The 42,839-nt window shown below is 65.4% G+C and carries 41 protein-coding genes; 6 read left to right on the plus strand and 35 right to left on the minus strand.

The genetic code is table 11. From position 1 onward, the window contains the following. The first annotated feature begins 154 nt into the window (after positions 1–154). The 3 genes from QMG52_RS02335 (at position 155) to disA (ending at position 3,927) form a co-directional block, all read left to right on the plus strand. On the plus strand, positions 155–1,279 hold the full coding sequence (locus QMG52_RS02335; protein WP_283558813.1) for an FUSC family protein: 1,125 nt from the start codon (positions 155–157) through the stop codon (positions 1,277–1,279). Between the two features lie 69 nt (positions 1,280–1,348). After that, positions 1,349–2,779, plus strand: coding sequence for a DNA repair protein RadA (gene radA / locus QMG52_RS02340; RefSeq protein WP_283558814.1), 1,431 nt, complete (start codon positions 1,349–1,351; stop codon positions 2,777–2,779). 74 nt (positions 2,780–2,853) lie between these two features. After that, positions 2,854–3,927 carry a DNA integrity scanning diadenylate cyclase DisA gene (gene disA / locus QMG52_RS02345; RefSeq protein ID WP_283558815.1) on the plus strand — a complete coding sequence of 358 codons (1,074 nt, stop codon included), beginning with the start codon at positions 2,854–2,856 and terminating at the stop codon, positions 3,925–3,927. A gap of 61 nt (positions 3,928–3,988) precedes the next feature. On the opposite strand, the gene QMG52_RS02350 is transcribed toward disA, so the two are convergent. Then, positions 3,989–4,816, minus strand: coding sequence for a hypothetical protein (locus QMG52_RS02350; protein ID WP_283558816.1), 828 nt, complete (start codon positions 4,814–4,816; stop codon positions 3,989–3,991). A gap of 317 nt (positions 4,817–5,133) precedes the next feature. Between QMG52_RS02350 and QMG52_RS02355 the strand changes: the two genes are divergently transcribed. Then, positions 5,134–6,096 carry an iron-sulfur binding domain-containing protein gene (locus QMG52_RS02355; RefSeq protein ID WP_283558817.1) on the plus strand — a complete coding sequence of 321 codons (963 nt, stop codon included), beginning with the start codon at positions 5,134–5,136 and terminating at the stop codon, positions 6,094–6,096. A gap of 44 nt (positions 6,097–6,140) precedes the next feature. Here QMG52_RS02355 and dhaM read toward each other — a convergent pair whose 3' ends face one another. The 11 genes from dhaM to QMG52_RS02410 form a co-directional block, all read right to left on the minus strand. Continuing rightward, a complete protein-coding gene (dhaM, locus tag QMG52_RS02360; RefSeq protein WP_283558818.1) occupies positions 6,141–6,890 on the minus strand; it encodes a dihydroxyacetone kinase phosphoryl donor subunit DhaM in 750 nt (249 codons plus the stop codon). Beyond that, on the minus strand, positions 6,887–7,558 hold the full coding sequence (gene dhaL / locus QMG52_RS02365) for a dihydroxyacetone kinase subunit DhaL (protein ID WP_283558819.1): 672 nt from the start codon (positions 7,556–7,558) through the stop codon (positions 6,887–6,889). The genes dhaM and dhaL overlap by 4 nt, the downstream gene beginning before the upstream one ends. An 18-nt stretch (positions 7,559–7,576) precedes the next feature. Next, complete coding sequence (dhaK, locus tag QMG52_RS02370) at positions 7,577–8,578, minus strand: dihydroxyacetone kinase subunit DhaK (RefSeq protein ID WP_283558820.1); 1,002 nt, start codon at positions 8,576–8,578, stop codon at positions 7,577–7,579. A 233-nt stretch (positions 8,579–8,811) separates the two neighbouring features. Beyond that, entirely contained in the window at positions 8,812–8,988 is a 177-nt protein-coding gene (locus QMG52_RS02375) for a CsbD family protein (RefSeq protein ID WP_283558867.1), read from the minus strand. Between the two features lie 142 nt (positions 8,989–9,130). Then, the gene (locus tag QMG52_RS02380) at positions 9,131–10,267 is read right to left on the minus strand and encodes an FUSC family protein (protein WP_283558821.1); all 1,137 of its coding nucleotides are present in this window, start codon (positions 10,265–10,267) and stop codon (positions 9,131–9,133) included. A gap of 68 nt (positions 10,268–10,335) precedes the next feature. Further along, entirely contained in the window at positions 10,336–11,400 is a 1,065-nt protein-coding gene (locus QMG52_RS02385) for a dienelactone hydrolase family protein (protein ID WP_349361642.1), read from the minus strand. 112 nt (positions 11,401–11,512) lie between these two features. Beyond that, positions 11,513–12,634, minus strand: a complete 1,122-nt coding sequence (locus tag QMG52_RS02390; protein ID WP_283558822.1) for an enolase C-terminal domain-like protein — start codon at positions 12,632–12,634, stop codon at positions 11,513–11,515. A gap of 1 nt (position 12,635) precedes the next feature. Next, the gene (locus tag QMG52_RS02395) at positions 12,636–14,429 is read right to left on the minus strand and encodes a thiamine pyrophosphate-requiring protein (RefSeq protein WP_283558823.1); all 1,794 of its coding nucleotides are present in this window, start codon (positions 14,427–14,429) and stop codon (positions 12,636–12,638) included. Between the two features lie 78 nt (positions 14,430–14,507). After that, positions 14,508–16,145 (minus strand): GMC family oxidoreductase, encoded by a 1,638-nt coding sequence (locus QMG52_RS02400; RefSeq protein ID WP_283558824.1) that lies wholly within the window; start codon positions 16,143–16,145, stop codon positions 14,508–14,510. Then, on the minus strand, positions 16,145–16,801 hold the full coding sequence (locus QMG52_RS02405) for a gluconate 2-dehydrogenase subunit 3 family protein (protein WP_283558825.1): 657 nt from the start codon (positions 16,799–16,801) through the stop codon (positions 16,145–16,147). The genes QMG52_RS02400 and QMG52_RS02405 overlap by 1 nt, the downstream gene beginning before the upstream one ends. After that, positions 16,798–17,256 carry a hypothetical protein gene (locus QMG52_RS02410; RefSeq protein WP_283558826.1) on the minus strand — a complete coding sequence of 153 codons (459 nt, stop codon included), beginning with the start codon at positions 17,254–17,256 and terminating at the stop codon, positions 16,798–16,800. The genes QMG52_RS02405 and QMG52_RS02410 overlap by 4 nt, the downstream gene beginning before the upstream one ends. A 174-nt stretch (positions 17,257–17,430) precedes the next feature. Between QMG52_RS02410 and QMG52_RS02415 the strand changes: the two genes are divergently transcribed. Beyond that, complete coding sequence (locus tag QMG52_RS02415; protein WP_283558827.1) at positions 17,431–17,910, plus strand: MarR family winged helix-turn-helix transcriptional regulator; 480 nt, start codon at positions 17,431–17,433, stop codon at positions 17,908–17,910. A gap of 7 nt (positions 17,911–17,917) precedes the next feature. Here QMG52_RS02415 and QMG52_RS02420 read toward each other — a convergent pair whose 3' ends face one another. From QMG52_RS02420 to dacB, 23 genes are all read right to left on the minus strand, one after another. After that, the gene (locus QMG52_RS02420; protein ID WP_283558828.1) at positions 17,918–18,298 is read right to left on the minus strand and encodes a hypothetical protein; all 381 of its coding nucleotides are present in this window, start codon (positions 18,296–18,298) and stop codon (positions 17,918–17,920) included. After that, positions 18,295–19,308: an SDR family oxidoreductase gene (locus tag QMG52_RS02425; RefSeq protein WP_283558829.1), complete on the minus strand. Its 1,014-nt coding sequence runs from the start codon at positions 19,306–19,308 to the stop codon at positions 18,295–18,297. The genes QMG52_RS02420 and QMG52_RS02425 overlap by 4 nt, the downstream gene beginning before the upstream one ends. Positions 19,309–19,371: 63 nt before the next feature. Then, entirely contained in the window at positions 19,372–21,144 is a 1,773-nt protein-coding gene (locus tag QMG52_RS02430) for a glycoside hydrolase family 15 protein (protein ID WP_283558830.1), read from the minus strand. A 183-nt stretch (positions 21,145–21,327) separates the two neighbouring features. Beyond that, positions 21,328–21,834 carry an amino-acid N-acetyltransferase gene (locus QMG52_RS02435; RefSeq protein ID WP_283558831.1) on the minus strand — a complete coding sequence of 169 codons (507 nt, stop codon included), beginning with the start codon at positions 21,832–21,834 and terminating at the stop codon, positions 21,328–21,330. A gap of 9 nt (positions 21,835–21,843) precedes the next feature. Then, entirely contained in the window at positions 21,844–22,020 is a 177-nt protein-coding gene (locus QMG52_RS02440; protein ID WP_283558832.1) for a hypothetical protein, read from the minus strand. 166 nt (positions 22,021–22,186) lie between these two features. Then, positions 22,187–24,676 (minus strand): ATP-dependent Clp protease ATP-binding subunit, encoded by a 2,490-nt coding sequence (locus QMG52_RS02445; RefSeq protein WP_283558833.1) that lies wholly within the window; start codon positions 24,674–24,676, stop codon positions 22,187–22,189. A 97-nt stretch (positions 24,677–24,773) separates the two neighbouring features. Beyond that, on the minus strand, positions 24,774–25,100 hold the full coding sequence (locus QMG52_RS02450; RefSeq protein ID WP_283558834.1) for a histone-like nucleoid-structuring protein Lsr2: 327 nt from the start codon (positions 25,098–25,100) through the stop codon (positions 24,774–24,776). A 171-nt stretch (positions 25,101–25,271) separates the two neighbouring features. Continuing rightward, the gene (locus tag QMG52_RS02455) at positions 25,272–25,436 is read right to left on the minus strand and encodes a hypothetical protein (protein WP_283558835.1); all 165 of its coding nucleotides are present in this window, start codon (positions 25,434–25,436) and stop codon (positions 25,272–25,274) included. Between the two features lie 12 nt (positions 25,437–25,448). After that, positions 25,449–26,942 carry a lysine--tRNA ligase gene (lysS, locus tag QMG52_RS02460; protein WP_283558869.1) on the minus strand — a complete coding sequence of 498 codons (1,494 nt, stop codon included), beginning with the start codon at positions 26,940–26,942 and terminating at the stop codon, positions 25,449–25,451. Between the two features lie 658 nt (positions 26,943–27,600). Further along, positions 27,601–28,527 (minus strand): pantoate--beta-alanine ligase, encoded by a 927-nt coding sequence (panC, locus tag QMG52_RS02465; RefSeq protein ID WP_283558836.1) that lies wholly within the window; start codon positions 28,525–28,527, stop codon positions 27,601–27,603. A 3-nt stretch (positions 28,528–28,530) separates the two neighbouring features. After that, positions 28,531–29,493, minus strand: coding sequence for a Rossmann-like and DUF2520 domain-containing protein (locus tag QMG52_RS02470; protein ID WP_283558837.1), 963 nt, complete (start codon positions 29,491–29,493; stop codon positions 28,531–28,533). Next, positions 29,483–31,039, minus strand: coding sequence for a PH domain-containing protein (locus tag QMG52_RS02475; RefSeq protein WP_283558838.1), 1,557 nt, complete (start codon positions 31,037–31,039; stop codon positions 29,483–29,485). Before QMG52_RS02475 ends, QMG52_RS02470 begins: the two co-directional genes overlap by 11 nt. After that, positions 31,036–31,545, minus strand: coding sequence for a PH domain-containing protein (locus QMG52_RS02480; RefSeq protein WP_283558839.1), 510 nt, complete (start codon positions 31,543–31,545; stop codon positions 31,036–31,038). Before QMG52_RS02480 ends, QMG52_RS02475 begins: the two co-directional genes overlap by 4 nt. Next, positions 31,538–32,038: a DUF3180 domain-containing protein gene (locus QMG52_RS02485; RefSeq protein WP_283558840.1), complete on the minus strand. Its 501-nt coding sequence runs from the start codon at positions 32,036–32,038 to the stop codon at positions 31,538–31,540. The genes QMG52_RS02480 and QMG52_RS02485 overlap by 8 nt, the downstream gene beginning before the upstream one ends. Before the next feature lie 254 nt (positions 32,039–32,292). After that, positions 32,293–32,865, minus strand: coding sequence for a 2-amino-4-hydroxy-6-hydroxymethyldihydropteridine diphosphokinase (gene folK / locus QMG52_RS02490; RefSeq protein ID WP_283558841.1), 573 nt, complete (start codon positions 32,863–32,865; stop codon positions 32,293–32,295). Continuing rightward, entirely contained in the window at positions 32,862–33,341 is a 480-nt protein-coding gene (gene folB, locus QMG52_RS02495) for a dihydroneopterin aldolase (RefSeq protein WP_349361643.1), read from the minus strand. Before folB ends, folK begins: the two co-directional genes overlap by 4 nt. Before the next feature lie 20 nt (positions 33,342–33,361). Next, a complete protein-coding gene (folP, locus tag QMG52_RS02500) occupies positions 33,362–34,315 on the minus strand; it encodes a dihydropteroate synthase (protein ID WP_283558842.1) in 954 nt (317 codons plus the stop codon). Positions 34,316–34,327: 12 nt separating this feature from the next. Next, positions 34,328–34,936, minus strand: coding sequence for a GTP cyclohydrolase I FolE (gene folE / locus QMG52_RS02505; RefSeq protein WP_283558843.1), 609 nt, complete (start codon positions 34,934–34,936; stop codon positions 34,328–34,330). A 10-nt stretch (positions 34,937–34,946) separates the two neighbouring features. Next, positions 34,947–37,055: an ATP-dependent zinc metalloprotease FtsH gene (gene ftsH, locus QMG52_RS02510; RefSeq protein ID WP_283558844.1), complete on the minus strand. Its 2,109-nt coding sequence runs from the start codon at positions 37,053–37,055 to the stop codon at positions 34,947–34,949. 187 nt (positions 37,056–37,242) lie between these two features. Next, entirely contained in the window at positions 37,243–37,794 is a 552-nt protein-coding gene (hpt, locus tag QMG52_RS02515) for a hypoxanthine phosphoribosyltransferase (RefSeq protein ID WP_283558845.1), read from the minus strand. Positions 37,795–37,856: 62 nt separating this feature from the next. Beyond that, positions 37,857–39,002: a tRNA lysidine(34) synthetase TilS gene (gene tilS / locus QMG52_RS02520; protein WP_283558846.1), complete on the minus strand. Its 1,146-nt coding sequence runs from the start codon at positions 39,000–39,002 to the stop codon at positions 37,857–37,859. Positions 39,003–39,007: 5 nt separating this feature from the next. Further along, positions 39,008–40,135, minus strand: coding sequence for an Rv3626c family coenzyme F420 biosynthesis-associated protein (locus QMG52_RS02525; protein WP_283558847.1), 1,128 nt, complete (start codon positions 40,133–40,135; stop codon positions 39,008–39,010). 80 nt (positions 40,136–40,215) lie between these two features. After that, the gene (dacB, locus tag QMG52_RS02530; protein ID WP_283558848.1) at positions 40,216–41,634 is read right to left on the minus strand and encodes a D-alanyl-D-alanine carboxypeptidase/D-alanyl-D-alanine endopeptidase; all 1,419 of its coding nucleotides are present in this window, start codon (positions 41,632–41,634) and stop codon (positions 40,216–40,218) included. Between the two features lie 220 nt (positions 41,635–41,854). On the opposite strand from dacB, the gene QMG52_RS02535 reads away from it, so the two are divergent. After that, entirely contained in the window at positions 41,855–42,343 is a 489-nt protein-coding gene (locus QMG52_RS02535) for an inorganic diphosphatase (protein ID WP_283558849.1), read from the plus strand. The last annotated feature ends 496 nt before the right edge of the window (positions 42,344–42,839 follow it).

The raw sequence follows: 42,839 nt of genomic DNA on the forward strand, positions 1-42,839 counted from the left end.
TCCGCGATGACGAACGGCGTGGCTTGCCGCTCTCCAAGCTATGCGCCTCAGGTAACGGGACGGTCGGTGGAAGGTGAACGGCCGGTGAACAGCGGCCGGACGTTTGCGGACCGCCCCCGGCGTTGGGCGGGGAGGCGGCACTTAGACTTGCCACATGCCAAATCCCAGGGGAGCCGCCCCGCTGCGTTATCTGCGGGTCCAGACCCGTGTCGGGCTGCGGCGCAGCTCGGCCTCCCTGCGGCCCGCGCTGCAGATGACGGTCTGCGCTATCGGCGCCTATGCCTTCGCCGAATATGTGCTGGGCCATGCCGGCCCCCTTTTCGCGGCCACGTCCTCCCTGATCGCACTGGGATTCTCGCGCGAGGCACGGCTGCGCCGAGTCCTGGAAGTCGGCATCGGCTGTACTCTGGGAATCGTGGTCGGCGATCTGCTGCTTACCTCACTCGGATCGGGGATCTGGCAGGCCGCGCTGGTGCTTTTCCTATCCATCATGCTGGCACGTTTCCTGGACGGCGGAGTCATCTTCACCACACAATTAGCGCTGCAGTCCGTACTCGTCGTACTCCTTCCTGCGCCCGTCGGCGGTCCCTTCACCCGCAGCCTGGACGCCGTCGTCGGCGGTTGTTTTGCCCTGGCCGTCGCGTTCCTGACGCCGTCTGATCCCCGGCGGGAACCAAAAAATGATCTGCGGAAGCTGCTCGATGAACTCTCCCAGGTACTCCGCGGCTGCTCCAACGCGCTGATCTACAGTGACTCCACCCTGGCCTGGCACGCATTGGTCCGGGCCAGAGGCACCCAGACGCTGCTGGATTCTATGCGGACGTCGCTGAAGTCCTCGAAGGAGGTGGCCACGCTTTCGCCCGTCTTCCGGCAACACCGCGGAGAGATCCACGAACTCTCGCACACCCTGGGCTTTGTGGACCTGGCATTGCGCAACAGCCGTGTCTTTGCCCGCAGACTCGCCAGCGCCATCAACAACGCCGCCCTCTCGGACGAGGGGACCGAGTACATTTCGGAGGTCCTGACGGAGACCGCGGACGCGGTGGATGAGCTGGTCATTGCCTTGTCGGACCCGGCCGCCACCCTCCGCTCCCGGTACCTGCACAATGCCCGCTGGTCCCTGGCCGCCGTCGCGTCCCGGCTGCATCCCGATCAGCTCGGAATCCAGCGGCTCGAAGGCGAAACCGTGGTGATGCTGTTCCGCCCGCTGATGGTTGACCTGCTGGAGGCCGCGGGCATGGACCACAGGGAAGCCCTGGACCTGTTGCCGGAAATCTAGCCGGCCGACCACGGGTGCAGGTCTGTACTGAGTCGGTGGGCTGTCGGTGGGCACCGTTACGCTGGTTCAATGGCAACAAAATCGCTCCGGTCCTCGCAGGGCTACAAATGTTCCGAATGCGGCTGGACCACGGTCAAATGGGTGGGCCGCTGTGGCGAATGCCAAGCATGGGGAACAGTGGAGGAAACAGGCGTCGGTGTTGCACGGACGACGACGGCGACGGCGGTTGCGGTGCCGGCCCGGAAAATTGCGGAGGTGGATGCCACCAAGGCGGCGTATCTGCCCACCGGAGTACCCGAGCTGGACAGGGTACTGGGCGGCGGCGTAGTCCCGGGCGCGGTGATTCTCCTTGCCGGCGAGCCCGGCGTCGGGAAATCCACCCTGTTATTGGACGTTGCCGCCAAATTTGCCCGCAACGAGGACCGCACGGAGGTCCGGGACGTGCTGTACATCACCGGTGAGGAATCGGCGGCCCAGGTCAAGCTGCGCGCGGACCGGATCGGAGCGGTCGCGGACACGCTCTATCTGAGTGCCGAAACCGATCTGGGGACGGCGCTTGGCCAAGTGGAGGCACTGACGCCGAAACTGCTGATTATTGATTCCGTTCAGACACTGAGCAGCGCTGCGGTGGACGGCAGCGCCGGCGGGGTCTCGCAGGTCAGGGAGGTCACGGCCTCCCTGATTGCCGCTGCCAAACGAATGAATATGACCACCCTGTTGGTGGGCCACGTGACAAAGGACGGCTCAATTGCGGGCCCGCGTTTGCTGGAGCACCTGGTGGATGTGGTCTGCCAGTTCGAGGGCGAACGGCATTCCCGGCTGCGGCTGGTCCGGGCCGTCAAGAACCGCTTCGGTCCCACCGATGAAGTTGGTTGTTTTGATCTCACCGAGCATGGCATTGTGGGGCTGGCTGATCCCAGCGGGCTGTTCGTTTCCCGCATTAAGGACCCGGTCTCCGGCACCTGCATCACCGTCACGCTTGAGGGCCGCCGGCCGCTGCTGGCCGAGGTGCAGTCCCTGCTCGCGCCCAGTTCCACTTCGCAGCCGCGCCGTGCAACCAGCGGGCTGGATTCGTCCCGGGTTGGCATGCTGCTGGCGGTGCTGCAGCAGCGGGCCGGTGCCGATCTGACCGGCGAGGACAGCTATGTCGCCACTGTAGGCGGGGTGAAGCTGACCGAGCCGGCCATGGACCTGGCCATTGCGCTGGCCGTCGCTTCCGCCAAATCCAGAGTGGCCATCTCGGCCCGACTGATCGCCTTTGGTGAAGTGGGGCTGGCCGGGGAGGTGCGTCCGGTTCCAGGCATTAACCAGCGGATCCAGGAGGCGCACCGGCTCGGTTTCACGCACGCAATTGTGCCGGGCAGCCCGAACGGTCCGGGGACCATCCCCAAGGGATTTTCGGTGAAGGAGGTGCACCATCTTGCCGAAGCGATGGACTTGCTCTTTCACGGTGCCGCCAAGGAACGTAAGGCAGTTCCGCTTCAGGACAGTGATTTCTGACCGGCATATCCCACTATTATTGGCCATGTGACTAACGCGGAAGAAGCCGCGCGCACCGCGGAAGGAATATGGCGATGGCCCGGAGTCCCGAAGAAGCCCTCAAGGCCACGTTGGCCCGGGTTGCGCCCGGAACGCCGCTGCGCGACGGCCTGGAGCGGATCCTGCGCGGACGGACGGGCGCACTGATAGTCCTTGGCTCCGATCGCACCATCGATCAGCTTTGTTCCGGCGGTTTCGAGATCGGCATTGAATTTTCCCCCACTCGGTTGCGCGAACTGGCCAAGATGGACGGGGCCATCATCTGCGACAGAGATGCGAACAGGATTCTTCGCGCGGCCGTCCAACTGGTTCCGGATCCCAGCATTGAAACGCAGGAATCGGGCACCCGGCACCGCACCGCGGAGCGCGTGGCCATCCAGACGGGCGTGCCTGTTGTTTCGGTGAGCCAGTCCATGCAGATAATTGCCCTGTATGTTCACGGCCTGCGTTATGTGCTCGAAGGGTCGGAGAAGGTGCTGGCCCGCGCGAACCAGGCCCTCGCGACCCTGGAGCGTTACCGCTCACGTCTGGACCAGGTCACCAGCTCCTTGTCGGCCCTGGAGATCGAGGCCATGGTGACCGTCCGCGACGTCGCTGTGACACTGCAGCGCCACGAGATGGTGCGGCGGATCTCAGAGGAAATCGCCCAGTATGTTCTCGAACTCGGAGTGGACGGGCGGCTTCTGTCCCTGCAGCTTGACGAGCTTACCGTCGGCCGCGGACCGGGCAGTGAAATGGTCATCCGCGATTACTCCGCCACCAGAACATCCGCTGAGATAGACGCCGCCGTCACCGCACTGCAGGAGATCGGGCCCACCGAACTGATCGATCTGAGCAGGATAGCGAACATAGTCGGTCTTACGACTGGCTCCGAGTCGCTGGAGGCGATCATTCAACCGCGCGGCTATCGTCTGGTGTCCGGTCTCAAGGCGGTTCCTCGGGCCGTTGCCGATAGGCTGGTGGATCATTTCGGTGGTCTGCAAAGCCTGATGGCCGCAACCATTGATGAGCTGATGGTTGTCGACGGCATCGGCGAACAGCGCGCCCGCACGGTGCGCGAAGGGCTGTCCCGGATCGCCGAGGCCAGTCTGCTGGACCGGTTCCTCTAACCGCCGCTGCGGCCGCGGTCGCGGCCGCAGTCGCCGTTGCGGTCGCCGCTCCCGCTGACCCTTACTGCAGCTGAAACGGGACCTTCGCGCTGGACCAGGTGCCCAAAGTAGCGGTCAGCATGTAATAGGCTCCCTCACCGCCGGGAACAGCAGCGACCCCGGGGCACCCCGCCGCAGAACGGATCCGAGCCCAGGGAAAATTGGCTGATTCGGACGCGCCCGGCGCGATGGTCTTAACCAGATCGGTGGCATCGGCTTGGCAGTCCCTGGAGGAGAAAATCCTGTCCTTGCCGCTGGTGATCAGGAATTCCATCTGGCTGGTCCCCACATTAACGGTGCACGGCACCTTCGAGCCGTTTGTCACCTTGAGGGTCAGCAACGGATCCTGCCCCGCGGGGTAAACGGTCGCATCCACCGCGGCAGAAACGGTAACCAGATCCGCAGCGCAGGCGGTGGTGGCTGTGGGCGCGGATGATGCAGCGTTGGTGGATGTTGCAGCGTTGGTGGATGTTGCTGTGCCTGTAGCCGTGGCTGCCTCGCTCGGCGTGGCCCCCGCGGTGCCGGAGGCAGCCGGGGAGGATGATCCGAGGGATTGCGTCGGGCTCGGCGACGCCGTTGAACTGCTGGCCACGGACCCGCCGGCAGCCGACAACGGATTACTGCCCTCCCGCGACCCGAGATGGAACGCCACCGCAATGGAACCTGCCAGCACACCAAGGATGACCAGCACCAGCAAGGCCCCCACTGCCGCCCGCCGTCGTCTGAAGATTACCGCCGCCGATGCGCGGGAACCAGACGCGCCGCGGGTTCCGTTCCGCACCGCCGGACGCTGCTGCGGGGTCCGCTTTCCACCCGCGCTTCCGCCGCTCGCATTATCCTCTCCAGCCATCCCTCCACTCTAGATACCTGCTCCCCCGCAGTCCCTTCACCACGCCGTTGGCAGTGCAGAAGGGGCTGTGGCAACCCTCACGAGGCCGCGGGCCGAGGAGGGGCGTCACGGTGGTGAAGACGCAGCTGTCATCGGGGGTTGTCAAGGCGGGCAGCTCCGTCCTGCTTCTACAGTGCCCTGGGTACGTAGTGTTCTGCTTATGCACTGATATGCACTGATATGCACTGTTCAGCGGCAGTATTCCGGAGGTGTAATGTAATCCGCATTATTGGTCCGCCAGTTATCGTACCGACAGTTATTGTTCCGAGGATATTTTGATGCACCAAGCGATCGTGAACTGGTTCGGGCGCAACGCCCGGGATCTGCCGTGGCGCTCGGCTGATTGTTCCCCGTGGGGCGTCCTGGTCAGCGAGGTCATGCTGCAGCAGACCCCCGTGGTGCGCGTGCTCCCGGTTTGGAAAGACTGGATGTCGCGCTGGCCAGATCCCGGCTCGCTGGCAGCGGCCGCCAGCGGCGATGCCGTACGGGCCTGGGGCCGGCTCGGATACCCGCGCCGGGCCCTGCGGCTGCACGCGGCCGCGGCCGCCATCACTGCGGAGTACGACGGCGAGGTGCCCGGCTCCTATGACCGGCTGCTGACGCTGCCTGGGGTCGGCAGCTACACGGCCGCCGCCGTCGCCGCCTTTGCCTTCGGGCACCGGGAAACCGTGGTGGACACCAATATCCGGCGCGTCCAGGCCCGCCTGTCGTCCGGGCAGGCGCTTCCGGCGCCGGCGCTGACGGCGGCCGAGATGCGGCTCGCCACCGAGCTGCTCCCGGAAGAACCGGTGCTCTCTGTCAAGTGGAATGCGGCAGTTATGGAGCTCGGAGCCCTGATCTGCACGGCGCGCTCGCCCAGATGCACCGAATGCCCTGTCCGGGCCGAATGTTCCTGGCTGGCGGCGGGTGAACCCGAGCCGACCTACACGCCGAGGGGGCAGGCCTGGGCCGGCACCGACCGGCAGGTGCGCGGGGCCATGATGGCCGCCCTGCGTGCCGCCGAATCCGGTCTACAGCGTGAACTGCTCTTCGCGGCGGCACCGTCGATTGTAACGCAAGTCCACGGGACCGGGACGGAATCCGAGCCGGATAGTGATGCACTCAGCCCGGTCGGTGCACAGCTGCACCGACTCTATGCCCTGAAGGCGGAGGAAGATCAGCTGGCACGCGCCATCGAGGGCCTGCTGCGCGATGGGCTGGCGCAGGCGTTGGACGGCGGACGCATCGCTCTCCCCCTCTAGACATGCTGACCACCTCGAACCACACCCCCATGTCACCCGGCGCCCTACATCTCGCCGAAGCCGCGCTCCACCTCGGACCGCACCAGGTCCACGGCCTTTCCGGCGTCCGGACCCGTGGCCCGGACCCGCAGCCTTGATCCCATTCCCGCGGCCAGAGTCATCAGCATCATCACCGACTGCCCGTCCACGTCATTGATGCTGATCTCCACGGCCAGGCCGCCAAGCGCACCGGCCAGCGCCGCGGCCGGTCGAGCGTGGAGCCCCATCGGGTTGATCAGCAGCAGGTCGGCGCAGACGGCGTCGTCGCCGCCTACCCCGCCCTGCCCTGCGCTCGCTTCCGTCCCGGAACCCGCGGCACCGGGACCGCCGAGGCCATCCGAGCCACCTTCGGCCGGGGCGACGACCGCAGGTTGCCAGGCTGTCTCGGCAGCCTTGCGGACCGCGTCGAGCCCGGCGCCGGACTGAGCGGCAACGGCGGCGGCAACGGCTCCCTCCACCAGTGGCGCATCGGCCAGCGCCGCGGTCAGCGGATCACCCATAATCTCCAGAGCCGATTCGGCGGTCATTACGGCGGAGCCCAAATCCGTCAGGATCAGGACGCCATCACCCGAATCCGCAACGTCCAGCGCTTCCATGATCCGTTCCAGTGACGTGCCTATGCGGGCGGCTCCGACGGCACCATCCGTCCCGCCGGCTGCCACAATTCTGACCCCGGACGCCATCTGGGCCGCCAGTTCCACCACGCCGAGGGCCAGTTTTTCGCTGTGCGAGACGATCACCAGTCCCACACTCATGCGGCATCCCCGCCGGGGCGCCCGGCTGCGGGTTGATTCGCGGCATCGGCGGCCGCGCGCAGGATCAGCGCCGATGAGGCAGCTCCGGGGTCACGGTGTCCGGCACTCCGCTCGCCCAGATAGCTTGCCCGTCCCTTCCGAGCGGTCAGCGGATCGGTGGCCACCGCCCCCGCTTCGGCGGCCGCCGCGGCCGCCTCGAGGACCTCCACCACGCCGTCTCCAGCGGCCACGGCCGCGGCGGCCGCGGCGGCGGCAGGCGACCAAGCGTCGACCATTGTTTTGTCCCCCGCAGCGGCCTTGCCGCGCGCGACGACCCCATCGCGGGCGGCGGTCAGCGCGGCAGCCAGCAGAGCCGGATCCAGCTCTGCCGCATCCCCGGACGCCGTGGCGGCCCGCAGGAATGCCGTGCCGTACAGCGGACCGGCCGCGCCACCGACTTTGGACATCAGCGCCATCGCCGCGAGCTTGAAGACTGCGCCCGGTGTCTGCGGCGTCTCCACAGCCAGTTTTTCCACGATCGCGCTGAAGCCCCGGTCCAGATTTTCGCCGTGGTCACCGTCCCCGATGGCCCGGTCCAGTTCGCTGAGGTCTATTCGGTGGTCGGCCACCACCTCCGCGGCGGCGCGCAGCCAGCTAATGGCCCAGCGGGAGTCCAGGCCCGCGCTCATGCCGGCGCTGTCCATCCTTCAGGCCCCCCAGCGCAGGGCGGCGGTATGGACAGGTGCGTCCCACAATTCCGTCATCTCGTCATCGAGGTGCAGGACGGAGATGGAACAGCCCTGCATTTCAAGGGCAGTGATGTAATTGCCCACCAGTGAACGCTCCACACTCAGGCCCGCTTCGCCGAGCACTTTCACCGCATGCCGGAAAACGATGTAGAGCTCGCTCAGCGGTGTGCCCCCCATTCCATTGACGAACAGCAGCACCTTTTCGCCCCGGCTGAGTTTGAGATCCGCCAACACCGGTTCCAGCAGCCGGTCCGTGATGCCGTCGGCGTTTTCCATCGGGATCCGGTGGCGCCCCGGTTCCCCGTGTATGCCGATCCCGATTTCAATCTCGCTGTCGGAAAGCTCAAAGCTCGGCACACCGGCGTGCGGTACGGTGCACGCGGCCAGGGCCACGCCCATGGTGCGCACATTGGCGTTGACGCGCTGGCCGACGCCGGCAACCGCGTCCAGCGCATCCCCGCGCTCGGCCGCTGCCCCGGCGATCTTCTCGACCAACACCGTGCCTCCCACGCCGCGGCGCCCCGCCGTATACAGCGAGTCCTCCACGGCGACGTCATCATTGACCAGCACCGTGCGCACGTCCACGCCTTCGGCCTGGGCCAGCTCCGCGGCCATTTCAAAGTTGAGCACGTCACCGGTGTAATTCTTGACTATGTGGACGACGCCGGCGCCGGAGTTCACCGCCAGGGTCGCCGGAAGTATCTGGTCCGGTGTGGGGGAGGTGAAGACCGCTCCAGGTACGGCGGCGTCCAGCATCCCGGTCCCCACGTAGCCGGCGTGCAGCGGCTCATGGCCGCTTCCGCCGCCGGAGACCAGCCCCACCTTGCCCGCCACGGGCGCATCCTTGCGCATAATAAAGATGGGATCCGGATGAACCGTGACCAGATCGGCGTGGGCGAGGCCGAAACCCTCGACGGATTCGACGACCACGGCTTTCGGGTCATTTATGAGCTTCTTCATTGCGGGACTCCTCGCTGGCTCCGGCGGTCACCCTCCCGGCGTTGCCGAGGATGGCCGTTCTTGAACCCTACCTGCCACCGCAGACCTTGGGTAGATCCGTTGGGCAGGGCCGGGGGTCCGTACCGGAGCGCACGGCGGCGGGCCCCCATCCGGGACCCGCCGTCGTCGCACTTTAACCCGGCCGCCAATAACCGGCAGGGTTAACCTCCCGCGCCTGTCGCGCGGCCGCAGGCCTAGTCCTTCTTGAACTCGTCCTTGACGTTCTCTCCGACCTTCTTCGCGTCCGCACTTACCTGATCCTTCATGCCCTCGGCCTTCAGATCGTCATTGTTCGTGGCGTCGCCCGCGGTCTCCTTGGCCTTGCCGCCAAGGTGCTCTGCTTCATTCTTAATCTTGTCGCCTAGTCCCATTATCGCGCTCACTTTCGATGTAGACGATGTCCGGTTCCGCCAGCGGATCCGGTGTGCCGAGTACGACACCAAGCTCTTTCATTCTAAGCAGGTTTTGACGGTAAAGGTAAGCATGCGAAGCATTCGATGGAATTGCGGGAGCTCATTGAGGAGAGCTTCCCGGTGTGCCCTCAGCCACCCGGGAAGCGCCGGCAGCCGGCCTCGTTGCCCGGACGACCCGCAGGATACGGTGCAGGCTCATGGTCACGGACGCCGCCACACCCACTGGCTTCTGCGGTGAACCCAGCCGATGATAGCGTCCGGACACGTCCTCCAGCGCGGCTTCCGCCTCCTCCAGAGCCTCGTCAGCGTCGACCTCATACCACGTGCGCAGCAGCGAGCCGGCAGCCCTCAGCGCACCGCTCAATGGCGTGCACAGCTCCGCCGGGACCGGAGTCAGTTCCGGGGTTCCCCAAATAGCATCGGCGAGCACCTCGGTGATGTCCTGGACATGGAAGGTGACTCGCTCCAGGGCGCGGACGCGGTCATAGTCCGCGCCAACGTCGCGGTCGTGGAACCGCCGGCGCGGGTTAATCTGCCGGCTCAGATCGGCGTCGGACACGGCCTGCCGGACACCGTGGGCGGCCTCGGCCAAACGGTCGCTGCGCCTGGACCAGTCCTCATGGTCCGGCGGCCAGGTCTCCGTCAGCGCCGCGCCCATGTCTTCAAGCTGGCCGGCCAGCGCCATCCGGTGCTGATCCAGGCTTGCCGCGGCCGCGTTGAGGCGCAGGGGCGGGAAAATAAGCAGATTCACCAGCAGCCCAATGACCACACCGACACCTGTCTGCAGCAGGTATCCGAAGGAAAAGTCCACGACATCGGACCCCCCGATCACCAGCACAAAGAGTGCGGCCATGGGAATCCAGTCCCGGCCCGCGCCGAGCCGGGGAATTCCTGCCAGCAGCACGCCGATCCCGATGACGACCCCTACCGTCCACGGCATCGGATGGCCGAAAACCGTCAGGCCAAAGGCCAGGATTATGCCGATCAGCAGCCCGATGAGGCTCTGCAGTCCCTGCCTGGCGGACCCTGCCACGGTGGGGTACATGCTGATCAGCGCGCCGAACGGCGCGTAATAGGCGTATTCCGGTGCCGACCCCGGCATGAAAGGTGCGACATACCACGCGAGCCCGGCGGCGAGCGCGGCCTTCCCGGCCAACTGAAGCCGGACGGGCGACAGCACCGCCTTGGCAAGATCGCGGACGCGGCGGGATGTTGCTGCGGTGGAGATGTCAGGCATCGGTCCAGTATGGCAGCAGCACCCGGACGGGCGCCTAGAACGGGCGGCCGGAATGCAGCACCGGCGCTTCAGTCATGGGCCGTCTGAGCTGCGGACCGTGGTGGCCCCAGATGCGCGCGGAAGAATTCCTCAATCCGCTGCCAGGCGTCGGCCGCGGCTTCGGGATCCGGTCCCGCGCCCAGCACCAGCTTGAGCACCGGCTGCAGCAGCGCCGGGCCGGAGGGGGCATCGTTGAGAAAGCAGTGTCCCGCCCCCGGATATGTTTTAACGTCATGGGTGATCGAGCGGGCGGTCAGAGCGGCCTCCAGCCTCGGAACGGAGCCAGCCAGCACGCGGTCCTTTCCGCCGTAGCTGGCCACCACCGGGCAGGCGCCTTCCAGCACCTCTGCAACATCCTTGGGAATCGCTCCATAGTTGACCGACGCGGCGCCGAACCCGCGCGACGCCGAGACCAGCGCGAACCCGCCGCCCATGCAGAAACCGAGGACGCCGACGGTGCCGGTGCAGTCCGAGCGGTCCAGCAGCACTCTGCGGGCGGCTTCAATATCCGCAAACGCCCTGCCGCGCCCGGATCTCAGTGCCCGGAAGGTCGCGCTGAGGCAACGCCGGGGGCCGCCGGCGCTGAACAGATCCGGCATCAACACCAGATAGCCCGCGGCTGCCATTCGTGCCACCTGCCGCAGCATGACGTCATCGATGGCGAACGCCTCGTGCAGCATCACCACGGCCGGCCATGGTCCGTCCCCGGTCGGGGTTGCCAGATAGCCCTGCAGTCGTGGACTCTGGTCCTCCAACAGGGAAGGAATCACGATCCTGCGGACGGCCGGCTGCGTTTCCGCCGTTCCCGTCATCGCAGGGACGGAAACGGGGCTTCCGGCTGGACGCGAATCAGCGATCCTGCGCTCCGCCTCCAGCATCGCCTCGCGGCTCACGATGTAGGCGGTACCCACGGAGGCGTCCCGCGACACCATCGCCAGCCAGATGTCCGGTGCCGGTGGGACGCCACGCCGGGCAAAGGCCTCCCGCAGCCGCCCGGCAATAGTGCCGGGGTCGGCACCGTCCGCCTGTGCGATCACCTCCAGGATGGCCAGCTGCCGCGCAATATTATGTTGAGCTTCCTGTCCATTGCCCATTTGGGCCCTCTTCCTAAGCCTTGTTGTCCTACAGCCGAACCGCACCGTTATCTCAGATTAGGCCTGTTCCGTTTCCAATTCATCCGCCCGCTGATCCGGCCCGCCCGCTGATTCACCGCGTCCGGAAGTCTGCGATATCGGCCGTCCGCAGGGTCAGGCCGTTACCCGGGGCCGCACTGTCCGGGACGAGCGCGCCACCTTGCGCATCCAAGGTGCCGTCGAAAAACATCCGTTCGATCCGGACATGATCGTGGAACCACTCCAGATGCCGGAAATTCTGGGTTGCGGCGGCCACGTGGACGCTCAGATGCGGGGCACAATGGCCGGACACCTGCAGCCCGTGCGCGGCCGCGAGCGCGGCGATCCGCTGCCATTCGGTGATGCCGCCGCAGCGCGAGACATCCAGCTGCAGACAATCGACCGCCTCCGCCTGGCACATCCGCAGGAAGTAGTACAGATCGGTGCCGTACTCCCCGGCGGCCACGTCCGCGCTGACCACTGCACGGACGTGCCGCAGCCCGGCAAGATCATCCGAGGATACCGGCTCCTCAAACCACACCACACCCAGCTCGGGTGTGGATTGCAGCAGCCGGATAGCTTGTTTGGCTGTATAGGCGCCGTTGGCATCGACGAACAGCTCAACGTCGTCGCCTATGATGCGCCGGGTCTGGCGCATCCGCTCGCGGTCCCTGAAGATGTTGGTCCCGCGATCCTGTCCGATCTTGATTTTCACCCGCGGAATGTTCTCCCGTTCCACCCAACCGGAAAGCTGCTGTTCCAACTGGGCACTGGAATAGCTGGTAAACCCGCCGCTTCCATAGATGTCAACCCGATCGCGGACGGCTCCGAGCAGCCGATGCAGCGGTACGTCCAGGAGCCGGGCCTTCAGGTCCCACAAGGCGCAGTCGACGGCGGAAATCGCGTAGCCGACGGCGCCTGAACGGTTTGCGTTGCGCACTGCCTGCAGCATGGCAAGGGCACAGGCACCGGTGTCAAAGGCGGCCCGGCCCGTTACCACGGGGGCCAGCAGTCCGGTGATCAGCTGGGCGCATCCGGCCGGGGCATATGTCCAGCCCAACCCCTCACAGCCGCCTGCCTGGACCCGGACCAGGACAACGGTGGTGGAATCCCAGGCAAAGGTGCCATCGGCCTCCGGGGCGTCGGTTGGCACCTCGTAGACCGCCGCCTCGAGCCCGGTGATGGCGGGATCGGCCCACGCTGCGCCGGTGGCCATGTTAGCCCTCCTTGTGCGGCAGGAATTCCTGCAGCTTGGTTTTGACGCCTTCCTTGACGATTCCCCAGGCATCCGGATCGCCGCTGAGCATTGCCTTGGCAGAGGCCTTGGCCTCGGCGAACGTTGCGTGCGGCGGGATCGGCGGGACGTCGGGGTCAACGTGGAAGTCAAGGACCGTCGGCCGGTCCGCGGCGAGGGCCTTGGCCCACGCGCCGGCAACCGCGTCGGGCGACGTAACCACGATTCCCTGCAGTCCGAGGCTTTGCGCGAAGGCGGCGTAGTCGACGTCCGGCAGGGATTGGGATTCGGTGAACTTCGGGCTGCCACCCATTGCCCGAAGTTCCCAGGTGACCTGGTTGAGGTCATTGTTGTGCAGCACTGCAACGATCAGGCGCGGGTCCGACCATTCCTGCCAGTAGCGCTTGATGGTGATCAGCTCTGCCAACCCGTTCATCTGCATGGCGCCGTCGCCCACGAACGCGATGGCCGGCCGCTCCGGGCAGCCGAACTTGGCTCCAATGGCGTAGGGGACGCCAGGACCCATGGTCGCCAGGTTCCCGGAAAGCGAGCCGCGCATGGCGCCACGGAATTTGAGCTGCCGGGCGTACCAGTCCGCCGAAGATCCCGAATCCGCCGTCACCATCGCGTTGTCCGGGAGCAGCGGGGACAGTTCGTGGAACAGCCGCTGCGGGTTGATTGGATCAGCATCCACCATGGCCTCGTCGCTCATGGTCTCCCACCAGCGGGCCACATTCGATTCTATTGTTTCCCGCCAGCCGCGGTCTTCCTTGCGTTCCAGCAGCGGTATCAGCGCGCGCAACGTGGCCGCGGCGTCGCCCACGATGTTCAGTTCATACGGGTACCGCATGCCGATCATTTTAGGGTCCAGATCGATCTGGACGCCGCGGGCCTGCCCGGATTCAGGCATGAACTGGGTGTACGGAAAGCTCGAGCCGACGGTCAGCAACGTGTCACAAGCCATCATCATCTCGTAGCTGGGCCGTGTTCCCAACAATCCGATGGAGCCGGTCACGTAGGGCTGCTCGTCGGACACGGAATCCTTGCCGAGCAGTGCTTTGGCAACGCCGGCGCCGAGGAGTTCGGCAACCTGTTCCACTTCCTTCCGCGCCTCCCGTGCGCCATGCCCGATCAACATGGCCACCTTCGTGCCGCCGTTGAGCAGTGCCGCGGCCTTCCGGACTGCGGCGTCATCGGGGGAAACGGTCGGCCACACGATCCCTACGCTTGAGGGGACCATTTTGAATGCGTGCGTCGGTGCCGAATACTGAAGTTCCTGCACATCCGAAGGAATGATGATGGCGGTCACGGTGCGGTTGGCCGTGGCGATCCGGATGGCGCGGTCCAGCACGTTGGGCAGCTGCTCGGGTACCGTGACCATCTGGACGTAATCGCTGGCGACGTCCTTGTAAAGGGTGAGCAGATCCACTTCCTGCTGGTATGAACCCCCCATCGCGCTCTGTGCCGTCTGCCCGACAATGGCGACCACCGGAACGTGATCCAATTTGGCGTCGTAGAGTCCGTTGAGCAGGTGGATCGCGCCTGGGCCCGAGGTGGCCAGGCAGACTCCCACCCGGCCGGTGAACTTCGCATAACCGACAGCTTCGAAGGCGGCCATTTCCTCATGCCGGGCCTGCACAAACTTGGGCTGGTTTTCAGCCCGGCCAAACGCGGCGACAATCCCATTAATCCCGTCACCGGGAAACGCGAAGACCTTGTCCACGTCCCACTCCCGCAGACGGTTCAACAGGTAGTCTGCAACCAGTTCTTTTGCCATTTTGTTTCCTCCTTTATCGGTTCTCAACTATTCCTGCCCGGTTATTCTTGGACAACTCTTTAGGCAGGGGCATGGGTTTCAGCGGCTCCGCTGAGGTGTTCTGGCAATCAGCTTTTCCGCGGCACGGGCAGTCAGCGCCATGATGGTCAGCGCCGGGTTTGCACTGCCCTGGGTGGGAAGCACGCTGCCGTCGGTGATGAGCAGGTTCGGCACCGCGAACGAGCGGCAGTCGGCGTCCACCACCCCGGATCTTTCGCCGGAGGCCATCCGCGCTCCGCCCACCAGGTGCGCGTACCGCTGGATGGTGATGACCTCGTCGGCGCCGGCGGCATGCAGGATCTTCTCCATCGCCGATTGCGCGGCCGTCATCAGCTGACCGTCGTTCTCACACTGGGAATAACTGAAATTGGCCACCGGCATACCGCGGCGGTCCTTTTCGCCCGAAAGCGTGACCCGGTTGCCGGCCAGCGGCAGGAATTCGCATAATGCTCCCAGACAGGCCCAGTGCACATAGTCACTCATGTATTTGCGCAGTCCGGCGCCCCAGTGTCCCTGCGCGGTCACGTGCTCGGCCCAGGTGATCGGCAGCGGGGAGACGGTCTGGATCGAGAATCCGCGCTTGTAGGGTTTGGTCGGGTCCGTTTCGTAGAACTGCTCAGAACTGACTTCCGGCGGCGGTGCCTTCCACATTCGGACCTCGGACTCGAACCGGCCGGCGGTCTGCGGCGCCCCCTGCACCATCAGGTACCGGCCCACCTGGTCGAAGTTATTGCACAGTCCGTCCGGGAAGTGCTTGGACACCGAATTCAGCAGCAGCCTCGGCGTTTCAATGCTGTAACCGGCGACTGCGACCATGCTGGCGCGCTGGAAGCGCTCCTGGCCGTGGCGGAAGTAGTGCACTCCGGTTGCCCGCCCGGTAGCATCGTCGACCGCGACGCGCGTCACCATCGAGTCCGGACGCACCTCCGCGCCGTGGTCCATGGCGTCGGGTATGTGCGTGATCAGCGGCGATGCCTTTGCATTGACCTTGCAGCCCTGCAGGCAGAATCCCCGGTAGATGCAGTGCGGCCGGTTGCCGAAGCGCCCGTTGGAGATGGCAACCGGACCTACCTTGGCGGTGATGCCAGTGGCCAGCGCGCCGCGCAGGAACAGCTCGCCGTTGCCGGACACCGGATGCGGGCGGTGCGGGTAGGAATGGGGGTCGCCCCACGGCCAACGCTCCCCGGCGACCGGCAGTTCGCCTTCGATGTCCTCGTAAAACGGCTTCAGTTCGTGGTATGCCAGCGGCCAGTCGGCGCCAACACCGTCCTGGCTCAGGGTCTGGAAGTCGCTGGGATGGAAACGCGGGGTGTAGCCGGCATAGTGCACCATGGATCCACCCACTCCCCGGCCGGAGTTATTGGAGCCCAGCGGCACGGGATCTTTCCCCGAGATGACCCGAGGTTCGGTCCAGTACAGATGATGCGAGCCCGCTTCGTCGCTGACCCAGTCCTTCTCCGGATCCCAAAACGGACCGGCATCCAGGGCGACGGCGCGCCAGCCGGCGCGGGCCAGGCGCTGCAGCAGGGTGGAGCCCCCGGCGCCACAACCGATGATCACGATGTCCACCTCGTCGTCGTCCTCGAAATGCCTCATGTCATTGCGCAGCGCATGGTTGCCACCCGGGCCGGCGGGCAACAGCCAGGCCGAGGCGTTTCGGTCGCGTACGGACGCCATCAGTCCTCCTCCTCCGCTCCGGGGGCGAATTGAGGCCTCAACGGATCCTGCTGCGGCCGCACGTCGGCAACCTCAAAGGGTTCACGTGAATCCAGCCCCAGGTTCTTGTAGCCGCGGGGATAGGCCGGCCCTGCGAAGCCGATTTCGTCCCACGCCGCCGGGTGCGAATAAAAGGCCGTGCAGGCGTAGCGGGTCCACAGGCTCCAGATGTGCGCGCCGGAGAACTCATGCCACTGAGCCGCGTCCTGAATGTTCGTCAGGATGGCGGTCTGAGCGTCCCAGTGGACCTGACAAAAGGAAACGCCGTGCCGGGAAAAAGCGTCTTCATCGAGTGCGGACAGTGAAGCGCGCCAGGACTCCCCGTCCGGCTTCATCCCGTCATAGTGCCAGCCGTCGGTTTGGTCTTCAGCCAGCCGCGCATCCACCATGTTCACGATCGGCACCCGGGGATCCTCGCGCTGATCGAGGAGCTGATCAAACAAGGCGCGGGCGGCGGCTTCCTCCACCGGGGTGAAGTACCGCAGGTCCTGCGGAAGTCCCAACCGTGCGATCACGACGGCGGCGGTCGCCTCGTCCCAGTGTCTGGCCTGCGAGGCGGTGCTGAACCCTGGGAACCGGCCTCCGCCGGACGCCGGTTGCAACGGCAGCGCGGTCACTTTTCCCTCCGCAGAACCGCCGCGAGCAGCCCCATACCGCCTACCACAGTTACGAGCAACGGTGCCAGCAGCGGCGGCCCCATCTCCATGTTGTAGCGCAGATTGGAAAATCCCCCCGGTTTTTGGGCGATGCCGCGGGCATGCAGATACGTTCCCTGCAGCCCATTGGCCACGATCGCCGCCGAAGCAATGGGCAGTGCCGTCTTGGCCATCCGCTGGCTGAAGACGCCTGCAATCCCGGCAGCAGCTCCGACCGGTCCAAGCGCCACCGGGATCCACATCAGTTTGTTGCCGAAACTCGCCTTGTCGTGTTCAAAGAAAATCTCCGCCGCGGTGACAACGGAACCGATCGCCGTCAGGGCGGCGAGGGAACGCTCAAAGCGCCCCGTTTCGACGTTGCGGACCATCCGGTCGATGCCGTAGACGGCCTTCGCGGTAGCGCTCGGTTGTTTCATTGGTTGACCTTCCGTTTCGTATGCGCCGTTGCCGGAACAAACGGCCGGCAATAGCAGCGGATGCGCAATTATTGCAATTGCGCAATTGATGGACGGATACTCGATGGTGTGAACGGTTCAAACCCGCCGGAAGAAGGCACCCAGCCCGCGCAGCCCCTACCCACTGCAGGTCCAGTGGGTGCAGATCCAGTGGATGCGGGACAGGTGGAGGCCGTGATGCGCGCCGCCAGCGTGCTGCTGGCCGTAGTCGCCCAGTCAGTGGCCGAGGTGGAGGATGTCGTCACGACGCCGCAGTTGCGGGTGCTGGTCCTCATTGCCACGCACGGCCCGCAGCATTTGGGGGCGGTGGCGGCCGATCTTGGGGTCCATCCCTCCAATGCCACGCGGATCTGCGAGCGTCTGGTCAATGCCGGCCTGATCGAACGCGCCGACGATCCGCAGGACAGGCGGTTCCTGAAACTTGTGCTCAGCGCCCGGGGCCGGCAGTTGGTGGAACAGGTCATGGACCACCGCCGGACGGCCATTGCCGCCGTCGTCGGCCGGCTTCCGACCCGGGCGCGCGCGTCTCTGGCCGCAGCGCTGGATGCCTTTGCCCGTTCCGCCGGAGAGGACGGTACGGAGGATGGGCGGTTCGCGCTTCGGGCCGGCGACTGAGCAGCCATTACGTCACCGGACCCTGCCGTGATGGATGCGCCGGCATCGCACGGTCCGTTCTTCCGGACCGCAGTTCGGCGGCGAAGAACAGACCGGCGACGACGGCGTCGGAAAGGGCCGCGCGCCGGCGCCGGGCATCCACGGCCCCCAGCACGAACATGCTGGCCGAGTGCAGTCCGTCCACCACCGCGCCGCAGCGGTGCAGCGCCGGCGCGAGGGGTGCCAGACCGACGACGATTGCCTGCAGCACGTGTCGCAAGCCCAGCACCCGAACCACCGCGGCTGCCCGGTCGTCGAGCCGGTGCCGGAGCAGCAGACCCGGGATGACGTCCGGAAAGACCAGCTGACAGAGTCCGTAGCCGGCGCGGACGGGTTCCAGCCACCTCATCGCCGTACCAGGCGGCCCAGCAGTGTGGCGCCCCCGGCCAGCAGACCCGCCGCCGTTGCCCCCAACAGACCGTGATGCTGTGAGGCCCACAGTTGCTTGCTTTGGGGCTTGGACCGGCCGTCGAAGGTGCCGTGCGTGCCAAAGTCGTGGTCGACGTCGGCCGGTTCCCACAGATTCACCGGCTGGTCCGGATCCCGGTCCTGCGGCGTCTGCTGGGAACTGAAGCCGGTGCGCGCCAGGTACAGGTCCAGCAGTCCGGGGACAATGGCGTTGGCGGCCAGGGTTGCCATCGTGCTGCCGCCCACCCAGTACTCGCGGCGGCGCGGATGGTCCGCGGCGTACAGCACACCGCGGGCGGCAACCTCCGGCTGGTAGATCGGCGGGACCGGCTGGGCTTTCTTGGGCAGCCGGGACAGCACCCAGCCGAACTGCGGCGTATTGACCGCCGGCATCTGCACCATGGTGTTCCTAACGCCGCTGCCCTCGTGCAGCAGTTCACAGCGCAGCGACTCATTGAATCCCTGAATGGCGTGCTTCGCTCCGCAATAGGCGGATTGCAGCGGGATCCCGCGGTACGCGAGCGCGGATCCCACCTGCACTATGGTGCCGTGGTTGCGCGGTTTCATCCGCTTCAGCGCGATCATGGTGCCATATACGTAGCCCAGATAGCTGACGTCGGTGACGCGTTTGAACTCCTCGGGCTTAATCTCGGTGAAGGGCGCGAAGACGGAGGTAAAGGCCACGTTGATCCAGATGTCGATCGGACCAAGCTCCTGCTCCACCCGCGTTGCCGCGGCATCCAGGGCCGCATGGTCGGAGGTATCCACGGATATGGTCAGTGCGCGGCCCCCGGCCGACTCAACCTCCTTCGCCGCGCCCTCCAGTCCCGCGCCTCCGCGGGCCAGTAGTGCCACTGATGCTCCACGCCTGGCAAAACCAATAGCCGTCGCCCGGCCGATTCCGCCACTGGCGCCGGTGACGACGACGACCTGCTTGCTGGTGCTTTTCATGAATGCTCCTTCTGACGTTCCCGGTACCTCACCGGGCGGCATGGCCGACGCTGGTGCTGCAGATCAGGCACGCCGGCCCTGCCACGGAGGTGGGTCGTCGGCCAGCCTGCGGGCCGTTTCCAGCATCGCGGCGTGGACGAAGGCCTGCGGAAAATTGCCGCGCAACTGTCGCTGTTCAATGTCGTACTCCTCTGTAAACAGACCCGGCGATCCGCAGGCCGCCCGGTTCCTTTCAAACCAGCGGGCAGCCTCGGTGATTTTTCCGCTTTGATGCAGTGCCATGGCCATGTCAAACCCGCACAGCAGGAATGCACCCTCAGCCTGCGCCAACGGCCGGCCGTCCTGGCTGAACCGGTACAGGTACCCATCGTCGGCCAGGTCATCGTGGATGGCTTCTAACGTGGCCACCGACCGTGGGTCCTCCGGCGGCAGCGCGCCGCGGATGACGGGCAGCAGCAGTGCCGCGTCCACCCGTGCGTCATGGGGAGCACGCTGCCAGCGCCCGGACGGATGCAGGCAGTCCTTGGTGACGTCGGTCACCAAGGCGTCTGCTTGTGAGGTCCACTTCGATCCTTGCGCCGGCGGAGCGTTTCGGCCGATGGCACGCAGACCAGCGGCACAAATCAAACGCGAATGCGCCCACTTGGCGTTGGTCAGTTCCCAGATTCCTGCATCCGGCTCCTGCCAGCGGTCCATAATGGCCTCGGCGCATACCTCGGCTGCCTTCCAATGCTCCACATTGAGCCTGTCGTTCTGCGCCGCCGAGGCGAACAGCAGCAACGACTCACCGAAAGCGTCCAGCTGGAATTGATCGTTGACCCAGTTCCCGGCTGTGCTCGATCCCCCCGGGTAACCCGGCAGGCCGACATCCCACTCATTGGGAACGCTGCCGCCGTTCACGGTGTAGGCCGGCTTGAGGTTTCGGCCGTCCTCCAGCAGCCGGCCGGCCACGAAGCGCACGGCGGCATCCAGGAGAGGGAATTCACCACACGCCGCCACAGCCTGCCCGACAAAGCACTGGTCCCTGATCCAGGCGTACCGGTAGTCGTAATTGCGCTTCTGCTCTGCACGCTCCGGAAGCCCCATGGTTGAGGCGGCCACCATGGCCCCGCTTGATCCAGTCATGCCGCACAGTACGGCGTAGGACTGGCGCGCGTCGTCCGCGGCGATGGTATTTTTGAACTTGGGCACGCCCTGCTGCCACGCGTTTTCGGTGGCACTCCACGACGCGTCGGCCAAGGCAACCGCTGCCGGCAGCTCCCGCCCGGAGATCTCCAGCACCAGGTCATGCTGGTCGCCCTCGGGTAACTCCAGGTAAAGCTCCAGCGCGCCGTTCACCACCTTCGCCTCCGCGGCACCACTGAGCCGCACCCGCAGTGCCCCTGTCTTTGCGGTCCAGAAACCGTCTTCGCAGGACAGCCTGCTCATCTTGTGCCGGCCAAAATTCGCCCGGGCGTCCAGGGTCATCCGCACAGCGGCCTGCCCTGACACGGCGCGGATTCGGCGCAGCAGCACGGCTCTGTCGGGATCGCCGGGGTAGGCCAATGCCTCCCGACATTCAATAATTCCCGTCCTGGTGATCCATCGGCTGCGCCAAACCAGGGTCCCGTCTTCGTACTGACCTCCCCAGACGGAGTGCGGATCAGTCGGGGTGACGGCAAAGTTTCCGGCGCCTCCGAGCAAAGTCGAGAATACCGCGTCGTCATGCCACGGGGGTGCACACATCCAGACCACGTCGCCGCGCGGGCCGATCAGGGCGCCGCGGGCGCCGTCCGCGAGCATCGCGTACTCCCGCAGCACATGCGGGGGGAACTCTCCCGGCAAACTCGTCAGCATACTGATGAGCTTAAGGGCAATGATTGCGCAAGCGCAATGAAAATCCGGTGAATACTCCGTAAAGAGGGAGCACTGACCGCCGGCGACAGCCGTTCGTCCGGCGTTGGGCAATGGGATGGCGCGGGGTTCGGCACTTTTTTGGCGCGGGAACCGGGTGCGGGAACCGGGCGTACCCGAAAAAACCTACAGCATGCGGATCATTCGGGTGTTGCCCAGCGTATTTGGCTTCACCCGGGCCAGGTCCAGGAATTCCGCCACGCCCTCATCCTGGGACCGCAGGAGCTCCGAGTACACGCCAGGACCGACCGCCTCCTGTTGTGCCATCACGGTAAAGCCGTGCCGGGCGAAGAAGTCCACCTCGAAGGTCAAACAGAAGACCCGGCTGACACCCAGCTCCCCCGCGGCGTCGAGCAGCTCCTCCGCCAGCGCGTGGCCCACCCCTCGGCCGCGCCACGCGGACGAGGTTGCCAACGTGCGGATTTCGGCCAGGTCCTCCCACATGACGTGCAGGGCCCCGCAGCCGATGACGTCGCCGTCGTGCTCCGCGATCCGGAACTCCTGCAGCGACTCGTAGTAGGCCACGGTCTCCTTTGCCACCAGGATCCGCTGATCCGCCAGCGGCGCAACCAGCGCCTTGATGGCAGGGACGTCGGAGGTGCGGGCGGGGCGGATATTTATTACGGGGGTCACCGGGCAATCCTACTGCTGCCCGGCTGCGGGCTTCCCGGCACGGTCCGCCGCGGCATACAGCAGCGTCTGAGCGGCGGCGAATTTCTTCCACTGGAACCGCCCAAGCATCGCAGATACCGGCCGGATGGCAATCCACAGATACACCGAGAGCGCCGGCTGGAAAACAGCCACCGGGATCGAGAGCAAAAACACCGCCCAGACGGCGGTGCTGCACTGGTAGCGGACTAAGGATGACCAGAACCGGTGACGGCTCAGCGCGCAAAAAAGTGAGTGTGGTGATCTGCCCTGACAGCCGTCGCTGTCCGGGCAGATCACCACACTCGCCCGTGTTCCGCGGGAGCGGCTGGTGCTGCTAGGCGCCCGCGGGCAGTGCGTCCGGGACGCGCGGCTTGGCCATGCCTTCGAACGTGAACTTGGCGTCGTCGCCCTCGCCTTCGACGTCGATGGCAACGATATCGCCGGCCTTGATCCGGCCGAAAAGGATCTTCTCGGAGAGCTGATCCTCGATCTCGCGCTGGATGGTGCGGCGCAGCGGACGTGCACCCATGGCCGGGTCGTAGCCGCGGGTGGCCAGCAGCACCTTGGCCGCGTTGGTCAGCTCGATGCCCATGTCCTTGTCCTGCATGCGCTTTTCCAGCCTGGCGACGAACATATCGACGATCTCGATGATCTCGTTCTGCGTCAGCTGCGGGAAGACGACCACGTCGTCAACGCGGTTCAGGAACTCGGGTCGGAAGTGCTGCTTGAGCTCCTCCGTTACCCGTGCACGCATCCGGTTGTAACCCGTCTGCGTATCCGTGAGGGACTGGAAGCCCGTGGCAACGCTCTTGGAGATGTCGCGGGTACCCAGATTAGTGGTCATGATGATGATGGTGTTCTTGAAGTCCACCACCCGGCCCTGGCTGTCAGTCAGGCGTCCGTCCTCGAGAATCTGCAGCAGCGAGTTGAAGAGGTCCGAGTGGGCCTTTTCAACCTCGTCGAAGAGAACCACGGAGAACGGCCTGCGGCGGACCTTTTCGGTCAGCTGGCCACCCTCTTCATAACCGACGTAGCCTGGCGGGGCACCGAAGAGCCTTGACACGGTGTGCTTCTCCGAGTATTCGGACATGTCGAGCGTGATCAGGGCGTCATCGTCGCCGAATAGGAACTCCGCCAGAGCCTTGGCCAGCTCGGTCTTACCCACGCCGGTCGGACCGGCGAAGATGAACGAGCCGCCCGGACGCTTCGGATCCTTGAGCCCGGCCCGCGTACGGCGGATGGCCTGCGAAATCGACTTAATGGCCTCATCCTGGCCCACCACGCGCTTATGCAGTTCGTCTTCCATTTTCAGCAGGCGCGACGACTCTTCCTCGGTGAGCTTGAAAACCGGAATGCCGGTTGAATTGGCCAGCACCTCCGCGATCAATTCTTCGTCGACCTCGGAGATGTCATCCAGCCCCCCGGACTTCCATCTGCGTTCCTTCTCCGCCCGCTCGGCAATGAGCTTCTGCTCCTTGTCCCGCAGCGAGGCGGCGCCCTCGAAGTCCTGGGCATCAATGGCGGATTCCTTCTCCCGCTTGATCTCCGCGATATGTCCGTCCATGATCTTCAGCTCCGGCGGCGCCGTCATCCGCCGGATACGCAGCCGCGCGCCGGCCTCATCGATCAGATCGATGGCCTTGTCCGGCAGGAACCGGTCGCTGATGTAGCGCTCGGAGAGCGTTGCGGCCGCGGCCAGCGCGCCGTCCGTGATGGAGACGCGGTGATGTGCCTCGTAGCGGTCACGCAGGCCCTTGAGGATCTCGATCGCGAGAGCCACATTCGGTTCGGCCACCTGAATGGGCTGGAAACGGCGCTCCAGAGCGGCATCTTTCTCGATGTGCTTGCGGTACTCATCCAGCGTGGTTGCGCCGATGGTCTGCAGCTCGCCACGGGCCAGCATCGGCTTCAGAATGGATGCCGCGTCGATGGCTCCCTCCGCCGCGCCCGCGCCGACGAGGGTGTGGATCTCGTCGATGAAGAGGATGATGTCGCCGCGGGTCCGGATTTCCTTGAGGACCTTCTTCAGGCGCTCTTCGAAGTCACCGCGGTAGCGTGAACCGGCCACCAGCGAGCCAAGATCAAGCGTGTACAACTGCTTGTCCTTGATGGTTTCCGGCACGTCTCCGCGGACAATGGCCTGGGCGAGGCCTTCGACGACGGCGGTCTTGCCGACGCCGGGCTCGCCGATCAGCACCGGGTTGTTCTTGGTGCGTCGGGAGAGGACCTGCATGACGCGTTCCATCTCGTGCTCGCGCCCGATCACCGGGTCAAGTTTGTTTTCGCGTGCAGCCTGCGTCAAATTGCGGCCGAACTGATCCAGCACGACGGAACCAGCGGGGGTGCCCTCCTGCTGGCTGGCCCCGGTGGCAACGGGTTCCTTGCCCTGATAGCCGGAGAGCAGCTGGATGACCTGCTGCCGGACCCGGTTGAGGTCCGCGCCGAGCTTCACCAGCACCTGTGCGGCAACGCCCTCGCCCTCACGGATCAGCCCCAGCAGGATGTGCTCGGTGCCAATGTAGTTGTGGCCGAGCTGCAGCGCCTCGCGCAGCGAAAGCTCCAGCACTTTTTTGGCGCGCGGCGTGAACGGGATGTGCCCGCTGGGCGCCTGCTGCCCCTGGCCTATGATCTCCTGGACCTGCTCGCGCACGCCATCAAGCGAAATGCTCAGCGACTCAAGTGCCTTTGCTGCAACACCTTCACCCTCGTGGATGAGACCGAGCAGGATGTGCTCGGTGCCGATGTAGTTGTGGTTGAGCATGCGGGCCTCTTCTTGGGCCAGCACGACAACACGTCGGGCTCGATCGGTGAATCTCTCAAACATTGCGCCACACTCCTAGCTACTGCGTACTTTGATGCTACGCAGATACGCGGCTCTATGGGTGCTTGTTCGCCACAGGGGAAATATGGCGGAGGTTAACTCAGCCGTTGGCGCGGAAGTATGCTTCCTGGATTTCCGCCTGGATCCGGCCCCGCTCACGCACCGGATAGCCATTTTCGCGTGCCCACCGCCGGATCTGGCCCACATCCTGGCTCTTCGCTGCGGGAGTGGAGCGGCTTTTCGCCACCCGCCCCGTGACCCGCCGGCCATTGGACGTATAGGCCCCAAGTGCCTCGCGCAGCTCACCGGCGTGGGCGGAGGAAAGGTCGATTTCATAGCTGACCCCGTCCAGGGCGAAGCGGACAGTCTCGTCCGCATGCCCCTCGTCGATGTCGTCAACGAGCGTGATTTCTACTTTTTGCGCCATCAGGACCCCTAACATGGATTCATTGACCAGGACTGATTCATTGACCGGGACTTACCGCTCCGGACTTATAGGCCCCGTTAATTGCCATTCGCAATTCATTTCTATAATGAGTATGGCGCGTTGAAGGTAGGCAGTCAAAGGTTGTTTAACCGCGGGCGGAATAGCTCAGGACTAATCCGCCCTTTCATCCGCTTCCCGCTCGGCCTGTGCCAGGGCCTCGCGTTCGGAACGGTCAGCGTTGAAAATGGCTCGCATCGCAAAGTAAAAGAGCGCGGCGAGGGCCACTGATGGAACGATAACCGCCAGGTAGGGGACGATAGCTGCTAGGTAATCCATTGTTTCCGGCTTCTATTCGGGTTTCATCAAGTTTTCGGGCTTCATGAGGGGGAAGAGAATCGCCTCACGTATTCCGACCCCGGTAAAGAGCATTACCAGGCGGTCAACGCCAAGGCCCAGGCCACCCATGGGCGGCGCTCCGTACTCCAAAGCCCGGAGGAAGTCCTCGTCGAGAGCCATGGCTTCCGGATCCCCGGCCGCCGCCTGCAGCGACTGCACGGTGAGGCGTTCGCGCTGAATCACCGGGTCCACCAGTTCGGAGAAGGCCGTGCCGGTTTCCTTGCCGTCGATAATCAGGTCCCATGCCTCAATGAGCCGGCCGTCCGTTCGGTGCTGGCGGGCCAGCGGCTGCGCGGACGGCGGGTAGTCACAGACAAAGGTCGGCTGGATCAGCGTCGGTTCAACGATTTCGCCGAAGAGCTCCACCACCAGTTTCTCGGCATCCCAGGACGCGTCAACCGCCACCTCGTGCCGCGCCGCCAGCGCCCGCAGCTCGGCCGCCGTCGTCTCCGGCGTAACCACCTGGCCAACGGAGTCGGACAGTCCCTGATACACCGGCAGCCACCGCCACTCGCCGTCGAGCTTCACGGTTCCGCGCGGCGTCTCGATCGTCCGCGAGCCGGCCGCATCGGCGCAGGCCAGAATGATGCGCTGCATAATTCCGGCCATGCTGAACTGATCGCCGTACGCCTCATAGGCCTCCAGCATGGTGAACTCGGGACTGTGGGTGGAATCCACGCCTTCATTGCGGAAGATGCGTCCTACCTCAAAAACCTTGTCCATCCCTCCGACAACGGCGCGCTTGAGGTACAGCTCAATGGCGATGCGCAGTGTCATGGGCTGATCGAAGGCGTTCAGATGTGTCCGGAACGGACGTGCGGCGGCGCCCCCATGGACCAGCTGGAGAATCGGAGTCTCCAGCTCGATATAGTCCTCGCCGTGCAGTGTGTCGCGGATGGCCCTGACGATCGCGGAGCGCGTGCGGACCTGATCGCGGGCCTCCTCGCGCACAATCAGGTCCACATAGCGCTGGCGGACGCGCATCTCCTCGGACAGTTCCGCGTGCAGGACCGGCAGCGGCCGCAGCGCCTTGGACGCCATCTGCCACGAGTCCGCCATGATGGACAGCTCGCCGCGCCGGGAGCTGATGACTTCGCCCCGGATATAGACGTGATCCCCCAGATCGACCAGGGCCTTCCAATCCGCCAGCGCTACCGCTCCCACCGCGGCCAGGCTCAGCATGGCCTGCAGCCGGGTGCCGTCCCCGGCCTGCAGTGTGGCGAAACAGAGCTTTCCGGTATTGCGGACAAAAACGACGCGGCCAGTGACGCCGACGACGTCGCCGGTAGCTTCGTCCGCAGCAAGGTCCGGGTATTTGGCCCTGACCTGAACCAGTGTGTGGGTCCGCTCAACGCCGACCGGATACGCCTGGCCGCCGCGCTCGATCAGCCGGGCGCGCTTTTCCATCCGGACCTGCATCTGTTCGGAGACGTCCGCGGCCTCCATGGCCGGCACCCGGTGGTGTGGGGTTGACGCAGGCAGGGTCGAGGCGGGCAGGGTTGAGGCAGTCAGCTGGTCAGTCAGGGTCTTGTCAGTGGTCACGGTACACAAGTTTAGTCCGACGACGGCGGCACGCCGGCATCCTCCAGCCCGGGTGCCGCAGCGCTCGCCACGGACCGAAGGGGTGCTCTTAATCGGCAGGGTATTTATCAGCGCCGTGATTTGCCGACACCTTTTCATTACCCGTGCACAATAACCTCGTACGGACTAAGCCTAAGAAGTTTACGTCCGGCGGAGCCCGGGCGGCTCACGCGGCGCTATGGAACTGCCCGCTCATTATTCGATGACAACGGATATCGCGGCGGTGTTCCGGCTGCAGTGCCTGCCCCCCGGTGATATCCTTGGTCGGGGTCCGGTGGATTTGATGGCTCGCAATACGGTGGCGAAATCCGCCGGCTCGCTGTCGGCACCGGAATTCCCCGGTTCAGCGGAATTCCCCGGGTCCCTGCCGACCCCCGGCAACCGGCGGTTTATGCGCCGGCGAAAAGACCATTATCCGCCCCGAAGCACCTTCTTCACGCCCGCTCCCCGCGCGCCCACCCAACAGGGCAGCGGTTAGCGCACCATTGCGAGGCGTATTGAAGTCCCAACTGCTGCGACCGGGTCAGAAGCCCAGTGGCATGCTGTCGATCAGACGGACCGGGCCGACCTGTGCGGCGATCAGGGCCAGGGCTTCTCCGGTAAAGGGCGTCTCCCGGCAGTTCTCCGCGCGCGGTTCGAAGGTATCCGGATCCACCACCTCGAAATAATCCAGTACCACCAGCCGCTGGCTGTCGATCATATCCATCACGGAGTCGGGATCCAGCGGTTCGTGTCGGTCGGCGCGGTCCCGGAGCAGCTGCAGCACCCTCGACAGAACCAGCGCGGCATCGCGTTCCTCTGCGGAGAGAAAGCGGTTGCGGCTGGAGAGCGCCAGACCGTCGTCGGCGCGCACCACGGGCACTGCGACAATTTCCACCGGAAAATTCAGATCCACGACCATCTGCTTGATCAGGGCCAGTTGCTGCGCGTCCTTCCTGCCGAAATAGGCGCGGTACTCCGCGGCCGTCGGAAGACACACATGCAGCAGCTTCGCCACCACCGTCAGGGCGCCGTCAAAATGACCGGGACGTGAAGCGCCCTCGTACTTACCCCCGAGGGGGCCTGAGGCGATGCACACCTTCGGCGGCCCGTCCGGGTACATCTGGGCAACGGGCGGGGCAAAAACCAGATCGACCCCTTCGGCCTCCAGCAGGGCCATATCCGCCTCCAGGGTGCGCGGGTAGCGCTGCAGGTCGGTCTCGTCGCCGAACTGCAGCGGGTTGACAAAGATGCTTACGACGACGACGTCGTTCCGCGCCGCCGCGGCCCGCGCCAGCATCGCGTGGCCTGCATGCAGGGCGCCCATGGTGGGCACCAGCCCCAGTGACGGGACGGCCGGCATCCCATCGCCGCCGGCCTGACCGCCGTCGGGATGAGTGCGTTTCCGCGCGAGCAGGTCCGCGCTTGCGGCCGCAAGCTCCGCAATGGTGGTGACAACCTGGATGGCCATAAGTTAGTCGCTTTCCTCGGTTGGGCGGAGTCCGTCGGTGCCGGTCCCGGGGTCCTCCGGCAGCAGGGCGGCCTCAATCCGGCGCAGCTGCGCAGCCGTGAGAAGGCCGCGGGCGGCCGCGCGGGCCGCCGTCGCCGATGCCATCGCCAAATATGCTGCCACAATATCCTGGACATCCTCCGGGCCATCCCCCGCGGCCAAATCCAGCCCGTATTCACGCAGCGCTTCCGAGTGCGCGGCCACCGTTCCGACGTCACCGCGGGCCACGGGGCCGGTCAGCGCCGACTCCCCCGAGGCCAGTGCGTTCTCCAGCGAGGCCCGCAGCAGCGGACCGAGCATCCGCTCCGGCGCCTCAACGCCGATGCCCGCGAGCAGCTGCGCGGATTGCGCCGACAGCGTGACCAGATGGTTGGCGGCATGCGCCAGCGCGGCGTGATAGAGCACCCTGTCCGCCTCCGCGATGACCACCGGCTCGGCTCCCATCTCCACGACCAGGGCCTGGGCAATCGGCAGCACCGCCGGATCCGCGGTGACTCCGAAGCTGCAGTCCGGCAGTCGGGCCAGATCCAAAGTCATTCCTGTGAAGGTCATGGCCGGGTGCAGTGCCAGTGGAATCACCCCGGCCGCCCGCGCCGGGGCGAGCACCGCGGTGCCATAACGGCCGGACGTATGTGCCACCAACTGCCCCGGGTGCCAGGCTCCGGTTCGGGCCAGCCCCTGCACCAACGCGGGCAGGTCATCATCCGGGACGGCCAGCAGCACCAGCTCGGAGCGTTCGACGATCTCCGGGATCGCCAGCACCGGGACGCCGGTCAGCAGATTTTCCGCGCGTTCCAAGGAGGCCTCCGACACGGCGGAAACCCCAACGACGGCGTGTCCCGCGGCCCGCAGGGCGGCTCCCAGTACAGCGCCTACCTTGCCAGCACCGATAACGCCGACGCCGAGCCGACCAGGTTTATTGCTCATATTGATTGTCCTTGTCTGCGCTGCTGGGCGAAGCCGCACCTGCCAGATCCGGCCCGGCCGGGCGTTCTTCCATCCAGCGCTCGGGTCTTCCTGTTCTGCGGGCGCTGGCCGCCCGGGCGGCCTGCCCGGTGAACAACTCCCGCGCCGAAACCAGATCCAGGTGATGGACCATGGGGCGGACCGGGCCTGCGGTGGAGTGCAGCTCGAAATCCACCAGTCCCAGTCGGCGCATCAGTGGACCCTGAAACAGGCTCAACGATTGGGTCCGCTCATGCGGGACCACCTGCAGCCGGCGGAAGAGCAGCCCGTGCCGGCACAGCAGGGCCGTGTCCGTGGCGCGGTAGGCATTGCGCCGCCAAGCGAACGGATCCAACAGGCGGGCGCGGCGCGGGGAATGGATGAAGCCCTGGTCCCGGCCCTTGCCGCGGAGACCGGCCGTGAAAACCCTCACCGGGTCGGCCACCCCGGGGTCCGGGAAGATCAGTCCCAGCACCGTCATGACCTCCGCCTCGGTACCGGCAGGCAGCACAACCGTGCGGCCCCCGCTGTCGCCGTGGTCCGCCCCGTAACCGGCAACGTTGACGTGCACCCGGTACCAGCCGGTCAGGCGCCACAAAGGGCTCTGTGTGACTCCGACGGCCTGCACCCTGCCGGGCGGAATGGTCTGGGCGCGCGTATCGAGCAGACCGTAATGCAGCCGGACTCCATCCGGGGACACCGCCACGCGGAAGTTGCAGTCAGTCGTGAAAGCCTTCCAGTAGGCCGCCCCGACCGCCAGCAGCAACGGAATGAACACGACCAGGAGGGCCGGCGAACCGGTGCCGAGAAGCGCACCCACGACGAGGGCGGTCAGCACCAGGGCCGCGACGGTGATACCCGAAAGCAGCGTGGCGCCTGCGATCCGGCCCGGCGTCAATGCCAGCACCTCCCGCTCGGGAGCCTCCGAAATCGCGGAAGGCTGGTCCGGATCGACCCGCATGCCCGACGCCCGGGCCAAGATGGCCGCCCGTAGGCGCTTCGCCTCGTCCAGATTCAAAAAGGAGAGCTTCATGGCGGACTTGCCGGCGTCCGCCACCTCAAATTTGAGCTCCGCCAGCGAAAATATGCGCGCCAGCAGCGGCTGCACCACGTCGATGGCCTGGACGCGGTCGATCCTCGCCTGCCGCTGCTGACGGAAGATGACGCCGCTGTTGACGCGCACATGATCATCGGTGACCTGGTAACGGGTGTAGAACCAGGACAGGAAAAAGACGACAGCAAAGATCACCACGGCAGCGGCCAGCACGGAAAGGATCAGCCACACCGGTGCCCCGCCTGGTCGGTGACGGCCGCCGGTGCCGATCGCCTGCACCAGATCGTCAAAGGAATTACGGCCAAAAACGACGATCAGGCCGACGACGGCGAGCCAGCCGCGCACCAACGGGGACACCGGGTGCACCCGGCGCCACTGATCCTCGGGGCCGGTCCGGAACCCGACGGCCGGACCCGGCGGGTTCGACTGCGGCGCAACGGCACCGCCGTCGTCGTACCCCTTCGCCGCGCTCACAGACCGGCCAGCTTAGCCTCACCGCGCGCGGACAACTGCTCCCGCAGCCGCGCCGCCTCGGCCGCGGGCAGTCCCTCCAGCACGGCGTTGGTGCTGGCCGAGGCCGTGTGCATCTTGACCGAGCTGAGCCCGAACGCCCGTTCCACAGGCCCCACAGAGACATCAACGTATTGCATCCGGCCATACGGAACCACCATGACGCGCTGGAAGAAAATTCCGCCGCAGATCAGCAGATCGTCGTCGCGCTCGGCATACCCGATGGCGCGGACCTGTCGCGGAATCAGCACCAGCCGCCAGATCATCGCCAGCAGCACCGCCAGCGGAAGGCTCCACGCCAGCCACGCGGGAAGGCCGCGCCACGGTCCGGTCAGGTGCAGCACCAGGGGCAAGGACGCGACAGTGGTCAGGACCAATGCGCCGAGCCCGCGTTCGATGAGCCGGACGGTCACCAGTTTCGGGGAGACACGTTCAAAGTCAAGGCCGACCGGGTCGATCGGTTCACGCATATTCTTCCTCGCCGGCACTATCGCGTTTCTTCCGTTCTGCCGGCGGGACGTCATCGTCCGGAGGGAGGCGGCAGAACCGCTCAACGATGAAGCCGACCGCCACCATTACGACGCTGCCGCCGACCATCGCCAAGGCAAGCCAGATGACCGTCAGGTTGCTGCGCAGCGCGATGGTGGGAAGCTGGTCCAGTAAAATACCGACATGCCAGCCGAACAGCAGTGCGCCGGCATAGGCGCAGGCCTGAGCCAGCACCCAGGTCCGGGCCGCCAGGATCGGGTTCAGCACCCGGTCCCGTTTGCCATTACGCCAGCTCCGTACACGCAGACCCAGCACAACAGTCATCGCGACGATGATTCCCATGGTCAGCAATGAGCTCAACGGCAGCACCGGAGTGGGCAAACTGGCGCGGTTGGCCAGCACTGTCGCCACCCACCCGGCGGCCCCGGATACCAACGCTATAACTGCCAGCCAGACGGGCCGGATGGTTCTCATTCTTCGCCTCACCCACGTCGGTTGCGCATCTGGTTCCACCGTACAGTTCTTGCAGACTTTTGTCCTTGCCGACTCCTGCGCCGGATGCCCGCGGACGACGGCGCAACGGCCGGCTTGCGCGCCGGCCGGCTTGCGCGCCGGGCGTCTTGCGCGGCGGCGGTTCTTGGGGCTGCGGTTTTTGGGGCTGCGGGGCTTGGTGCGTCCTGAGATGGTGGGGCCTGGTGTGTTTTGGGGCGGCCGGTGCCATCGGAATGTCAGCCCGTGGCACCGGATTCGCAGCTGTCATCGTCGGCAAAGTGCTCGATCCCGGGAAAATCCGGCGCCTGTGCGGCCAAAGCGGCCACCGGCTCGTCCGCCAGTGTGGCCTGCGGATCCATCAGCGCCCACGGGTACAGCACGAACGCCCGCTCCGCGGCCCGCGGGTGCGGCAGGGTCAGCTTTTCGTCGCTGCTGCTTAGTCCGCCGAAGGTGATGATGTCAACGTCCAGCGTACGCGCGCCCCAGCGCACGTCGCGGGTGCGCAGGTGGCGGTTTTCCACCGCCTGGCAATGCTCCAGGAGCCCGTAAGGGTCCAGCGACGTTTCGATCTCCATCACCATGTTGAGGAATTCCGGTTGGCCGGAAGGACCGCCCACGGGCCTGGTCTGCACCACCGGGGAGACGTCCCGCAGACGAACGTCCGGACGGTCCACCAGCTCCGCTACGGCAGCGCACAGGGTGTCGTTACGTTCCCCCAGGTTGCTGCCGAGCGCCAGCACCGCCCGTGTGTAGGGTCTGACGGCATCGGGTCTGACGGCATCGGGTCTGCTGGCGTCGTGTCTGCTCACGGGCTTTCCCGGTAAATGTTAATCGTTACATCGCCAAAGGGAACCTGAATCGGGGCCTTGGGCTTATGCACGGTGATCTCGACGGCGGACACGGGAAACGTGAGCAGAATCGCGGCGGCGATACGCTCGGCAAGCGTTTCGATCAGATCGTAGGCCTGACCGGTGATCAGCGCGCGGATCAGTTCCGCGACGTCGCCATAGTTCGCGGTCTTCTCCAGATCGTCGTTCTCCGCGGCGGCACGGATATCCGTGAACAGCACGGCGTCCACGATGAACGGTTGACCGTCCCTTTTTTCCCGCTCGAAAACCCCATGCCGGCCAATGGCGGTCACACCGGTGACGGTGATCCGGTCCAGGCGGCGCAGGGCAGACGGCGCGGGCGCCGCGTCAGGCTTCCCAGCAGCTGGCACAGCGTCTTCTTGCACAGCGTCCATATCCACAGCGTCTTCTTGCACGACGGCGTCAGTCCCGGTCATCAGCTTTGCCCCGGCCGCGGTCATCGGCTGGCCGGCCCGGTCGTAACGGCACCGGCGGGAGACAGCCGGTGGGCGCCCTGTCGGGCAGCCACCTTGGCCGCATCGAGATTGCCGGTGACATCGTGCACCCGCACACCCCAGGCACCCATCGCCGCGGCCAACGCCGTCGTGGCCACCGTGGCGCTGTCCCGTTCCTTAGGCGGCGCGGCCTTCCCGGCGCTGGCCAGCAGCGATCCCAGAAAGCGCTTGCGGGAGGTACCCACGAGCACGCGGTGCCCCAGCACCTCGAAGCGCTGCAGATTGGCCAGCAGTTCCCAGTTCTGTTCCGCATTCTTGGAAAAACCCAGGCCCGGATCCACGATGATCTGCTCCGGCAGCACACCGGCCTCGTAGAACCTGCCCCGGACGGCCATCAGTTCGGCGATGACATCCTCCACCACATCCGCGTACTCGTTCAGCGCGTCCATGGTTTTTGCCGTGCCGCGGCGGTGCATCAGCACATAGGGCACCCCGCGGGTGGCCACCAGCGCCATCATGTCCGGTTGCACGCTCATGCCGGACACGTCGTTGATCAGTGCCGCCCCTGCATCGAGCGCCTTGGCGGCGGTGTCGGCGTGCCGGGTATCCACGCTGATCAGAGCGCCGGCCTTCGCCAGCGCCCCGATCACCGGAAGAATGCGGTCCTGCTCCTCCTCCGCGGCCACCTCGGGCGCCCCCGGACGGGTGGATTCCCCGCCGATGTCAATGATGTCGGCACCGGCATAGATCATCCGCAGCCCATGCGCGATGGCCGTATCGAGTGAGTTGTGCTCGCCCCCGTCGCTGAAGGAATCAGGCGTGCAGTTCAGGATGCCCATGACGACCGCGCGGTCCGACGGCAGGTCCTCGAACCTGGCCGCCGGCCGCGGTCCCCGAAGGACCGGCAGGGGAGAGGTTGCTGGCCCGGTTCCGGGTGCTGCTGCGAGAGAATCCATAGGTTGCTGGTGTTACCTTCCAAGAATCAGGCTCATGGCTTCGGCCCGGGTGGCCGGCTCGTGCAGCAGGCCGCGCACGGCGCTGGTGACGGTTTTTGCCCCTGGTTTGCGCACGCCGCGCATGGACATGCACATGTGTTCACATTCGACGACTACTATCGCGCCGCGGGGCTTGAGGTACTTGACCAAAGCCTCCACAATCTGGGTCGTCAGGCGCTCCTGCACCTGCGGCCGCTTCGCGTACACGTCCACCAGCCTCGCCAGCTTGCTCAGACCCGTCACGCGCCCCTCCAAAGAGGGGATGTATCCCACATGGGCGGAGCCATGAAACGGCACCAAGTGGTGCTCGCAGGTCGAATAAAAGGGGATGTCCTTGACCAACACCATTTCCTCATGCGCGATGTCGAAGGTCGTGGCAAGGACATCCGCCGGATCCTGGTGCAGACCCGCGAAAACCTCGCCGTAAGCCTTGGCCACACGCTTGGGAGTGTCCAGCAGCCCGCTGCGGTCCGGGTCTTCGCCGATGGCCAGCAGGATCTCACGGACAGCTTTCTCAATCCGGGGCAGGTCGACCCGGACCTTTCCGCTCCCCGCTCTTGCGTCGTCGTCGTAATTGGTCACGTCATTGATCTTAGCTGCCGGGAGCTTGGCTGCCGGCCGGGTGCGGCGGGTGCGGCTCATCACCGGACTGGCCGGGCGTGGTGCCGTTCTGCGATGCCGAAGAGCCAGGCGCATCCACGCTGCCGGGCATATTGGCGTGGGCCAGCTGGTCCTGCGGCGCCACTGTTTCCGGGGCGGGCTCACTGGAGGCCAACGCATCCCGGCGTTCTTTATCGCTGACGACGGGCGGCAGATCCGATACCGGCCGGGTCTGCTTGGACAGCCAGACGTCGCGCAGATCCCGCTTGCGGATATCCCGGAAGATGTACTGGATTTCCGCCTGGTTCAGGGTTTCCCGCTCCAACAGTTCCAGCGCGAGCCGGTCCAGCACGTCGCGGTTTTCGTTCAGGATCGTGTACGCCTCGTCGTGAGCCTGGTCAATTAACCGGCGCACTTCCTCATCGATGACGTACGCCACCTGATCCGAATAGTCCCGGTCATGGCCGGCATCGCGGCCCATAAACGGCTCACCGCCGCCGGTGCCCAGTTTCACCGCACCAATCCGTTCGCTCATGCCATACTGCGTGACCATTTTGCGGGCGGTGGCGGTGGCCTTTTCAATATCGTTGGAGGCGCCGGTGGAGGGATCGTGGAAGACGATTTCCTCCGCCGCCCGGCCACCCATGGCGTAGGCCATCTGGTCCAGCAGCTCGTTGCGGGTCACGGAGTACTTGTCATCCTCGGGCACCACCATGGTGTACCCCAGCGCGCGGCCACGGGGCAGGATGGTGATCTTGGTGACGGGGGCGGTGTTCCGCAATGCGGCGGCGACCAGCGCATGCCCGCCCTCGTGATAGGCGGTGATCTTACGCTCCAGCTCTTTCATCACCCGGGTGCGTTTCTGCGGACCCGCCATGACGCGGTCAATTGCCTCATCCAGGGCCCGGTCATCGATGAGCTGTGCGTTGGAGCGTGCGGTCAGCAGCGCCGCTTCATTGAGCACGTTGGCCAGATCCGCGCCCGTGTATCCGGGCGTCTTCTTGGCCACCGCGTTGAGGTCAACCCCGGGAGCCATCGGCTTGCCCTTGGAATGTACGCGCAGGATCTGCTCCCGGCCGATCCGGTCCGGAGCCTCGACGGGAATCTGGCGGTCAAAGCGGCCCGGACGCAGCAGCGCCGGGTCCAGGACGTCCGGGCGGTTGGTGGCCGCGATCAGGATCACGTTGGTCTTGACGTCGAAGCCATCCATCTCCACCAGGAGCTGGTTCAGCGTCTGCTCACGCTCGTCATTGCCGCCGCCGATGCCGGCACCGCGGTGACGGCCGACGGCGTCGATCTCGTCCACGAAAATGATGGCCGGGGAGTTGGCCTTGGCCTGCTCGAACAAATCGCGCACGCGCGACGCACCCACGCCGACGAACATCTCGACAAAGTCAGATCCGGAGATGGAGTAGAACGGGACGCCGGCCTCGCCTGCCACCGCTCGGGCCAGCAGCGTCTTACCCGTTCCAGGGGGTCCATAAAGCAGCACCCCCTTGGGAATTTTTGCGCCCACGGCCTGGAACTTGGCGGGTTCCTGCAGGAACGATTTGATTTCGTGAAGCTCCTCCACCGCCTCGTCCGCACCGGCGACGTCCGTGAACGTAACTTGCGGGTGGTCCTTGGTGATCAGCTTGGCTTTGGACTTGCCGAACTGCATGACCTTGGAACCGCCGCCCTGCATTCGAGAGAGCAGGAACCAAAAAATAGCACCGAGAATAATGACCGGGAAGATCAGGCTCAGGATGCCTGACCAGAAGTTGTTCTGGATCGGCTGATCATCGAAGGTCTTGAGACTGGCCGAGTCGATGGCCTTGACGATGTCGGTGCCGCGCGCATCAACGAAGAAGAACTGAACGTTCTTGCCGGCCTTTACACCATCGGGGGTGGTGTAGTCATTCTTCAGCACCAGGTCCACGCGGTCTTCGCCGTTGAAGATCTTGGCAGATTCCACCTGACCCTTGCTGAGCAGACCCAGGGCGTCCGAGGTGTCGATTCTGGTGGAACCGCCGCCGGAGAGGGTACCGAACGCGATCAGGAGCAGCACGACAACCGCAACGATCCAAACGATTGGACCCTTGAAGATTTTCTTAATGTTCATGTGCTCGAGGCTTTGCCTCGCCCCTCCCGATCAATACGCCAGATAATTCAGTTCACCGCTTCAAGTAGACGCCACTGCACGACCACCGTACTAGCTTTACACGTCCGCAAACTTTCACGATCAACGCGTGGGAATAGTTCCCACGGCTGAACGCCCACCGAGGCATAGCCACCGCTGAGGTGCCTGGTTACTCGTAGATGTGCGGGGCCAATGTGCCGATGAAATCGAGGTTCCGGTACCGCTCCGCGAAGTCCAGGCCGTAACCGACCACAAATTCGCTCGGGATCTCGTACCCGACATACTTGACGTCTATTTCCACCTTGGCGGCCTGCGGCTTGCGCAAGAGCGTGCAGATTTCCACCGATGCCGGCCCGCGGGAGATCAGGTTGGTCTTCAGCCAGGAGAGCGTGAGCCCGGAGTCGATGATGTCCTCCACAATGAGCACGTGTTTACCCATCAGGTCCGTTTCCAGGTCCTTGAGGATCCGCACCACACCGGACGACTGGGTTCCGGATCCGTAGGAAGATACCGCCATCCAGTCCATGGTCACGTGGCTGTGCAGGGCCCGAGCGAGATCCGCCATCACCATCACGGCGCCCTTGAGAACACCCACCAGCAGCACGTCCCGGCCTGCGTAATCGGCATCGATCTGCGCAGCAAGCTCCGCCACCCGCTCCTGGATCTGCTCCTGGGAGTAGAGGACGTGCTTGAGATCGGCCTGGACGTCGTGTGAATCCACCCATTGCTCCTGGTGTTGAAGGGCTTTAGCTTTTGTCCGGTACGGATTACCCGGTGCAAACGTCAGTGCTCTTGCGCATTGCGTCTAAAGACTAGCTTCCCATAGGCGGAGGCGTCTTGGGGAACGGATCTGCTCCGCGGCTGCCGGAAGGCGCTGACGCCACCGGCGAGCTCGACGGGGCCGGCCGACCCCCGGCGTGCCAGCAGAGTCTCGGCGGCAAGCAGGCGCTCAAAGCTGGGCTGTTCCCCGCCCAGTCCGACGACGGCGAGCGCCAGGACGCGCTGTCTAAGCGCCGCCGGCAATGCCCGAAGGCCGGCTTCGGGGAGCTGGACCTCGGCGGCGGGAGCGGTTGCCGGCTCCCCTGCCAGCCGCCGGTATTCGACGGCAGCCTGCTCGTCCAGATAATCCGCGTCCTGCGCCAGGATGCGCGCGGAGCGGTACAACGACTGCGCAACACCCGGTCCCAGCTCATGTTCCAGGAACGGCAGCACCCGGCTGCGCACCCGTGAGCGCAGGAACGCCGGGTCCGCATTGGTCGGGTCGTGCCAAGGCTGGAGCCCCTCCGCGGTGCAGATATCCAAGGTCTCGGTACGCCGCAAGCCCAGAAACGGCCGCAGATAGACGCCGCGCCGCTGTGGGATACCGGCGAGCGAGCGCGTCCCGGAACCTCGGGCCAGACCCAACAGCACCGACTCCGCCTGATCATCGAGGGTGTGTCCGAGCAGCACGGTCCTGGCACCGAGCCGGCTGGCGGCCGCGTCGAGCGCCCGGTACCGCGCGTGCCGGGCGGCCGCTTCCGGACCCACGCCACCACGGGTAACCGTGACGGTGCTGATCTCCACTGGGTCCAGGCCCAGTCCGCGCAGGGTCACGGCCGTGGCCTGGGCCACCCGGTGGCTATGCAGCTGCAGCTGGTGATCGACGATGACCGCGCCGACACGGATTTCTCCGCGTCTGCTGAGGAAGGCGGCGACTGCGGCAAGCGCCAATGAATCCGGGCCGCCGCTGCAGGCCACCAGCACCAGCGGTGCGGGCGCCGCGCCCGCACCGAGGTCTTCAGGCGGCAGCGTATACTGGCCACGCGGTCTGCCTGTGGTGGAGATCCCCAGCAGGTCGCCGAGCATCTTGCGGGCCTTGCCGACCACGGGGTCGAGCCGGGGACGCGGACGCTGCCGGAGCCCCCCGTGCTCCTGCTCCTGCTCCTGCATTAGGGCTAAAGCCCCATCCGCTGGACCCAGAGTGTGGGGGCATGGATTTCCTGCTCGGTCGGCAGGTGGTCCGCGCTGGTCCAGACATGGTTAAATCCGGACATCCCGGTCTCCGCCACCACGCCCCGGACAAAGCGGGCACCGTCGCTGTACTGTCGCATCTTGGCATCCAGCCCCAACAGGTTGCGGATGAACTTCTCGAGTGCCCCGCGGTCCTTCCCGCGGGAGTTGAAGCGCTGCCGGATAGTGCGCACGCTCGGCACGATGCCTGCGTCTACGGCGTCCATGACAACGTTGGCATGCCCCTCCAACAGACTCATCACAGCCGTCAGATGCGAGAGCGCGGCCTTTTCCTCCGGGTCCTGCAATAGGTCCAACAAACCGCCGCGGCTGGGGCCGCCGTCGTGCGCCGCACTTTTCCGAGTCAGGGAACGGGCAGCGGAGACAAGTTTTTCGGCGAGCTTGTCCGTATCGCCCACCAGCAGGGTGCTGAGTTTCTCGATCTCGCTGAGCATATGGTCCCGCAGCCAAGGGGCAGCCGCGAACTGGACCCGGTGGGTCTGCTCATGCAGACAAACCCACAGCCGGAAGTCGGACGGGTCCACGTTGAGCTCGCGTTCCACCGAGATGATGTTGGGGGCCACCAGCAGCAGCCGTCCGCCGCCGGCAGCACCGGGACGTCCCGCCAGGGCTGCGAACGGATCATACTGGCCCAGCACCTTGCTGGACAAAAACGCCAACACACCGCCCAGCTGCGCGCCTGTGACGGTTCCGCTCAGCGCCACACTGGAGGGCCTCAGCGCGGCCGCCTGTTTCTTCGCCAGAGCGGCCATGGTCGATTGCATCAGCACGGAAAAACTCTGCGTATTCGCCTTCGCCCAGGACGCCCGGTCCACCACCAGCACCTGCGAATCGCGCAGGTCCCGCGCGGCATCCAAGCCGGTTATTTCATGCACATACGGAACGGAGCGGTCCGCCAGCAGGCGCAGGTCCGCCACGGCCGCACCAATTTCCTTCCCGCTCAGCGCCGGCCCTGCCGGTGCCAGGTTCGCGGCCGTCGAGGCGGCCAGCTCCCAATTGATCAGGCTGGGGCCCGGGGCTGCTGCACTGCTCTGTGAATCCATAGTCTCCATAAGACCACACAACGATTGCGGCCGGTCAGTAGTTCACCTCCCGGCATACCGGCGGCACATCAGGTAGCCGCGGTGCCGGGTCAGCCGCCGCAGCCGCAGCCGGCAAGGATGGTCGCGGCGGCGTCAATCACCGGTTTGGCCGCCGCGCTGCCGGCATTGAGATCGTTGCCGATAAAGGAAAACACCAGCAGGCGTCCGTCCGTATCCACGACGTACCCGGACAGCGAAATCACAGCGTTCAACGTTCCGGTCTTGGCCCGGACCAAGCCCGCTCCAGCGACGGTGCCCGGATCCAGGTAGCGCTGCCCCAGGGTCCCGCTCAGTCCGGCGATCGGCAGCCCGAGCAGACCCTGCCGCAGGTCCCCTGTGGTGTCCGCCAGCATAATTTTCACCGTCTGGGTCAGCTGTTCGGCGCTCACCCTGTCATCGGCGGCCAGCCCGCTGCAGTCCGCCAGCACCATCGAGTCGGTCTTTACTCCCAGCGCCGCCACCGTTTCCTTAACCGCTTCGCTGGCGCCGGCCGAGGAACCAACCCTTTTCAGCGCTACGGCGCTCAACCGGCCAAGGGTTTCGGCCACGTAATTATCCGAATCCCGCAGCATGTATTCGATCTGCTCCCCCACGGTCGCCGAGCTGACCTCCGCGAGCGTCCTGGCGCCGTCGTCCGCCTTTCCGCGTTGGATATCCGGGTCCACGTCCACCCCGGCAGCCTTCAGCGCGGCGGCGAATGCCGCCGCGACGCTCATGGCGGAGTCCTGTGGCCGGGCACCGACCGAGGCGTCCGGAGTTAAACGGGCCCCGTAGAGCGCCATCGGGAATACCGGCGCAATTTCCCCGGCGACCACGTCGCCCTGCAGCCAGGCCGGGTTGAGGGCCGGGCCGGTGAAAAGCGTGTCATCGACGGTGATCCGCACCGGGCCGCCGGCGCCGGTGGATTCCAGGGCCGCCGCCGTCCGGGCCGCCAGGGTGGCGACGCCGGCATGGCCCACGGTGGCCTCCACCTCGCTTTGCCCCTCGCCGAGCAGCACGTCGCCGCCGGCACGGAGCACAATGGAGCCCGTCCCGGCCCCGGCCAGAACCTTGGTGCTGAGCCGGGTTTGGGCCCCCAAGGTTTTGAGGGCCGCCGCCGCGGTCAGCAGTTTCAGGTTGGACGCCGGCAGCCTACCGGCCGAGGCGTTGCGGCTGTACAGGATCTGTCCCGTCGCCGCGTCCTGGACCAGTGCGGTGTAGTTGCCGCCGTCGGCGTCCATCAAGGTAGCATCGAGGGCTTTGGAGAGAACTCTACCGTCCGGAACAGGGGCGTTGGATGACAGCGGGTTGATGCCGGAGACGGTGCTCAGCGCGGTGGGAAGCTGCTGTGCCGCGGGAAGTTCCGGCAGCGTGGCGGTGGCCGGCGCGGGACCGAAGACCGGCGCCAGATTCATCCCCACGGGCACCGCCAGAACGCCGAGGGCAATCGCCAGCACGGCCGCCGTCAGAATTTTTGACGTCCGGCTCATGGTGATAAGGGTTCCTTCGGTGCGGCGGAAAATCGGGACGGGCAGGCGGGCGGTGGGAGCCCAGGTTTCGGCGCAGCACCGGCCGCTATATCCTACATATTAGACGGAACCCCGGTCTGCCTTCGCGTTGCCGATCGGCCGCGCCGGCCTTGCGGGTTTCCCACACCACCATCCGGCCCCGGACGCCCTCAGGCGACGGTCCACTGCCAAGGAGCAACAGATGAAGCACGACGTCACCATCGAGATCCCGCGCGGGTCCCGCGTTAAGTACGAAGTTGACCATGAAACCGGCCGGGTCCGGCTGGACCGGGTGCTCTTTACCTCCATGGGTTACCCCACGCATTACGGTTATTTCGATAACACTCTCGGTGAGGACGGCGATCCGCTGGATGCGCTGGTGCTGCTGCAGGAATACGATCTGCATCCCGGTGTCGTGGTTGAGGCACGTCCGATCGGGGTGTTCAATATGACGGACGACGGCGGCGGGGACGCCAAGGTGATCTGCGTCCTCGACGACAAGCGCTACGACCACATCCAGGAAATCTCCGATGTGGACGACTTCCTGATCAAGGAAATCGAGCACTTCTTCACGCATTACAAGGATCTGGAACCCGGCAAATGGGTCAAGGCGGAGGGCTGGGACGACCGCGCCGCCGCGGAGGTCGAGCTCGAAGCTTCGATCAAGCGCTTCGTGCCGACCGCGCACTAGACTGGCTGCCTATACCTTGCGGCGGCTCGCGCACCTGGTGAACCCCCGATTGGTCAGCCAGAGCAAGAAAATTCTCCGATGACAATTAAGATGACAAATAAACCGTCAGCAAGTCGTAGTGTCATTCCCGTGCTTTCATGACACCAACGTGAAACCAAATGCACGGGATCGGCGCCCGTCCGGACCGGTGCAGCCGTGGCCCGGGGCAGCCGCGGCCGGGTTCATGGTGTACCTGCTTTAGCTGCCGCCGCTTCGCAGTCGATAGCGGATGGTATCCAGATCGGCCAGCTCCCCGGAAGCCACGTCGATGGTCAGGTCATAAGCTTGCCTTCCGTCATGCCGCCACGGCCAGTGCTTCCTCAAGCGTCAGACCCGGATCCGCGAGTAAGAACTTTTTGACAGGGGTGTGTTAAACCGAACAAGTGCCCCTTGAGCTGGGAAAATAGTAGTTGCGAAGCCAAAATTTTCCAGACAGAGAAGGACACCTGTTCAGTGG

The organism is Paenarthrobacter sp. PH39-S1, from assembly GCF_030063245.1.
Taxonomy (GTDB): domain Bacteria; phylum Actinomycetota; class Actinomycetes; order Actinomycetales; family Micrococcaceae; genus Arthrobacter_M.

Bases quoted from the DNA above. Each gene is read 5' to 3' on its own strand.
- QMG52_RS02480 (WP_283558839.1), bottom strand. From the start codon at position 31,545: ATGCGTGAACCGATCGACCCGGTCGGCCTTGACTTTGAACGTGTCTCC.
- dacB (WP_283558848.1), bottom strand. From the start codon at position 41,634: ATGAGCCGGACGTCAAAAATTCTGACGGCGGCCGTGCTGGCGATTGCC.
- QMG52_RS02430 (WP_283558830.1), bottom strand. From the start codon at position 21,144: ATGCTGACGAGTTTGCCGGGAGAGTTCCCCCCGCATGTGCTGCGGGAG.
- QMG52_RS02425 (WP_283558829.1), bottom strand. From the start codon at position 19,308: ATGAAAAGCACCAGCAAGCAGGTCGTCGTCGTCACCGGCGCCAGTGGC.
- QMG52_RS02380 (WP_283558821.1), bottom strand. From the start codon at position 10,267: ATGCCTGACATCTCCACCGCAGCAACATCCCGCCGCGTCCGCGATCTT.
- QMG52_RS02395 (WP_283558823.1), bottom strand. From the start codon at position 14,429: ATGGCAAAAGAACTGGTTGCAGACTACCTGTTGAACCGTCTGCGGGAG.
- disA (WP_283558815.1), top strand. From the start codon at position 2,854: ATGGCCCGGAGTCCCGAAGAAGCCCTCAAGGCCACGTTGGCCCGGGTT.
- QMG52_RS02390 (WP_283558822.1), bottom strand. From the start codon at position 12,634: ATGGCCACCGGCGCAGCGTGGGCCGATCCCGCCATCACCGGGCTCGAG.
- QMG52_RS02525 (WP_283558847.1), bottom strand. From the start codon at position 40,135: ATGGAGACTATGGATTCACAGAGCAGTGCAGCAGCCCCGGGCCCCAGC.
- QMG52_RS02450 (WP_283558834.1), bottom strand. From the start codon at position 25,100: ATGGCGCAAAAAGTAGAAATCACGCTCGTTGACGACATCGACGAGGGG.
- QMG52_RS02445 (WP_283558833.1), bottom strand. From the start codon at position 24,676: ATGTTTGAGAGATTCACCGATCGAGCCCGACGTGTTGTCGTGCTGGCC.
- folP (WP_283558842.1), bottom strand. From the start codon at position 34,315: ATGGATTCTCTCGCAGCAGCACCCGGAACCGGGCCAGCAACCTCTCCC.
- dhaM (WP_283558818.1), bottom strand. From the start codon at position 6,890: ATGAGTGTGGGACTGGTGATCGTCTCGCACAGCGAAAAACTGGCCCTC.
- lysS (WP_283558869.1), bottom strand. From the start codon at position 26,942: ATGGAGGCCGCGGACGTCTCCGAACAGATGCAGGTCCGGATGGAAAAG.
- QMG52_RS02485 (WP_283558840.1), bottom strand. From the start codon at position 32,038: ATGAGAACCATCCGGCCCGTCTGGCTGGCAGTTATAGCGTTGGTATCC.
- QMG52_RS02400 (WP_283558824.1), bottom strand. From the start codon at position 16,145: ATGGCGTCCGTACGCGACCGAAACGCCTCGGCCTGGCTGTTGCCCGCC.
- QMG52_RS02335 (WP_283558813.1), top strand. From the start codon at position 155: ATGCCAAATCCCAGGGGAGCCGCCCCGCTGCGTTATCTGCGGGTCCAG.
- dhaL (WP_283558819.1), bottom strand. From the start codon at position 7,558: ATGAGCGCGGGCCTGGACTCCCGCTGGGCCATTAGCTGGCTGCGCGCC.
- panC (WP_283558836.1), bottom strand. From the start codon at position 28,527: ATGGCCATCCAGGTTGTCACCACCATTGCGGAGCTTGCGGCCGCAAGC.
- QMG52_RS02420 (WP_283558828.1), bottom strand. From the start codon at position 18,298: ATGAGGTGGCTGGAACCCGTCCGCGCCGGCTACGGACTCTGTCAGCTG.
- radA (WP_283558814.1), top strand. From the start codon at position 1,349: ATGGCAACAAAATCGCTCCGGTCCTCGCAGGGCTACAAATGTTCCGAA.
- tilS (WP_283558846.1), bottom strand. From the start codon at position 39,002: ATGCAGGAGCAGGAGCAGGAGCACGGGGGGCTCCGGCAGCGTCCGCGT.
- dhaK (WP_283558820.1), bottom strand. From the start codon at position 8,578: ATGAAGAAGCTCATAAATGACCCGAAAGCCGTGGTCGTCGAATCCGTC.
- QMG52_RS02385 (WP_349361642.1), bottom strand. From the start codon at position 11,400: ATGGGCAATGGACAGGAAGCTCAACATAATATTGCGCGGCAGCTGGCC.
- QMG52_RS02350 (WP_283558816.1), bottom strand. From the start codon at position 4,816: ATGGCTGGAGAGGATAATGCGAGCGGCGGAAGCGCGGGTGGAAAGCGG.
- QMG52_RS02375 (WP_283558867.1), bottom strand. From the start codon at position 8,988: ATGGGACTAGGCGACAAGATTAAGAATGAAGCAGAGCACCTTGGCGGC.
- ftsH (WP_283558844.1), bottom strand. From the start codon at position 37,055: ATGAACATTAAGAAAATCTTCAAGGGTCCAATCGTTTGGATCGTTGCG.
- QMG52_RS02410 (WP_283558826.1), bottom strand. From the start codon at position 17,256: ATGAAACAACCGAGCGCTACCGCGAAGGCCGTCTACGGCATCGACCGG.
- QMG52_RS02455 (WP_283558835.1), bottom strand. From the start codon at position 25,436: ATGGATTACCTAGCAGCTATCGTCCCCTACCTGGCGGTTATCGTTCCA.
- folB (WP_349361643.1), bottom strand. From the start codon at position 33,341: ATGACCGGGACTGACGCCGTCGTGCAAGAAGACGCTGTGGATATGGAC.
- QMG52_RS02355 (WP_283558817.1), top strand. From the start codon at position 5,134: ATGCACCAAGCGATCGTGAACTGGTTCGGGCGCAACGCCCGGGATCTG.
- QMG52_RS02470 (WP_283558837.1), bottom strand. From the start codon at position 29,493: ATGAGCAATAAACCTGGTCGGCTCGGCGTCGGCGTTATCGGTGCTGGC.
- QMG52_RS02535 (WP_283558849.1), top strand. From the start codon at position 41,855: ATGAAGCACGACGTCACCATCGAGATCCCGCGCGGGTCCCGCGTTAAG.